Below are 57,671 nucleotides of genomic sequence, written 5' to 3' on the forward strand. Positions count from 1 at the left end.
GCCTCACGCATTAGGATTAGTAAAAGCCACCGCAAATAATATGAAACAAAATATCGTGATTTCAATTGGAGTAGTGTTGGTCTTGTTGACCAGCGTCTTCTTCAGCGAATGGATGAATATGTCTATCGGAATGTTGGTTCATGAAGGTAGTATCTTGGTGGTAATTTTCAATGGCATGAGATTAATGAAGTATAAGTTGAAAGGTCGAAAAGAACAAAAAGAAGTATCAGCACCTGCAGAGAAAGTAAAAATATCTTAAGAATAAATTAGAAGAGGCTGAGACAATAGTCCATCCTTGAAATGACAAAAGCGGAAACTCAGATTTTTAAATCTGGGATTTTCCGCTTTTTTGAGTTCTTGAAAAAAAAAGAAGAGTATTGTATTAACGGCAGTTGATCGTAAGTTAATTATTTTAATGGGAATCCGTGACCAAGTTCGAGCAGGTGTTAAACAAGACCTACAAAAATTAAAATCACTTGGTGTTAAAAATCTCACTGTATTATCAGGGGATAATCAAGGCACAGTTAATTTAGTTAAAAAGGAGCTAGGATTAACCGAGGCTCATGGCGATATGTTACCTGAGGACAAGCAAGCGTTTCTAAAAGAAAGACAGTCTACTGGTGAAATTATTGCTTTTATTGGTGATGGTGTGAACGATAGCCCTTCTCTAGCTACTGCAGAAGTAGGGATTGCTATGGGAAATGGGACAGATGTGGCTATTGAAAGTTCAGATATTGTTCTAATGAATTCCAATTTTAATCGTCTCCCCCATGCTTTAGGTTTAGCTAAAGGGACATATGCGAATATGAGACAAAATATTCTAATTGCTGTTGGTGTGGTGATAATATTATTGGTTAGTTTAATATTTAGTGAATGGATGTCTATGTCGATAGGTATGTTAGTTCATGAGGCAAGTATTTTAGTAGTTATTTTAAATGCAATGAGATTAAGAAGATATCAATTAAGATAATTGATCTATGTCAATTATCTTAAAAGAAATGTCCTGTATAATTTATCTAAAGGAGTGATAGATATGACTAAAGCAACATTAAAATTAGAAACATTAACTTGTCCATCGTGTTTACAAAAAATTGAAAGTGGTTTAAAACAGACAGCTGGTGTAGAAAAAGATTCTGTAAAAGTACTGTTCAATGCAAGTAAGGTAAAAGTAGATTTTGATGAAGAACAAGTCAATTTGAGTACAATTGAAAGAGCTATTGAAAACCTAGGATATTCAGTTATTAGTTCAAAAGTAAAGGAAGGTGTATAAAATGACAACAGCAAATGAAAGACAAGAAAAATTAGCTGCTGAAAAAGCATATAAAGAACACATTCATCATACTAAGATTAATGCTGTAGCTGTCACAGATCATATACTTGCTAATATCCATACCTTACATGTAAAATTACATCAATATCATTGGTATGTGAAAGGCACAAATTTCTATTCATTGCATAGTGTTTTTGAGAATTTATACAATGAGAATGAGACATGGTTTGATAAGATTGCAGAACGTTTACTAACTTCAGGATTTAAGCCAGCTTCAACAACTACTGAATTTCAGGAATTTACAATAATTTCTGAAGATCCGTCTGAAAAATATTATTCTGCTGAAGAAATGGTCATACAGTTAGTAGAAGATTTTAGGACTAATCGTGAATTTACCGTTCGTGCAATGCGTTTAGCACAAGAAGAAGCAGATGATGCATTAGAAGATTTACTAATTAGTTATAAAGATTACTTAGATATAAATATTTGGCAACTTCAAGCCTTTGTTAACAAGGATGCGTTAGAAGATGATGACTATATAGATAACGATTAATTAGGAGGAAAGTTGTATGGCACACCATCACCACCATAGTCATATAGATTGTATACGTTTAGTTCCGATTTTTAATCACCTAAATGAAGAACAAATGAGTTTAATTGCGCAATCAGCGCAAGAAGTACATTATGCAAAGAATGCGTTGTTATTTGGAAATGGTGATAAAGATGACACACTTTATATTATAAATAATGGGCGTGTACGTGTTTATAACTTAAATGAATCTGGTCGTGAACAAACTGTACGCATATTAAATCCTGGTGATTTTATGGGAGAAGTGGCTATTTTTCAAACTGAAAGTTACCATTCTAATTATGCTGAAGCAATATCAGAAGTGAGCATATGTAGAATTCATAAAAAGGATATGGATGACTATTTAGGCGCTTACCCAGAAATTATGAGAAGAATACTATCAGATGTTACGAAACGTTTACAGGTATCAGAAAAGCAAACGATGCAGGTTGGTATGGAGCAAGTAGAGTCTCGTATTATTGATTTTCTATCAGAATACGTTGAAGATGAAGAAAACCATACTTATGTGACTTTACCAATGTCGAAAAAAGATCTAGCCTCGTACTTGGGTACAACCCCAGAAACAATAAGTCGTAAGTTCTCATCATTGGAAGAGAGAGGTTTAATTAAACAGCATACTCAAAAATATGTTGAGATATTTGATTTAGATAAGTTATTATTTGCATCAAGTTAAGTTAAATGGTTCTGTGTCAAATAGTATTGGTCAGCAACACTATTTTTACCAAATGTTGAAAAATGAGGAACAGGATCTTCTAAACTCAAACCTAAAAACCAGCGATAAGCGATATTCACTTCTATTTCTTTTATTGTTTGTCTCATACTTTTAATACCAAATAGATATTGAATCATTGGTAATTTAATTAGAAGAATAGGATCCAAGCTAGGACGTCCTTGGATTTCATCGTATTTCTCTTTAACCAATTCATAAATAAAGGAGAAATCAATACATTGATCTATTTGCCGCAATAAATGGTCCTGTGGGACCAAGTCTTCAAGAGAAAAGAAACCGATTTGTGCGCGTTTACTCATATCTTGTTTTGAGAGCATCTGGATACACCTCCAATTGATACTCTTATTTTAACGGATAAAAAAAGACAAAGCACTAAAAACTAGTACTTTGTCTACAGTCTGAAAGCCCCATTTAAGGGGCTTTTTTATCTATAAAATAAAGTTCAGAAAAGTCTCAATCGTGCCACTTTCATACATGATGTATAGTCCAAGTGGAATGAATACTAAGGGCACAATGATTCGCTCGTATTTTTCAATTGTCTCGGATATTAACGGAATAGAAGATAGCACCCGACTAAGCTCGCAAAAGATAATTATGCCGATTGCAAACACAAGCAACGCCACGAGGGTCTGTGACCAATCTAACGAAGCAAAATAAGGTATATAGATACCTAAATTATCTCCGCCAGACGCAATTGTCAGCAATGTGACTGTCCAAAACAGTTGATTTGCCTTGCTTTGTTCTAATCTTTCAATAATTTCTTCCTCTTCTTCTTCCTCACCTTCTCCAACAATTGCAAAGCGAATCCCTAAATAGATAGGGATTAAACCAAGCAATCCAACCATCCATGCTTCAGGCACGAAATTGACGACATAAGCAGCAACTAAACTCGCCCCTACAAGTAAGCCAGTTCCTAGATATTGCCCCGCATAAATATGCCATTTCTGTTTATTCTGTGATAGCTGTGCAAATAAAATAATTAAAATAATTAAATAATCGATACTGGTGGAAATATAAACACCAATAGCAGATATGATTGTCTGTCCCATAAAAAAACCTCCAGTATTAGTCAGTAATAAATCAGCAGATTTTAGGAGAGCACAGACACATTAATTTAGCTATCGCTAATGGGTAATGTCGAACGTAGGAAAGCATTTTACTCCTCCTCAAAACGTAGTTACAAAGTAATTTCTAACTGGAATTCGGTGACTACTTCCTTGTAAAGTATAACCCACTATACTTTACAAGGTAAAGTGTGGGCTCTCCGAGGGGTCTTGCAGACGGCTCTGTCGGCTCTTTTGAGCCGAGTATCAGCGCACCCTTATGGTGGCATTTAGCTGATACCTGTTTGACGTTTTGCTACTCTACCTTTTCGGTAGGTATGCAAACCTCAAACCAAAATAAAAACCCCCTTCGACTTTCGTCAGGGGGCTTTTATATTTAAGTGCATTTAATTTTGAAGATTACCCTCAAAATATAGACCAAAAACATCGACATTATTATTAATGGTTTGATGAAAACGAGTGATATTTTTGAACGTAAATTCATCACTATGATTTTCAAAGTATCTTCTTAACTGAATAATATTTTTTAAATCATTATCTGCAACAACAGTTAATAATTCATCTTTAAATTTACCAGTCATCTCTCAAAAATCTCCTAGCTATTTTTCTTCTTTAACCACATACCGTCAATCATCTTGTTGATTGCTAAAGTATTATTATTAATTGCCACGTCAAGCAATTCATCTGATTTTTGAATACAAATCATTAAAATGGTAATTATGATATTGATTTTTGGGATTCTTTTCCAGCTGGAATGGACGAGTTAGCGAAAATTTTTAGAATGGTTGTCATGGGTGAAGATACCGTAAAAGGAATTGCATTAACTATGGAAATATTGCGGATGCTGCGACTATAGCTAAAGAAGCCTTAGAGGCGTTCTGTGACTTACTACAAGAAGAAGGAAAAGGTTGCTTTAAAGATCCAGAAAAAATTGCCAAATCATTCAACGTGCAATTACCATGAGTTATCGTTTAGGTAGACTTGCACAAGAATCCATCAATGTCGTTCTAAGTGTTCTTGTACGTGAAATTCGTGCGCTTGAAAAGAACATCAAAGACTTGGAAAAGCAATCAAGCAATTATTTGTCGGCATTCGAGAATATCAATATTTGCCCGGTGTTCCAGGTATTGGAAAGGTGTACTCCACTTAATTAATCGTTGAAATCGGTCAAATTGAACGATTGGAAAATCAAACAAAATTGGCAAAATATGCAGGCTTATATTCGAAAGTCAAACAATCTGGTAACTGTCAGTCATAAAATACACCTCTGACAAAACAAGGGAATCGCTATTTTGGATACTACTTAGTTAAAGCTACCAACTCTATAAAAAAGTATCTTCCTGAATATAAAGTTTTTTATCAAAGCAAATGTAAAGAGGTCCCAAATATAAACACAAACGAGCAATCGTCTTAAGTTACGCGTCTTGTGGATACGCTACTACGTAACCATCGACTCTACGCGTTGCCAAGGAGAGTAATAGGTAAATAACATTCTGTTATTGACGCAAACCTTTGAAATCCCCTGTAAAAAATTTGATTTTAGACGGAGCTAGTTAAGTGCGCTTCAAAACAGGTTACACAATAAAAATATTTTCAATCTTCAACTTGACTTATTACCATTAGATTTATTGACAAGAGCCTTTAAAATATATCTATTTTCGGTTTTTTATATTCAACAAGAAAAGACAAGATTCTCGAAGTACTGGAAGATTCTCGTCTTTTCTTTCATTTCATTGTTATTTAAGAGTTATCGTTACGATAATTTTGTCCATTTATTTTCTTAAAATCACAACTAAATTTTATCATAAAAAAAATGATTCCTATAAGTTAGACTAAGAATCTAACTTTTGGGGATCGGTTCAAAAAGTCTAGTTTCTTTATAAATTCATGAAATTATCAAATTCTAAAAATTCATTATATCCGAGAATGATTGAGGAAGAGAACAAATCTCTTGTCGAAGAAATAAAAAATGCACGAGAAAAAATTGCTTCTTTCACTGAAGAAAAAGAATATCAAGTCGGAGAGTAGTTAGCAAAAACGTAAGATTCAATCACCACTTTGGAGAATACGATTGAATCATTTAAAGGGAACATTTCAGATAATCAAACCAAAATTTCTGATATCGAAAAGACGATTCAGTTGATTGAATCGAAAATTGACGAACTCAAAAAAGGTGTGTGAGATAACATGTCAAAGAAACGAATTCCGGTATTTTTAGACACGGAACATGAAGATGCTTTGAAAGAATTAAAAACCTATCTGCCCGTTGACGAGGATATTAAAGATAGTCCGATGATTCGATATGCGCTGCTTGAATTACTTAATCGGGTGAGAAAAGAAATAAATTTCGAAAAAAAAAGTATTGGATTCTTTGTCTTTATTAGAGATTATGACCAATGCAAAATTGGAGCAAGATCATACCAAAATACAAGACCTTTTTTCTTCTGATGTTTATCAAGAAGCAGTCACAATGAGTAAGAAAGTTGTTCGAAATAAGAACTATCGCTTTAAAAACAGGAAGGACGAATCAAAGAAAGAAGAAAAGAAAAAGGTCAAATCTGTTCAAGAAGATGTCAAAAAAGAACGTGATTTTAATGATATTGTTTCCCAATATTTACCAAAATAATTGAGGGTTGATGGTGGCACCTAGGTGGCACTTTTTACAAAAAGTACCACCTAGGTGCCATCGGTAGTGGTATCTGGGTGCCACTAAAAAAGCCGCAATGATATCACTTTGAAATCTCTTAAAACCCAATAGGCACAGCCTATTTTCCACCTTCTAACTAGAAGGTGGGGGTATCTACCTTATGCTCTTTCCCTTTTTTTGATCTAAAAGAAGCAATCGATTTACCTGTTCCTTCCCTTTTTTATCAATATTTTTTCCTAAACGGTGAGTATAATTGTCGCTTTTCATTTTTATTTTAATATTCAAATTGAAGACAAGGAGTTCGGTTATTTGATTTATACAATTAGTGACATTCAAAAATTATGTACACCAATATTTTTAGAATGGAAAATAAAAAAAGCTTTTCTGTTTGGGTCATACGCTCGAAACGAAGCAACAGAAACCAGTGATTTAGATATTTTAATCGACGGTGAAGGGTCTTTGCTCCAAAATATATTTGATGTGATTCGGTTAAAAAGTAAATTAAGTAGCGCATTAAAAAAAGAGATCGACCTTATTACACTATTTATTGATTATGATATGTTGGTTGAATTACTGAATACCATGAAAGACAATGGCCATTTTGAAGAATTCAAACAGCTGGCAAAAGAGGAAGATATTTTCAAGAAAGCTACTTATGGTGAGGGAGATCCTAACAAAGAGAAAAAATCATTTTACGAGGGCCGAATGTACGGGCCGGATGGCATATATTATCGATTAGGAAACAGTATCCTCCAAGAACTGAAAAAGGAAAATGATTCTTCCCAACAAGACAACCCTTTCCGTCCGTCTTCGCTATCAGGTAAACAAAACCCTAACAAAGAAATATACAATAGAATGAAACAGGAGTACTTCAAGGGGAAAGAAACGAATGAAAGTCGATCACCGCCAAAGCGAAATCCAAATGAGCGAATCAAACCATTTAAGGAATCATTCAAGTATCGTCGGTCGGTCACAAATCAAGTCAAACACCTGGAACGGGTGACGAGCAATGAATTTGATCAATTCAAAAATAAAGTAGCTTTTGAAAAGCTGCAGCGTGAAATCGAACAAGCAAAAATGAGTCAAGAGTCAGACCTATTCAATTAGGAGAAAGAGGAAAGTCATGGAAAATTATTACTTTATCAATAGCGTGGATCCAGAGAACCAAATGATGCGTATTCAAGAAGTGGGTGCTGGCGAAATGAGTGCGCAACAGGTACGTATCACGAAAGAGGATGCCGATGTTTATTCTTTAATGTTGGATGAAGCAACGCAAGAAGGGGAGCCGTTGATCGTTCAGCTGGATCTAAAATAAAGTCAAAATCAGCCGTAGAAAAATTTTTTTCGACCAGTACAAATAAAAACCGATTTTCTTTTTTTAGAAAGTCGGCTTTTAATAACGAAGCTAATTTAGTTGAAGTAGTTGCTCAATAATCGAAGAGCTGCCTGGTAAAAATAAAAGTAGACTACCTATGACTAACAAGATCCCTAAAACAAAACAGGCTATTACGAATTTGGTTGATCTAGATACTTCTTTATTTGAAACACTTATGATCAACAAAGTTATACCGACAGCTAACGTTAAAAAATACCAAAATCCCATTGTTATCGCCCACTTTCTTTGAATAGTTTTTACTTTCAAACTGTTTAATAAATTTTATCATAGACAAGAAGAACTAATCCTTGTACAAGAAAAATATATGTAAAGTTTAAACTTTCTTATACTAAATAAACTAAGTATTTAGAAAATTGATCGTAAACCACCTTCAAGGAAACTGATAGAACAATTTAAAAATTGTTAGAGTTACTTTCAATTAGTAAATAGCAGAATAAAAAAAATAAGATCGGCGAAAGCCGGTCTTTTTTTGGAGGGAAATTTGATGGAAGAATAGGACAATAATCGACAAGAAATAGACAATAATCGATTAGCAAGAGCAAAAAGAAAGTTGGAACGTCTGAAGAGAGACTACAGTGCGCAAATTTCAAGAGTCTTTGACCATCAAGCACAAACAAACGGTCAGCCGAGCTGGTCTATCAAGTAAACGAGGGCGAACATCAAAGAAAAAAGTCTCTCGAACAGTGACTACTTTAATATGAAAAGAGGAAAAACGTGCGATTATTTGATGTTCACCAATTTGAATTACCTGAAAAAGAGGTGATTGATTGGGATAAAACCAAAAGAGAGATCGGATCGATGTTCTCTAGTTATCTTGTTTCAAGAGAAAGGATGGGATTGACGAGGATGTCGCCGATCCATTCAACGTATTCGCTCTTAGACCAAGATATACCAGAAATCAAACACTCTAGCTTTGTTCAAGAAAATCAGCAGTTCAAACAAGAGTTTCTTTATTTTCACCACTTATTTTCTTTGGGTCTGACGGCCATTAGCCATCCATATAAACCAGAAATCACCGATCGGAGACGAAAGATTTTTTTGATGCGTTTTGTCTACGGATTATCAATCATGTGAGCGATCGGATCCATTATCAGAAAAATGTGATCGTCGATGATTCTCAATCCAGCTTACTGCAGTTTGCGAATGCTTTGTCTATTTTAGCTTTAAAAGAACAAGAGATCTCTGCCTGATGTTGGTACTTTTTTCTATTGATCACTTCGGGTTGTGTCCACAACACGGTTTCTGAAGGAGCGGTGGTGGTAGCTGGAGCGACTGAAGGAACAAGCTTATTGGCTTAAATAATGTTGATAAAAAAACGCTAAAAACCTTGATAAATATAGGTTTTCAGCGTGGGTTATGGTATAATATGAGTACAGTAAAGTTTGTGACGGTGGCTATCTTTTGGAAGGTGGTGATGCTTATGAAAGTAAGTGTTCACTCTTTAGAAAGGAGAAGCTTTTTGTCTGTAGCTGAAGCATTAGGGCTAATGATTAGTTTCGGTTCTTTAATCGCAACGATCATCTTTGGCATCCTAACAGCAGTGAAAAATGACAAAAAAAAATAACCGTCTACTTTAGCAGGTCACGGTTATTTTCGTTTAAATAATAGTACTGCCACCGTCTTAAACGGTGCTGTAGGGGAGTTGTTCGCGCAACTCCTCTTTACATATTTAGTATAGCAAGATTTCAGTGAAATATCAACCTTTTGCTCTACAGACGTGCCTTGCACGTCTATTTTTTGGCCCTCTTAAGTGGTGGAGGCGGCTGGAACATGGAGGGCAAAAAAGATCACTTTTCTTTCTTAAAAAAGGTCTAATTGCCACCATTGTTCCGAAATATAAACAACCATTTTCTCGGTATTCTTAATCCATCAGGTACTTGAAACACCTTTCATACGCATGAAGAAACTGAGTGAACAATGAAAAATGGTACAACAGAAAATAAGGGCACCTTTTTAGATCTTTTCAGGAATCGGAGGATTTCGTTTAGGGATGGACCAAGGTGGCTACCGATGTGTTGGGTATTGTGAGATCGATGGCCATGTCAGAAAAAGTTATAAATCAATTTTTGACAAAAAACAGTAGGTAGAAATGCATGATATCACAAAACTTTCAGATGAATTTATTCAAGGAATAAAAGGTTTTTCAGATACTATTTGAAATGGTATATTTTTAAAAAAGGAGGATTTTAAATGAAAAAAGTTATTTGGTCAATGCTTATTTTAGGTTCTGTTATTGGTAGCACATCAATCGTATCAGCAGATTCTATCTCTAATAGTGAGGACACCGTGGAACTATCTCCTAAGTAGGAACAAGTTCAAATAGCAGTCGAAAACAATGATGTATTATCGGAGGTTTCATGGGCTTTAGATTATACACAACCTGTACAAATTCAAGCATTAGCAAAAGCGGTAAGTGATTACAGTCATTCAGATTATTTTTCTTCGGTAAAATGGATCACTAGAGATGGTAAAGTATCTTTGAGTATAACTCCTAAGGCTATATTAACCAAAAACCTTCCTTCAGGAAATGGAGGAGCTGCACATATTGGTAACGCTTGGAACAAATTATTGCCTAAACATAAAAATGATAAGAATTGGAAAAACACAAATGGTATGCTAGATCAATATTTGTGTCATGCACAATGGGCCAGTGGTATGAAAACTCCATGGAATATTGAGCCGTGGAGACCAGATGTTAGCTATGCTGCTACTGTTGCAAAGGCATGTAATCCTTAATGAGAATAGTAATTAAAGTTATTTCAAGTATTTTTGCTTTGATCTCGATTTTGCTTGTATTATTTTTGTTTAAAAATCAGTTGACCTCTGGATCAGTATTTTCATATAGTTATTATGAAAAAGAAATCTCTGCAAAAACTTCAGTGACTACTAAATCAGATATTAATAACTTTGACTATGTACTATTTACAAGAGAATCTTGTCCGTATTGCAATGCATTTGCTCCTAAACTATTTTTATCTTCTCAATATGAAGATAAAAAATTCTTGATTATAGATACGGACACAAAAGAAACTAATCCTTCTACTTTATGGTATATTAATGAGTTAGAGATAACCGAAGTTCCAACTACAGTAAATATGAAAACTAAAGAGCGCTTATCTTATACCGATCAAATTGGTAGCATAAATAATTTTTTAGAATAGAGGTTGATTTGATGTTAGAAAATATCGTTTTTTTTCTTACTGTTGTCCCATTTTTGCTACAAGTGTTTTTGTTACTTATAGTCTATAAAAAGGATAATAATCGAGAAAAATATAAAAATTACTTACTTTATATAATTACTATATTGAATATCATTTCAGTTCTTGCATTTTCTGTAATGCAAGGATACCTTGTAGATGTATACGTAATTGAATCAACATACGTAATGTTCGTCCCTGCAGTCCTAACAGGAATCGCTGCTTTAATTACATTTATAAAGATCTAATTAGAAAGAGGACAATTATTGTTCTCTTTTTTGTTAGGATAGGGTGCTCTTGATATTGTCGATTTATTGTGCCGCTAAGACAAAAATAGATGAGAATAATATGGTTTTCTATTTTCAAGTTTAATACAAAAGGGTCAGAAACTTAAGGGTTTATGAGCTCTCTTTGATTGCTATAACTATAAAAGAGTTCAAGATAGAATATTCTTTAACAGTTTTTCTATGCTAAATTAACCTACAGTGAGAGTACTAACTATGCTATTAATTCCTATTTACTTAGAAATTATGAGTAAACAACTTGACCTTATATAGATGGTTGTCTATATTACATATATAGACAACTATCTATATAAGGAGGGTCGAAAAATGAATTATGAATCTCTTTCATTAGTATTAAAATCTCTAGCGAATCCAAATCGTATGAAAATAGTAGATGTGCTTTCTTGCGGTAGTTTGTGTGCATGTGATTTACTTGAATATTTTGATTTTACGCAGCCTACACTTTCTCATCATATGAAAGTACTTGAAAAAGCGGGTGTCGTTTGTGTAAGTAAAAAAGGGCAATGGCACCATTATTCATTGAGGGAAGAATTTGTTGTAGAATTTATGGAATCTATTCAACAATTACTTGTAAATAATGAAGACAACTGTGTATGCAAAGTAAAAGAAGAATCTAAGTAGGAGGAAAGTAAAAATGAAATCAAAAGTTAAAGCTGAAGGGTTAGGCTTTTTTGAAAAGTATTTAACTCTATGGGTAATTTTGTGTATGATAATCGGAATATTGATTGGACAGTTTGCTCCAGCTATCCCTGATACATTAAGTCAATTTGAGTATTTTCAGGTCTCAATTCCAACGGCTATTTTGATATGGTTGATGATTTATCCTATGATGTTAAAAATTGATTTTACCAGTATTGTTCGTGCTGCTAAAAAACCTAAGGGATTAGTTATCACGTGCGTTACTAATTGGCTTATTAAACCGTTTACGATGTATGGCATTTCAGCACTCTTTTTTTATGTGATTTTCCAACAATTGATTCCAATAGAACTAGCAAAGGAATACGTCGCTGGTGCGGTTATTCTAGGAGCTGCACCATGTACAGCGATGGTTTTTGTGTGGAGCTACCTAACAAAAGGTGACTCTGCCTATACTTTGGTTCAAGTCGCAATCAACGATTTAATTATCCTAGTATTATTTGCACCTATTGTTGCTTTTTTGCTAGGCGTTGATAATGTAAGTGTCCCTTTAGCCACTTTATTACTGTCAACTGTTCTATTTGTAGTTGTCCCACTGTTTTTAGGCTTCATTACTCGAGTGTTGATCATAAAAAAAAGAGGTTTAACCTATTTTGAAAATGTCTTCTTGAAGAAATTTGATTCAGTGACGATTATTGGTTTATTACTAACTCTGATCATTATTTTCTCCTTCCAAGGTGAAAGAATTATTTCCAATCCATTGCATATTTTATTGATCGCAATTCCTTTAACGATTCAAACGATTTTAATATTTACAATTGCTTATAGTTTGTCAAGATTTTGGAAGTTGCCACACAATATTGCTTCTCCTGCTGGAATGATAGGAGCAAGTAACTTTTTTGAGTTGGCAGTAGCGGTATCAATATCACTTTTTGGATTACAGTCGGGAGCAACTTTAGCAACAGTCGTAGGCGTACTTGTGGAAGTGCCAGTTATGTTAATTTTAGTTAAGGTTTCTAATAAAACAAAAGACTGGTTCATAAATCCGGAATCTTTGAGTGAAATCAAGAACGTATAAAGGATAGGTGTGGAGAAATGAAAATCATCATTATTGGATCTGTCGCTGCTGGAACAAGTGTCGCTGCAAAAGCAAGAAGAAATACTGAAGATGCAGAGATTGTTTTGTATGATAAAGATATGGATGTGTCTTACGCAGTTTGTGGGATTCCATATGCAGTGGGGGGAGAAGTGGAAAACTTTGATGAACTGACGCCTCGTAATGCTGAATGGTTTAAAAAAAGGTACGACGTAGATATTCATACCTCTCATGAAATAACTCTGGTTGACTATGATAAAAAATTGGTGCACGGAATCAGTCTAATTACAAAAAAATCATTTACCAATAATTTTGATGTTTTAGTGTTGGCCACAGGATCGGTTTATAATACCCCAGAAATATTTGTTAATAGACATTTTGAGAATGTTTTTCAGGTGAAAAATATTTCGAGTGGGAAAAGTATCAAGAAGTTTGTAGATGAAAACGAGCCAAAAAAAGCAGTTGTCATTGGTGCTGGATATATTGGTTTAGAAATGGCCGAGCAGTTACAGAGACTAGGTCTTGAGGTCTCGTTACTTCAACGAAGTAAATATCCCATGTCCCATTTAGACTGGGACATGTCTTCAAGAATCATTAATGAAATGAAAAGGAAAAACATTGCCTTTTTCCCTGAAGAAACCGTCAGAAAAGTTAACGGTGATGGTAGTCTGAAGTCTATTGAAACGGCTAAAGGAACTATCTTTTCGGCAGATATTTTTGTATTAGCTACCGGAGTAAAGCCGAACACCGCATTAGCAAAATCCATGGGAATTAAATTAGGAATTACCGGAGCTATAGAAGTAAACGATAAGTTAGAAACCAATTTTCCAAATGTTTATGCTGTAGGTGATGTTGCAGAAAGTTTTGATCGCATAACTAGGCGACCAATTTATCGACCTTTAGCTTCAACAGCCAATAAAATGGGAAGGATCGCAGGAGATGTTATTACAGGTGGCAATCTACGACACAAGGGAATCTTAGGAACTGGTATTTTACGATTCTTTGATTTAACAATTGCTCAAACTGGTCTCACAGAAAAAGATGCTTTAGCAAATAATATAGCTATTACTACTTTATATAATATTAAACCTAATAAGCCGGACTATATGAATGGTAAAGAAATGGTGATCAAAGCAATCGCAAATAAAGAAAATGGGAAGATACTTGGGGCTCAAATCATAGGTTATGATGGGGTAGATAAGCGGATCGATGTGCTTGCTACTGCTATTTCATTTGGCGCAACTGCTGAAGATTTATTTCACTTGGATTTAGCATATGCTCCACCTTTTTCTACAACAAAAGATCCCATTCATTATACTGGGATGGCTTTGAACAACGATATAAATAATGATACCCCGTTAATGACCCCTATAGAGCTATTGAGAAGAATTGATGGCGGCGAAAAATTACAAATTATTGATACCAGATCAAGAAAACAGTTTGAAACTTCGAAAGTTGAGGGAGCAATTCACATACCTTTAGCTGAGTTAAGAGATCGATATGAGGAATTGGATAAAGAATGTGTGACAGTAACTTATTGTAATAAAGGCGTTACTGGAAATGCAGCACAAAATATTTTACTGAACAAAGGATTTAAACAAGTTTATAATTTATCCGGAGGAAATAAAAACTATCAAGAAGTTTGTGAAACGATACAAAAATTATGATAGAATTCTAAATATTGGAATAATTAGGAAGAAACTTATTTTGAGGTTTGATGTAACATTTGTATTTTTTTTCAAGCTTCATTTTTTTATATATTATGGACTATTAGAGGTGAAATTGAAGATGGTAGATTTAACTAAAATTGAATACCGAGTTTTGATTTCATTATATGAATGCGAGGGAGGGATAACAAAACGTAACTTTGTAAAAAAATACCCAGAATTTAAGCTGAATACAGCTTATTTAGTTATTGATCGGCTAGTAGACAAAGGGTACTTAGAAATGAATTACTCAAAAAAAACTGAATTATCAGAAAAATTGTTTAGTCCAATCAAATCAATAACTGACTTCTATTCTGATATGTTTGGTATTTGCGCTGTTGATCGTACGATGAAAAAAGTAATACGTGAACTAACTGATTATAGTCAAACAAGTTTTATTCTAGATAAAATAAGAGAAGAAAAAAGATATGCAAAATAAATTTATATAGTTGGAATGAAAAGGTAAAATCTCATACTTATAGTCTTAGTATACAGTCAAAAAGAAATGGAGAAATGTCTATGGGACTTTTACATTTGCTTTATGTAATATTGTATTCAATTATAGTAATTAGCTTACTTATTTCCTATGATTTATTTGTAAAAAATTTTAAGAAACTCCATTTACGATATTCTTTTAAAATAATTATTGGTTTAATATTATTTGTATCGCAAATGTATTTTACACTCTCAGATTTTCCACCAACACTAAATATTATAGAACCTAAAAAATTAAAGTATTTTACCCGTGGTGCTAGTTAATTTTTTCCTAGAGGAAAATGTCTAAACATGTTGGTAAATCAACAAAAAAACGCATATAGTAGTCTCAAAACTCCCAAGAAATGAGGACTACATATGCGTTCATCAAAATATACTGAACATTATACAGATACTTTTATAACATTCAAGGAAATTATGAGAACTGTTTCTAACATATACCACAATTGTGTACCAGATAAGATTAAAAACCGAAGAAATACTGATCAACTGAAGCAACGCGATACAGTGATTATTGCTTGTGTTATATGGGGCATAATTAATGGCTATACTAGCCAAAGAGCCACGTATAGAGTGGTTTGTTCCGTCTTATTTCCTAATGGTGACTTTCCTAGTAGGAGTCGATTCACTCGCTTAAGTTCAAACTTAGCTTACACTATCAAGATTATTCGATACTTTTTCATCAAGAAGATCACCAAAAGTGAACTAGTCGGAATTATAGATAGTTTTCCTAGTCCATTATGTAAACCAGTTAGAAATAGACAAGCAAAACTATTGAATCAAATAGCCAAAGTTGGCTATAACTCAACAAAAAAATCTTATTTTTATGGTCTTAAAATTCATATGATCGTTACTAAGACTGGCTTTCCGATTACTTACTCAATCACGAATCCAGGTGTCCATGACGTGAAAGTGTTAGAGACTTTATCGGAAGAAGCGAATCTTCCCAATATCCTAGGGGACAAAGGATATATTAGCCATAAAATCCATGAAAAGCTTGCCCTTAAGGGCATTACTATATCCGTTCCGCCACGTAAAAACATGGATAAATCAGAAAAACTAGACCACAGCTTACTTGGAAAACAAAGAAAAACAGTTGAGTCTGTTTTTTCTTCCTTAGAAAAATTAGGTTGTCAAAATTTCAACTCACGTTCTGTTAAAGGGCTAGAGAGTAGATTTGAAAGCATATTACTGGCTTACAGTGTTCTATTAAGTCGAGCACAACGACGTTTTGAAGGAACTTTGAGATATTCTTTAGGATATTAAAATTAACTAGCACCACGGGTGATTTATAGTATACTATGTCAAAAGGAGGAGTTAGATGAACAATCAAATCACACTAGCGTATTTAGATTATGATGATCTAGATGCTTTACAAGTTGTAAGTGTTGTCAGTTTTTATGAATCGTTTATCGATGGCGCAGATCCACTTGATATGCAAGGATATTTACAGACACAATTGACAACTGAAATATTGGCAGTAGAATTGGCACAGTCAACCAGTAAATTTATTGGTATTAAGGATCATCAAATACTCATTGGTTATATGAAAGTCAATGATGAAAAAGATGCTATAGAGATTCAACGGCTCTATCTGCTCAAAGATTATCAAAACAAAGGGTTAGGGCAACGGTTACTCGATGAAGCGAATCGTTATGCTAAAACGAAACAAAAACGTTATTTACGTTTGACTGTTTATGAAAAAAATCATGCAGGTATTCGTTTTTATGAACGTCATGGATTTAAAAAAATCGGGATCAAACATTTTCCTTTAGGAAAACAAGATCGTATTTGTCCGATTTTAGAAAAAGAAATCTAAAAAAACGTCCTCACTTTTGATGCTGAGGACGTTTTTTTAGACTGGTAATGGAACCATAATTCGCTTTCCTTTTTGATAAATCGCTAATTCCGTCACACCTTTTGCTTTTAACAGAGCAAAAAGATCATCGAAATGGAAACGGAAATGTTCAAGGTAATGCCCATCTGATCCAACACTAAACAAGGTACCACCACGTGAAAGATATAAATCGATGACATATTCATATAACGCTAAATTGTCATACAAGTAAGCGCTCTTAGCATTTAATTCGAATGCCAATTTATTTTTGATTACTTGATCTAGAATCGGTAAAAACTGCGCTTCATATTGTTTAAATTCAGCAACGGATAGACCAAATACCCGAAAACCATAGTCAAAATGAGCAAAGACATCTGCTTCTATAACAACTAGTGCTTCTGAAAGTTGTGCAAAATACTGAGGAATCACAATAGCAGGATCCATATCTTTGACTTCGTCATCTAAATAATCAAATTGACCATTATGATGCACACTGAGTAATTTTAAATCGTAATCTTTATCGGCTAAATAGTCGATGATCCGATCCTTTTCAGAAGCGATGTAACCGATTTCGATGCCTTTTAAAACACGATTGCCAAAACGCTTATTTAAGCTATCGATTGTTTGACTGTACATTTCATAATCGGGGATATCATCGACTTTAGTAACAGGATTGGCTAAGTCAAAATGTTCAGTTGTCACGACGTAACCATCGTAGTTTGTTAAATAGTCCTCATTTCTTGGGAGTTTTGAGACTACTGTATGCGTTTTTTTATTGATTTACCAACATGTTTAGACATTTTCCTCTAGGAAAAAATTAACTAGCACCACGGGTAGTATTTTATATTCTTATATTAAAAAGAAAGATGCCGTTTGCATCTTTCTTTTTTTAGTTAAAAGGGAGAATTTATAAAATTAATGAAGTTTTAGTAATGAATCTATTGAAAAATTTTTTTCCATTAGTAATATTGTCTAATAATCAGAATATTCAGAAAAAGGAGGGGCAATATGTCGGAATTTTTTCAGTGGAAATTAGTTTGGGAATATTTTCCAAAGGTTTTAAGTGCTTTGCCGGTTACGTTGATGATAGTAGCAGTGGCGTCGATTACAGGATTGCTTTTAGGGATTTTACTTGCATTTATTCGTGTCGAAAAAGTGCCATTTCTGAGTCAACTGGCGGCAGTCTTCGTTTCATTTATTCGAGGCACTCCGATATTGGTTCAACTGTATGTTGTGTATTATGGTGTACCCGCCTTATTACAAATGATTCAAATCGATGTTTCCTCATGGAATAAAATTATTTTCATCTATATCACCTACGGATTAAATACTGCTGCCTTTCAGTCTGAAACTTTCCGGGCTGCGATTCTAAGTGTACCGGTCACACAGAAGGAAGCGAGTATTGCTTGCGGATTGACGAAAACACAAATGTATCGACAAGTGATTTTACCGCAAGTTGTCCGTGTCGCATTACCTGCATTTGGTACAACTACGATTGCACTGCTGCAAGACACATCGCTGGCTTTTACCATTGGGGTAGTGGATGTTGTCGGCAAAGCGCGAGCGATAGGCGCAGTGACCTTCCATACACTTGAAGGCTATGTCGGTGCGGCGATCTTGTTTATTACCTTAAGCTTCCTCTTAGAACGTGTTTTCACCGGTCTGGAACGTCGGATGAGTTTTTCGAAAACAAAACAACAAACAGCAAAAGTACCACTGATATCATGGACCAAAAAACAGCAAAAAATCAAAACAACATAGGAAAATTTTGGGTAGAGGGAAAGGGAGGAATTCAAATGAAAAAAACGATTTTAGGTGCAATTACATTGGTGACACTTTTTGTTTTAGGGGCTTGCGGAAGCAGTTCTGCCGACACTGCAAGCAGTGGAGCAAGTGATGCAACAGAAATCAAGGTGGGTACTGGGAATGAAGCATTGCCATATGCTTATTTAGACGAAAATGGTGAATATGATGGCTATGATGTCGCCGTCGTTAAAGCAATCGACGAAAAATTACTTGATTATACCTTTACCTTTGAAGGAGCGGATTTCCCAACGACGTTATCAAATTTAGAAAGCAATAAAGTCCAGATGGCTGCCTATGAATATGAAGTCAATGATGAACGGAAAGAAAAATTCGTCTATGGGGATGTTGGGTATGTGGTCTGGGATACGTATATTGTCTCTGATCCAGATGCCGGTACGGTCTACGATAGCTTCGAAGATTTAGCAGGAAAAAAAGTCTATGTGACGACTGCTACTAACCAAGCAGCAATGGCTGAGGCTTATCTGGCAGAAAATCCCGATGCTTTTGAATTGGTTTATGGGGAATACAACAACGAGCAAATCGTACAAGCAGTCACTTCAGGTGCGGTCGATGCAACGTTAGCACCAGAATATCAAGTCGATAATTGGAACAATTCATTTAGTGAAAATCTAGAGATCGGCAGCGAACCAGTCCACAACTCAGATGCCTACTTATTGTTCAACAAAGAAGCTGACCAAGACTTTATTGATGCGGTCAATACAGCATTAGAGGAATTGAAAGCAGATGGAACGATCAAAGAATTATCAGAAAAATATCTAGATGGGGATTACGTCCCAGAATAGGGAGGAATGGCGATGAGTTTTCAATTGTCTATTATGATCGAAGCGCTGAAAACAGCAAGTCATTATATTGGTACGACGCTTTTTATGGCGTTGACCGCACTAGTCATTGGCGCGGTGGTTGGGTTGATCATCGCCTTGATTCGTCTGTATAGGATCAAGATCCTCGCACCAGTGCTGCAAGTGATTGTCACGGTCTTAAAAGGGGTCCCAGTGGTTTTAGTGATTTTAGCGTTATATCTTATTTCTGCTAAACAGTTTGATATTTGGGCGGAGTCGATGCATTGGACTTTGCGATTTAAAGATTTCAACATGGTTTGGATAGCGATCGCCGCCTTGAGTTTAATGTCTGCTATCAATAGCAGCGAGATTTTCAGGGGCGCATTTGCGGCAGTCAAAAAAGGGCAGTTCGATGCAGCCAAATCGATCGGCATGACGAACTTACAAGTCATCCGTCGTGTGCTGCTCCCGCAAGCCTGGCCGATTTCATTGCCCATGTTCAGTAATTTGCTGATCTCGTTGGTTAAAGCGTCTGCCTTAGCTTCCATGGTCAGTGTTGTCGATGTTTTTGCGGCAGCTAAAATCACGGCCCAGCAAAATTATCGGTTTTTAGAAGCGTATGTGGCTGTTGCGATCATTTATTGGCTGATTAGTTTGGTCATCGAAAAAGGGGCACAATTACTGGAAAATCGGCTGTTGCGCAAACTAAGGAGGGCCGCATTATGATGAAAGTAACGGATATCCATAAGCGATTCGGCAAACAAGAAGTGTTAAAAGGGATTGATCTTGATGTCGCTAAAGGCGAAGTAGTCGTCTTATTGGGGCCTTCCGGTTCGGGAAAAACGACCTTCTTGCGTTGTCTCAATTTTTTGGAACGAGCAGATCAAGGTGTGATTCAATTGGGAGAAACCACCACCACATTGCACAAAGCAAGTAAAAAAGAAATATTGACCCATCAACGGCAAACAGCGATGGTTTTCCAAAATTATGCCTTGTTTCAAAATAAAACAGCCAAAGAAAATATCATGATGCCATTGATCGTGACCAAAAAACAAAGCAAAGAAGCTGCCCTGCGAACAGCAGAGGCTTTGTTGGATCAAGTCGGTTTGTCTGAACGACAAGATTTTTATCCTAGCCAACTGTCAGGTGGACAACAACAGCGTATCGGGATCGCCCGTGCGTTGGCGTTGAATCCTAAGGTCATCTTGTTTGATGAACCTACCTCGGCATTGGACCCGGAACTAGTGGGACAGACATTGGCGCTGCTCAGAGAAATTGCGGAAGCCGGTGCGACCATGGTATTGGTGACCCATGAAATGAAATTCGCGTATGAAGTAGCAGACAAAGTCGTTTTCATGGAGAATGGACATATTGTTGAACAAGGCACACCGCAACAAGTATTCGAGGAAACCAAAGAAGAACGAACCAAAGCCTTTTTAGCCCGCTTTACCACACAGCTGGCCGGCTAACAACTATGCAGGGAGGAAATAGAATGGCCTATCAATTCGCACAACGTATCATGACATTAGAAGCATCTCCATTAAGAGAGAATGCAAAAAAAAATATGGAGTCTGCAGCAGCTATTTCCTTTGCTTACGGATTTCCACCGACAGAAGCATTTCCAATGGCTACATTGAAAGAGATCTCGCAAAAATTATATAACGAAGCGGACCCAGAGTCTTTCTTGCAGTATGGGGCATCAGAGGGGTATCCGCGCTTACGGACCTTGATCAAAGAACGTTTGCGTCAATTGTCAAATATCGATAACGAAGAGGAGGTGCTGGTGGTTTCGGGCTCGACCCAAGCCATGGATTTGGCGGTAAAAGTCTTTTGTAATGAAGGCGATGTGGTGTTATGCGAGGAGCAAACATTTTCCGGTGCGGTGAATGCTATCAAAGGATATGGGGCGATACCAGTGCCGGTACCGATGGATCTTGCAGCAGAATCAATGGATCTTGACGCTTTAGAAACAATCCTCAAAACAGACGCAAGAGTGAAAATGTTGTATCTGATCCCCACTTTCCAAAACCCTTTAGGCACATCAATGCCATTGGAAAAACGTAAAGCCATTTATGCATTGGCATGTCAATATGATGTGCTGATTTTTGAAGACGATCCTTACGGTGAGTTGTTGTATGAAGGTACACCGATCCCTAAGATGAAAACATTAGATACCGAAGGACGAATCATTTATGCGGGATCTTTTTCAAAAATTTTGGCACCCAGCAGCCGGATTGGTTTTATGATGGCTGCTGGTCCTGCAATGGAAAAATTGATTTTGGCCAAGCAATCCGCCGATTCCCACACCAATTTTTATTGGCAAGTGGTATTGGCCGAATATATGGATTATCATGATTTCGAAGGTCATGTGGCCCAATTGACCTTGTTGTATCAAGAGAAATATGCCCGCATGCTGCAAGCATTACAGGCACTGCCAACGGATAAGCTTACCTTTATCAAACCAACAGGCGGCTATTTTATCACCTGTTTCCTATCGACTGAGATGGACGCAGAGCGGTTCTATGATTACCTTGATGAGGCGAAAGTTGCGGTCATTCCAGGCAATATCATGAGTGTTGCGGGAAAAGGCTATGAGCATTCATTTCGGCTGAATTTTACGAAGCCGACATTGGCACAGATCGATCAAGGGATCGCTTTATTAGGTGATGCGTTGGAATACGCTATGCCGCCAGCATATGAAGGGGTCATTTAGGAGGTGTTGCCAATGAAATTGATTTATTACGGGGTAAGTGAAGAGGAAATTGCTTATATCGAACGGTGGCAATTTATCCACAAAACACCAGTGACGATCGTAATGGAGGGCTTGTCTTGGGAGAATATCCATTTGGCAGCAGGGCACGACGGCATCTGTTTGTATCCTAGTCTGGCTATGCAGCAAGATGAGTCCCTGTACCAACGCTTGCATATTTTAGGGATGAAGCAGTTATCGATCAAATCAACGGGGGTCGACGGTGTTCGTTTTGACTGGGCGCAAAAGCATCAGTTGACGGTCACCAATGTCCCTTCTTATAGCCCAACATCGGTGGGCCATTACACTGTGATGTCGATCTTGATGGTTTTACGCAATATTCCAGCAATGATCAAAGGAAAACTTGATCGACGGTCTGTGATTGGTCGGGAGCTACAAGACGTAACAGTCGGTTTGTTAGGCACTGGTCGAATCGGTGCTCTAGTCGCAGAAGCGATTTATCATATGGGGGGACATGTGATTGCCACTAGTAGGAGTGAAAATCCTCGGTTGAAGGGGATTGTCGAATATGTGTCCTTTGAGACCTTGATTGCTGCATCGGACGTCTTGTCGATCCATATCCCGCTGACAAAAGCATCAGAAGGGCTATTTTCGGCCTCTGTTTTTGCACAGATGAAGCCTGGCAGTTGTCTGGTCAATACGGCACGTGGGGGAATCGTTGATACGGATGCGTTGATTGCCGCACTCGCGCAAGGGCGTTTGTCTGGTGCTGTATTAGACGCTATCGCCAATGAAGAACGGTATTTTTCAGTTGGGTGGGATCAAAATCCTTATTATCAACAGCTGAATCAACTGCCAAATGTGCTTTTGACCCCGCATATTGCGTATTATACCCAATTGGCTGTACAAGAAATTGCAGAAACAGCTTTGAACAATGCAAGAGATATTTTGCTAGAAGGACAATCTGCCAATACGATCGCGCTTTGAGCGATAGAAAAGAAAGGGTGGGAGTATGCTGCAAGCAGAAATCAAAGGATTGAAGAAGTCTTTCGATAAACAAGTCATCTTAAAAAATGTTGGCTTACAAATTGAACGTGGGGAAGTTGTATGCATCATTGGTCCTAGCGGCTCTGGAAAAACGACCTTTTTGCGTTGCTTGAATTTGTTGGAGCAGCCTGATGCGGGGAGTTATTCTATCGGTGACTTCCAGTATGATCTCGCACATATTGGCAAAACCCAACGATTGGAGATCGCCCGCAAAACAGCGATGGTCTTTCAATCCTATGAGCTGTTCAGCCACATGAATGTGTTGCAAAATGTGGCGGAAGGACTACGCACACCACGGCGTTTCCCAAAAAAACTGGCAGAAAAAGCAGCGTTATCTGCCTTAGAAAAAGTGGGTTTGGCAGATAAAGCTATGATGTATCCTAGTCAACTGTCTGGCGGACAGCAACAACGTGTAGGTATCGCCAGAGCGATGGCTTTGACGCCAGAATTATTACTGTTTGATGAACCCACTTCAGCGCTCGATCCAGAACTTGTCGGTGATGTCCTAAATGTCATGAAGCAACTGGCTGATAGTGGGCAAACGATGATCATCGTGACGCATGAAATGCAATTTGCACAAGAAGTCGCGGATAAAGTGATATTCATGGCGGATGGTGTGGTGGTAGAAGCGGGAACACCAGAAGAAATTTTTGAGGATCCGCAAGAAGAATGTACACAGCAATTTTTGACACAAGTACGTTTTCAATTAGCTGTATAGAAGCGAGGCACAATATGGAAAAGGTGAACAGCTCTAGTCGGCTTTGGTCGAAAGATTTTTACTTAGTGATGGTGGTCACGGTACTAGCAATGACAGCCATCACGACCCAAATGGGGACTATGCCGTTATATGTTGCTTCTTTAGGTGGTTCTAAAGCAGTATCCGGCGCCATTGTAGGTGTCTTGGGGCTATCTGCTTTGTTTTGCCGTTTGCCAATCGGTGTGGCATTGGATCGATATGGACGCAAAGTCTTGCTTTGTATGGGATTAGCCATTCTGTTGATTGATTTTAGTTTATTGAATCTGCTGCAGGGGCTATTGATGCTTTTTTGTCTGCGCATCTTGCAAGGGGTGGGCAATAGTTTGCAAGCGACAGCAGCAGCGACGATGGCAGTTGATACGATTCCTGAAGGCAAATTAGCAGTCGGATTGGGGTATTTCAGTATCGCCCAGGCTGTGCCGAGTGCCATCGGCCCGTTGATAGGACTTGCTGTTGTAGAAAATTATGGATTTCCTGTACTTTTTCGGATGGCTGCCTTGTTGAGCGGAACAGCTTTTTTGTTGAGTTTCTTTTTGAAAGAACAGCCCTTTTCACGGAGGAATACGCACTCTGGCGAAGCGAAATCATCGTTACGAGAACTGCTTCGCATCAAAGCGGTTGTGTTTCCTAGCGGTATCCTTTTTTTGATATGCTTTGCCAATTCTGGCGTGGTGGCGTTTATTGCACAATATGCCCTTGAACGTGAGATTATCGGCGCAGGCTATTATTTTACGGTCATGTCGATCATGACGGTCACAACACGGGTCGTATTTCCACGTTTGCTCGCCAAAATCCAAACGGCTACATTGATTTATGGCAGTTTATTATTGATTTTGGTTTCTTTTTGTCTGTTGCCATTTACGACACAGCTCAGTAGCTTGCTTCTGGCCGCGAGTTGTTATGGTGTCGGTTATGCCGGCTTATTGCCTGTGATGAATACGATTGTATTAGAATCGGTGTCTGAGGCGCAGCGAGGGCAAGGGACAGCGGTATTTTCAGCAGCCTTAGATGTAGCTTATGGAGGTGGGGCTTTTTTGTGGGGAATCATCGCCAGTCTTTTTGGCTTTGACATGATGTTTTTTGGGTGTGGTCTGTTTGCTTGTGGGGCGATGATTGTTTATCGCTATTTCCAATTATCTCAGCGTTGATGTTAGGAAATTTAACATAGGATGTAATCTGCAACTTGCGCTTCTGTTGTTTTCTCGATAAACTGAGAAAATAATGAGAACGGGGGATGATTATGGATAACTTAGACCGCAAGATACTGAACATCATGCAGCAAAATGCCCGAGTCACTGTCAAACAGATCGCAGAGCAATGCTTTATTTCATCGCCATCTGTTTCTGTGCGGGTACAAAACCTTGAAACCCTTGGGTATATCCGTTCTTATCAGGCACTGATCGACTACCAAAAACTTGGTTATCTGATCAAAGCGTATGTCCATTGCGCAGTGAATGCCAAAGATAAAGAAGCCTTCTATGCCTATATCGCAGACATCCCAAATGTGATCGAGTGTGACTGTATCACTGGAGATTATTCTATGCTCTTGAAGGTTTATTTTAGTGATACGGTCGTCTTGGATCGGTTTATCACAGATTTGCAATTTTATGGGGATACCAAAACCCACATTGTATTTTCAACGAATGTCGGACCACGAGGGTTGCAAGTGCCAGTCGATGACCAGTGACCCCTGTATATAAAAAAAGCGTGCCTGTCTATGTGAGATAAGCGCGCTTTTTGGGTTTTCAGAATTGATATCCTCGAGAGGGAACTGGCGTCGAGAAAACGATTTGGGTGTTGGTTCGACCGAATTTTTGCAAGTCATTGATAAAGCTGTCCAATGATTTGGTAGAAGGGAAAACGACTTTGATTAACATTGAATAAGGGCCGGTGACACAATCACATTCCAACACATTGGGGATCGCCTGTATGAAAGGATAGAAACTTGCTTTTTGCTGTGGTTCGATCGACAGGTGGATAAATGCTTTGATCGGCAAGCCGGCTTGTTCATAGTCAATCGTCGCTTGATAATACAACAATTGCTCGGTTTCTTCTAAATGTTTTATTCGTTGGGAAACAGCAGGTGCAGTGATGAATAACGCTTCACTTAACTTTTTGATCGATAACCGACCATTTTGCTGCAACAGATTCAACAACTTTTTATCTAGTTCATCCAAATACTTTCCTCTTTTCTGTTTTTGTACTGTTTCTCTTTGTTTTTCAAAGTGAAAGGAATCAATTTCAAGGATTAACAAAGAGATGGCTGAAAAGGCTCGTGTCTTTTTCTCTTATGTGATATTTTATCACATATAATACAAAAAGGGGCGTTTAAATCATGATGAGGATCGAATCAGATACAATTGGCAGTCTACCTATATACGAGGGGGCTTATTATGGTATTCATAGTTATCGCGCAAAAGAAAATTTTGCTTTCACTGATCAAAAAGTTGATCTGACGATGATCAAACAAGTAGCACGTATCAAAGCCGCAGCTGCGCTAGCCAATCAACAATCTGGCACGCTATCCAAAGAAAAAGCACAAATCATTGTGACTGCTGCGGAAGAAATCATCATGGGCAAGTGGGATGAAGAATTTATTGTTGATACATTTCAGGGGGGAGCAGGAACATCCACCAACATGAATGTGAATGAAGTGATCGCCAATCGCGGGTTAGAATTGATGGGGCATAAGAAAGGGGAATATCAATATCTTCATCCTTTAGACGATGTCAATCAAAGCCAATCCACCAATGATGTCTATCCTAGTGCTGGGAAACTGGCTTTGCTTGTATATATTGAACAATTGGATGAAGCGCTGGTACAGTTGATTGACAGATGGCATATGAAAGCGAAAGAAGTTCAGCACGTGGCAAAAATGGGGCGAACCCAACTGCAAGAGGCGGTGCCAATGACAGTAGGGGAAAGTTTCGCTGCATATGCCCACAGTTTGACGCGTTGCCGTGAACGGCTGCACCACTTATCGGCAGAACTATTGACCTTAAATATGGGTGGGACAGCCATTGGGACAGGTCTTAATGCGTCCTATCGCTATCAAGAATACCTCTATCAAGAATTGAACCGACGTTTTCCAAGACCCTTACGGCCAGCGAATGACCTGATTGATAGTACACAGCATACCGACAGTTTCGCCTCGATTTCAGGTGGATTAAAAACGATTGCCATCACATTGAACAAAAGCGCCAATGATCTGCGTCTCTTAGCCAGCGGTCCGCGAACTGGTTTTCATGAACTCAACTTGCCAGCAAGACAAGCAGGCTCATCGATCATGCCGGGCAAAGTCAATCCAGTCATTCCAGAAGTTATCAGTCAAATTGCATTTCAAGTGATTGGAAATGACGGTGCCATCACCTTTGCGGCAGCTTCCGGAGAATTGGAATTGAATGCTTTTGAGCCGGTGATGTTCCATAATTTATTTGAATCATGTCAACTGTTGACCAAAGCGTGTCAAATTTTTGCCGATAAATGTGTGGCAGGTATTACCGTCAATGAAACAGCTTGTTTGAAAGCTGTAAATAACAGTACAGGGACTATTACAGCCCTTTCACCGCAAATTGGTTATGAAAAAGCCACTGCTTTTGTCAAAGAAGCATTGGAAAAAAATTGTTCCATCGAGGAGCTATTAAAGCAAGAAGAATTCTTGCGGACAGAAACTTATCAGTAAGGAAAAACTGAAATATCCATATACCTAAAAGCCTAAAAGCATAAAAAAATAAAAAACTTATCTGTAGTAGGGATTTGTGTCTGGTAAAAGACACTCAATCTCGCTGAGGATAAGTTTTTTAGATTTTTGTCAATGAGTCAAACAAAAGTATGGTAATCCATCTTAAAATTTATATAGACAGAATGATATTCAGTTTAACTCAGGAGAGTGTAAAATATTTTGTGTAAATAGAAAAAAGGAAGTCCCTTCTGTAGAATAGAGTTACCACAACACATTCACAGAAGAGAGGACTTCCCTATGAACGATTTTACTACAGAAATTCTAAAGACTCTAGCGAACAAAGGCGATTTGAATGAATTATTCCGTGTCCATTTGGAGAAAGCAGTCAATACGCTTCTCAAAACGGAGTTAACGGCTTTCATAGATTACGAAAAGTATGATCGCATTGGTTTTAACACGGGTAATTCTCGTAACGGCTCCTATGACCGTACGGTCAAGACCGAGTATGGGGAACTTCATCTCCAGATTCCGCGCGACCGCAATGGTGAGTTCAAGCAACAGACTGTTCCTGCTTATAGACGGACGAATGACACGTTAGAGGAGACCGTCATTCACCTCTTCCGAAAAGGTATTACCATGTCGGAAATCGCAGACTTGATTGAGAAAATGTATGGGCATCACTACACGCCCCAAACCATGTCCAATATAACAAAATCATTTACAGAAGAGGTAACGGCGTTTAAAGGGCGGGAGCTTCATGACCGTTATGCTGCTATTTATATGGACGCAACGTATATTCCGTTAAAGCGGAAAACCGTCGCCAAGGAAGCTATTCATATCGCAGTTGGCATTCGCCCGGACGGATCAAAGGAAGTATTGAGCTATGCGATTGCACCGACTGAATCCATCACGATTTGGGAGGAAATTTTATTGGACCTTCAAGAGCGCGGTTTGAAAAATGTCCTCCTGTTCATCACGGATGGCTTAAAGGGGATGGTAGGAGCGATTAGTCGGTTCTATCCCAAAGCTCGTTTTCAACATTGTTGTGTACACGTTTCCCGTAATATCAGTCACAAAGTGCGTGTCGATGATCTTAAGGAAGTCTGTGATGATTTTAAAATGGTGTATCAAGCCTCATCTAAAGAGGTGGCGTTGGAAGCACGTGGTGCTTTTGCGGAAAAATGGAAAACCAGCTATCCAAAAGTGGTTGAATCGATTCTTTCGAACGATCACTTGCTCACTTTCTATGATTTCCCCTTGGCCATACGCAAGAGTATTTATTCTACGAACTTGATTGAATCCTTTAATAAGCAAATCAAGAAATACAGCCACCGCAAGGAACAGTTCCAAAACGAAGAGTCGATGGAACGTTTCTTAGTCTCGTCTTTTGATACTTACAACCAAAAATTCCTAGGTCGCAGTCATAAAGGCTTTCAACAGGCCGAAGGCGAACTTGAACAAATGCTAAGCCAACTGATTGAGAATTAGAAACAATCTGCAGTAGGGAAGAATCATTTACACAAAATTATTGACGCTCCCCTAATGATGGCTGGATTGAATTCTATGCTCTTTTTTGAATATAAACTTACTTTTTGGGAATATCTATCTTTGTTTATAGGGTCTATAATTATTTGTATTTCTTGGCAATACTATCTAAGTACTCAAAAATAATTCTTAAAAGATATAAATAGAAAACTTATTGAGAGAAACTACGATGAATTGACGAAAGTTAAAAATCTTAGAAGCTTAAATGAAGACGTAGATAGTATGACAGATGTTGAAAAGGAAAAGCTTATTTTTGTTATGATGGATTTAGATCATTTTAAAAGAATTAATGATCACTATGGACACATTACAGGAAATCGTGCTTTAATATTCTTTTCAAAAAAAATAACAACTTTTCTTAGTGAAGCACACCAAGATCAAGTAGAGGTTTATAGATATGGAGGCGAAGAATTTTTAGTTATTTTCAAAGACAGTACATTAAAGTCTGTTCAAAAGACTATATTAAGATTTCAGGCATTCTTATTAAAAAATAAGTTGAATATTGGAGGGGAAAGAAAGATTACGCTTTATTTTTCTGCTGGCATTTCTAAGTATGATTCTTCTTTAGATGTATATGAACTCATCAATCAGGCTGATCAAGCGCTGTATGCTGCAAAAAAAAGGAGGTAGAAACACAGTTGTTGTTTATTCTTGATTTATTATGCAATTAAACATGATTTTGGCTTGATCAAGATCTCTTGGACGGTTAATTTAAAATAGTATTGTTTAACAAGGGTATTTTACTTGCTATATATAAATAATTGTTCTAAAATTTTCTAGTGTGTCTCATTAAAAGAGTAGCGGAGAAAGCAGATTGGGGAAGTCTTCTTTTTATATGTTGCTTTTATATTTATAGGTGAGTAAATCTACTGTAATGATAATATATTTATCGTTTTTCAGAAGGTTTCATCAAAGGACGCAAAGAGAAAGTTCTATTTTTCTCTTTGCGTCCTTTTCTAAACTATTTATTGGAAAGTAAAGATCTACTAAACTGAAACCAATCATTGATATAACAAATCAGCACATAACTTAATATTTCTCATGCTATTGGAGGGCTTATGGAAGAAAATAAATACATCGAGATTGTTAAAGTGTTCTCAAAACTTGGGTTCTTTGCTTTTGGTGGACCAGCTGCTCATATCGCTATGATGGAAGAAGAAGTCGTGGATAAAAGGCAATGGATGTCTAAGGAAGAGTTTCTAGATTTATTAGGATTTACTAACTTGATTCCTGGTCCAAACTCTACAGAGATGGCAATTATATTAGGTCATCGGCGTGCTGGAAAATGGGGATTATTTTTAGCAGGTATTTCATTTATTTTACCAGCAATGGTCATTGTAATGATTATAGGGCACTTTTATAAATTATATGGAGACCTTCCTAGAGTTCAAACAATTATGGAGTATATAAAGCCTGTCATTGTAGCAATTATTGTAGCAGCTCTAATAAAGCTTTTTAAAACAGCTATAAAAGATATGTCTACATTTATTGTTTTTTGCCTGTCTCTGCTTTTGGTTGTTTTTGGTGCTTCGGAACTCACTGTGTTAATAGTTGCCGCAATACTCTTACTATTAATAAAAAAAGATTGGAATTTTAAAAATTATGTCATAGAGCCATTTAGTCTCTCAATTTTATTTTTAACTTTCCTGAAAATAGGTTTACTTTTATATGGTAGTGGCTATGTATTACTTGCGTTTATCCAATCAGAATTTGTTGATAAGTTACAAGTATTGACCCAAGTTCAAATGATAGATGCCATATCTGTAGGCGAATTTACTCCTGGGCCTGTATTTACTACAGCAACTTTTATTGGATATTTACTTTTCGATATCCCAGGTGCTTTGGTAGCTACAGTAGGGATTTTTTTACCATCGTTTCTACTGGTTCTTATATTAGCACCACTATTTTCCAAGCTTAAACAATCCAATACATTTTCCAAAATGTTAATTGGTATAAATGCGGCAGCATTAGCATTGATGGCTAATGTTACCATCCAATTAGGACAAAATATATTTGTTGAATGGTATTTCATTTTAATTTTTTTTATTAGTCTATTAGGTATTCTTAAATACAAAATTAACTCTGCATTCTTCATCTTAGGGGGAATTCTATTAGGTCTATTTTTATGATTTAGATTAGATGATCTATTGATAAGAGTTTTGCATAAGAATGTTAGGGTATTTATGTATAAAAACAATAAATTTTTTTTAGGTAAGGGGTAACATACTATTGTAAAGATATCTGATGTTGAATTGAAATTTATTTGATTATGTAATATGTATTTTTAAATAGCAGAAGTGGTTAGTTAATCTCTCTTTTCGCTGAGTTTTTTATTAAGGGAAGGACGTGATTTTCCTGAAAGTTGAGAAAGAAGAATTTAAACGAGTTATTAATGACGCGTCTCACTTAGAATATAATTATATTCATCGGGATTTAGAAAAGATTACTGATCCTAACTTGAAGGACGAAGAAGTAGAGTATTTGATTTTAAATCAAATACATCACAGACTTTTAAAAAATTCACACAGATCGTTATTTGGAAATAAAATAATAATAAAAAGTATTGATGAAAAAGATTACAAGTTATTAAGATATTATGTGGAAGCATTATCGGAAAACCACTATAGAACAAAATAGTATTCCTTAAAGACTTAGGTTTCGAAAAGTTAATTATTACTTATGTGAATGGTTTTTAAATAAATGATTGCTTGGTAAAAAATGATTATGAATTCTACAATATTGATTTTAACGGATCAGAAATTATAGGGCTTTATTAACATAAAAAAAGCAATTTTTAATCTGTGATGATTGGCTTGCTAGTTTGTGATATTTTTTTAGTTAAAAGTTACTTGCATTTGCTATGTCTAACTGTAGGTAATACCATTTTGGAGGGATGATATGGAAGAAAGTGAGAGTTTTGAACAGCACTGGCTATTGTCATCTAGTATCCAACGTGTAAAATATCTGAAACTTCTTTCCGCCTATCCAAAAACTACTTGGACGGAGGAGGAAAAGAAGGTATTTCTCTGGTTGTGTCAGATGGATATCGATACACTTGAAACAATGGAGATCATTTTTAGCAAATTAGCGCACAAAAAATGAATAAGACAGCTACTCATTCTTACAAGTAGCTGCCTTTAATATGAAAAGAGCTTGGCCATTAGAGAGTTTCACTCCTTATGCTAGTTTTTCTAATTCATGTACTGCATTTTCGATTGTAGTACCGGTTGCCACTTTGGTTTCATCGTTTTTAGAAAAAACAATAAACAAGTTTAAGTTAGTGTCCAAAGTAACACGATAATCAATTGTTTTGTTAGTGAATGTCATAATACATTCTCCTCTCTCAAATAGTGACGAAAGGTAACGATAACGTTCATAGCGAAATTCTATATAGATAGTATAGCACATAAAAAATAAAACAGTGTATAGTGAGTGATAAGTTTATAAAAAAATAATATTTTTATGTAAAGTTGCAACTAAAGAGTTTGTGTGGTATACTACTTGTAGTGATAAACTTTGAAACGTATTAAGAGTGCTATACAGAAATTTATACTCTCCTTTTGCTTATCAAACAATTATTGCAACAAAACGCATTCGTAATGATGCACAAGGAGGAAATAGTATGAATAAAGGTACAGTAAAGTGGTTTAATGCAGACAAAGGTTTTGGTTTTATAACCGGAGAGAATGGTCAAGATGTCTTTGCTCATTTTTCTGCGATTCAAGCAGATGGATTCAAGTCTCTCGATGAAGGGCAAGCAGTCACTTTTGATACTGAAGAAGGTCAACGTGGTATGCAAGCCGTTAATATCTACAAAGCTTAAACGATTTTTTCAACCGTCTCAAATGCTTGAGACGGTTTTTTAAATACTCAAAAAGGGGAGATTATTATGGGTTTTGGACAATGGAAACCAATGCAACCATCCATCGAAGGAGTGGCTTTTAAAAAAAATCAACAAGTCACATTTAGATTTAGGAAAAAACAAGTCATTGGAACAATTGTAAAGTTGTTAAATAATTCAGCAGTCGTCACCTTATCAATCGCCAAGGTGACAGATACTTCTGAAAAAACAGTGATCAATTATAAAAAATTAATGGCGATTTGAATCAAGTCTCATTTATTAGCGAAGCTACCTATGTAACGATCTTAAACTTTGGATAGCTGAACGTGGAAGCTCTTATTTTTAAGGGCTTTTTTAGCTGTGCTGCAAGAACAGATGCAATAGAAGATGTTTATCCTATTTTTATGACAAAATTACTGAGTCTTTTTTCTGTTCTATATAAAAGGGGCAGTATAATATATTCTGTCGGTATTTTGGTTTGTTGGGGGACAAAATGTATTATGTAAAATCAAATCTAGAATACTATGACGTGAATTATACAGAGTATTCAGAAAATTTCTGACTTCTAAGCACTCTTTTTAAATACCACAATTGGCGTGTATCAATTTAAATCTGTATCAATAAACGTGTAAATAAGTTCTTGTTCATTTATAAATTAGGGTTATAAGTATTAGAACAAATATTGGCTGGTGTCAGAAACTTAAAAGTTTTTGACCCCTTTATTTTTTCTTGATATACTTGACTTTGACAGGTGTCAAAAACTTATGTCCAGAAAGTGTGAGAGAAAAAATGGCAATTTATGGGTATTCAAGAGTCAGTACCAGCAATCAAGATTACAAAACTCAAATTTTGAAATTAGAAGATGCTGGTGCTAAAAAAATCTTTAGTGAAAAATATACGGGTACAAAAAAAGAAGGTAGAAAAGAATTAGAAGAACTACTTTCCATAGTAGAAAAAGGTGATCTCGTGTTAGTAACAAAGATTGATCGCTTAGCAAGAAGTATCGTTGATTTAAATTCTATTATCTCTACTTTAAACGAATCAGGCGTGACAGTTACTTTTTTAGATAATGCCTTGACGTTTGAACCTAATAAAAAAGATTCTATGCAAACTTTAATGATGAACATGCTTGGTAGCTTTGCGCAATTTGAGCGAGATTTAATTGTTACACGAACTCAAGAAGGCAAGCAGTGGCAGCGTGCAAATAAAAAAGACTATAAGGAAGGACGTCCAAAAAGAATTTTGAATGATCGATACAAACATGCTATAGAATTAATGAAGAATCATAGCATGAAAGAAGTTGTAAGAAAAACTAATATTTCACTATCTACATTAAAAAGAATAAAAAGACAAGCCAAGGAAGAAGGACTCCTTTAATGGTAAAGAAATTGATTAAGATTGGGAAAATCATGAAATTAAAAAAAGGTTTATATGGTTTTTTATATACTTTATTCTCTATTTTTTTTGTACTTGCTATTATACATGTGTACAAACTGTTCACAATAAATGATTCAAGTACGAGTAGTAGTGCCGATGGTCTTCTCGGCTTTTGGGGAGGTTTTCTTGGTGCAATTCTTAGTGGTATCATAGCTCTGGCCATTGTAAGAATACAGATACGAGAAGAAAGACAAAACCGAAAAGAAGAAAATAATGATAGTACTTTTTATTATCTATATTCGATGTTAGAAAATAGAAAATTGGATCTTATGAAAACGGCAGCCTTTCAGGGGTTGAAAGAAGAAATATATAATCAATTAATTTATCAACTTCAGAATACAGCTGTAGAAATAGCTCGAAAACCAGAAAACATAAAATTAGTTAATGAATTTAGTACAGATTTGATTGAAATATTAGAAGAGAAAATGGAAAGAATCATTAACGACTTAGATTCCAAGGAAATTCAAGATCAATTTAGATACTACAAGGATGCTCTTGTGTTTGATAATACCGAATGGGATTTTAAGTATATGGATAGCTTTGAAAAATTCCAGAGAGAAAAAAACTATATTGATAAAATTAAAAAAGCTAAAGAATATGCCGAAAATAAAACTACAATTGATTTTTACTCAGTAAAAGATGTTATCGAATGCTATGGTTATCTGGAAAGCGCCAGTAACGCTTTCAATGAAAACAATCCCGAATATAGTAAATTTTACGGATCTCTTTTAGATATTAAATTAAATAAAATCAGCATTCTTGATGAACAAAAAAGAAAATCAGCAGTGGAAGCAGCATTTAAGAAGAAGTTCAATTCTGTAGGCCAATACTATAAAATAGTAACAACTATCATTCAATTTCTAGAGACTAGCAATTTGAAAAAAGAAAAATTCCACTTCTTTGTTAATACTTTAAGGGCGGATATGTTTTTGATAGAAGAAATTTTACTTTATTACTATATTGAATATACTTCTAACGGATCATGTTGCAAGAAAATTTTGCAAGGGTCGGGCATTTTTGATGACTTGAAGATGATTAATTACGAAGAAAATCCAAGTAGTATCAAGTTTTACTTTTCAAAAGATATGGAGAAAATTGTAGCATATAATGAACCGAGTAAGGGATAAAGGTGAAAAAAATGATTTATGATGTTGAATTAAGGACTTTCGATACAGTTGCGGACTATTACAACAATACTTTTGTTCAAAGTAATTTAAAAGTCACCAGGGATGATCTCATTAGATACGCGATCACAGTAGGAGAGTTCTCAAATTTTACCCTAAGTTCTGAAGGGAATGCTTTTTACAAGAGTTTAGTAGATATGGCTTTTGTCAGTTCAGGTAATAAATTTAATATCGGCAACTCATATAAAAATGCTGAAAGTACTGTAAAAACAAGTATCGGATTTATAATAGGTATGATATCAGCAAAATGTGTAGCAGAAAAAGTATTTGATGTTAAATATTTATTCCACCTAAAAGATCCACAGATTGATTATTTAACAGACGGTTATCTACCTGATTTTTTTGGACTTGATCAAAATGGAGTTCCTTATATCGTGGAGGCAAAAGCTACTTATAAGGATAAAGTGACTAATCAAAGAGTAGAAAAAGCTAAAAAACAAACAGAGAGCGTCATAGAAATTGAATTAGAAGACGATAGTGGCATAAGAATATTTAACAATTTCGAAAGACATATTGTAACATCCTCATTTAAAAACAACGAATATGTTGTAAGTGATATAGATCCAAATGAAAACAATGGTAAAAAGAAAGTATATATAAATGAAAATTTAGCTTTCTTTAATTATTACAAAAACATTTATAACTATTTATTGAGTAAATCTAATACTTATGAAAATAATAGAGTTAAGTTTAATCACCTTGAATTTAAAGTAGTGAATACTGAGATAGGAAAGTTTGGTCTCGAAACAAGTATATATTCAGTTCTTAAAGAATACGATAATGTCTTTTCAAAATGTAGGTCTTATGAAAATAGATGGTTATTTGATAAAGAGGAACTATTATTTTTAAAAGAAAATAGAATTCAAAATCAATATGATGTTAATGGAAAAAAAATTAAGGTTTATAAAAGAAGTAATGTTGATAGTGCGTTGATTGAAAAAAAGCTTAAATCGATTTCTGGATTATCATCTAAAATTAAAAAACTTGAAAATGTTAAAAAATTTAAAGAAGTAATAAAATACCACGAGGAAATTTCACTTGGATATGACGGAATTCTCTATTTCGGAGATTAGTAAATTTCAATTTAAATTTGTGGATCTATATTTGAAATTGGAGGTTCTTAGATGGACGAATGGGGAATCTTTGTTAAGCGCTGGCAGCTGGCTTCAACTGACCAATAGACTAGATACAATAACCTATTGGGTTCGTACCCTACTATCGAATGGACTTACAAGGAAAAGATATACTTTCTATGGTTATGTCAGCTTGATATCGATACATTTGAAAGCTTTGAAATAATAATAAATAAAATCAAGCAACGCAATAGAAAAAGAGCGAATCTATAAAGGATAAGCTCTTTTTTTAATTTTTTACTCCGTTATGATGAACTAACTACTAGTTATTAGTGATATAATATAATTGTATTTAAATATCTATCTGTTAAAAGGAGATCCTTATGAAGGATAAATTTAAGGTATTTTATGAAAATGAGATTTTGGATTTTGATAATCTAGATAGGAGTGTAGTAATAGTTCTGGATGCCAACGTTTTATTGCACTTTTTCAGATATTCCAAAAAAAGCCAAGATAAGCTTTTTTTAGCTCTTGAAAAAGTGAGATCTAATCTTTTTATTCCTTATCAGGCAGCATTGGAATATCACTACGAAAGACAAAATGTATCTAGATCAAATAAGAAAAAAATTGAAAAAATGATTTCCGAATCCGAAATAGTTAAAAATAACTTTCAAGATGAAGTTATTAAACAGATTGAAGAATACGGAGGGACTATTCGTAGTACAGATGAAAAAACCATAAGAGAAGAAGTTGTATCTGAATTTGAGAATGCAACAAATCAATTTTGGAAGAGTTTTAAAGAAATAAGCTTAAAAAAATTAATGGAACTAATTCCAGACAATTCTAGAACTGCGTATCAAATTGCAGATTTACTTGACAATAAGGTGGGAGAACCATTTTCTTCAGAAGAAATCCAAAGTATATCTGAAGAAGGCGAAAAAAGATATGCATTAGAACTCCCTCCTGGTTATAAAGACTCCAAGAAAAAAAATAAAATGAGAATTTTTGGAGAATACACTTATGACATGCAATATGGAGATTTAATTCTTTGGAAAGAAATTATTAAATATTGTGAAAAAAACACATTCATACGCACTGTGATTTTTATTAGTGATGATGAAAAAAATGATTGGATTTTTAAAGCAAAAGGTGAAAAGGTAGGCGTACGGGTTGAACTCAAACAAGAATTAAATGAATTAGTAGATGCTAGACTAGAAGTATTTTCTCCTAAAAAGTTCCTTGACTTAATCACAAAAGAGGAAGGTATAATAAAAGAATCTTCACGAGTATCCTCCAACTCTAAATCTAGAACCATATTTTTTAGAAAAACCAAAAGAAGAATTAGGCGTTTACATGCACTCCGTAGAGAAATTGATGAATTAAGGGATGAAAGAAATTTGACAGAAAAATCTAAGGAATATGATAGTAAGATTGCGTCAGAAATTATGTCACTTAACGAAATATTCAAGGATGATTATTTTGAATTCGCAAAATTTGCAAGTAATTTAATATCAACATATGATAACTCAAACGATGAATTAGTTAATTTGCTTTCTCATCAATATAACATGATTGAGCAGGATTTTTTAGATTATGACAGTCTTCTTTATTTAGATGATTTACATTATAACATTAGAAAAGTAACTTCTATTATCAATTCATGTAAAAAATTTGCTGACTTCTTCCAATAGTAAAAATATTTTAAATAACTAAAAGAAGTCACAAATAAAAAAGCCAAAATTATATATAGGTTTGGCTTTTTTATTTGCTTCAAGAAATTGTATTTAAATTGGCTCTTGTAGTGGGTTAAATAATATTCCCATTAAAAACAGGTGCTCACATAGGTATTCTAAGCCATTTTTAAAGATAAACGATGGACAATGATGTTCAATCTTCATCTGCAAAGTCCTGATAATACTCATTTTTGATTAACTTGATCTCTTCTTCTATAGTACTCTCTTTTTTCTTTTGCTTGTTGTGAGAAGATTTTCCGTCCTGAAAATAGTCAACTTTGAACCATTTTTCCTCTTTTTTTATAGATACGTGTCGAACGTCTGTCCAATATATCGCTTGTTCATTCAATACAAAATAGTCTTCATATGCTTCACCTAGAAATTGTCCTTCGACAGGATCCAAAAATCGCCCAAATTCGTCTTTAGTGTTTAACTGCAGCGTTATAGGTTTATGATAAAGGAAAGACTCTGAAAGTATTGTGTCGATCTCCTCACGATTCATTAACTCTAAACCAACAACTTCTTTCGTAGCCCAGGCTTCATTTTCTAAAACGCCTTTCATCAAATATACCGATAGGTAAGCCTTTGAAGTTATCTCTAGCTTTTCCCCCGGTCCACACCGTACGTGCAACTTTCATTGCATACGGCGTTCCAACTTATTCTTAACTCAGTGAATAGCAGTCAAATTACAGTGTTGTCGGTACTGATTTAGCTTCTCCAACTGTTTTCCATCTAATTGAAGAATAGTTAAATACTCTTTAATCGTCTTTTCTTTTGTTGCATGAATTAGAAGATGTACCCATTCGTGAATGATAATCAAGTTATCAAAAGAATCAGATCCACCTAGTTCTTTTGGGATGATATGGTGGCAGTGTGCAAATTCCGATTTTAAAAATTCTTTGGTAATCGCACATTTCCCATGTTGCATTGAATACTTAGAAATGCGATTGTCAGAAAATTCTAGGTTTCCTTTTATGTTTTCTGACAAACACATTTTCCTTATTTCTGAAGAAATATCAGGTTTTAATCGCTTGAATTTATACGAACGACCTTCTTCAGTATAGTCATTGATTTTAGGATTATAGAATTCTAACTTTTTCCACTTCACATCTTGCAATGGATAGAGGTAAATTCCTTTAACTTTAAAAGTACGTTGTGTTGTACTATAGAAATGCTTATATCCTATAGGTGGGCTTCTGGGTACTTCATACCTGGCAATATTCTTTAGACGATTATAAAAGGTTGGTAAACATGAGGAATATAGGTCTCCGAAATCAAGACTGACTCTGGTAGCCTTTTGGTAGTAATTATGGATTCCCCGGATATAAAGATTATAATGAGTGATATTCTTTATTGTTGGGGATTCCCTAATCTTTTTGATTTTCTTCCTAATTTCTTGTTTTATTTTGACTTTAGCCTTATTAGATACTCTAGAAATCGTTATAAACTCGTTTTTCTTTTGTTTTTCGACCTTAAGTTCGAATCCAAGAAACTCTGAGTAATTTCTTCTAAGATTTGTGATTTTGGATTTTTCAGTAGATATTTCGAGTCCTAATTGATTTTCGATAAATCCTTTAGTAGCGTGGAGTAGTTTATTTGCTTCCTGATATGATTTTGTAAATAGCTTGAAATCATCTGCGTAGCGTATAATGTGTACTTCTTTTAAGTTTGTTTTCTTAAGAGCTCGGTACTTATCATAATCATTTTGATAGTTATGCCTGCTTGGAAAGGTCTCCCATTGGTTGGCAATCCACCAATCTAGATCATTTAGAACGATATTCGAAAGGATAGGGGATAAGATTCCTCCTTGAGGAACCCCAGATTTAGGAACTCCTTCTCCACGAATTGGTGCCTTTATCATTTTAGAAAGAATAGCTAGAACCCTTTTGTCTTTAATACCAATATTATATGCTTGTTTAATCAGTTTTCCATGATGAACATTATCGAAAAACCCCTTTATATCTACGTCCACAACATAGTGACATTTAGAAGTGTAGGCCATTCTTTTACATCTTGATAGAGCATGTTCTGCAGAACGGTTTGGCCGAAATCCATAGGAATGCTTGAAGAATCGCGCCTCACATATAGGTTCTAAGACTTGTTTAAACATTTGTTGAATTAGTCTATCTCGCATAGTAGGGATGCCTAGAGGACGTTTTTCTCCGTTTGGTTTTGGGATTAATATCCGTCTAACTGGTTGTGGAACGTAGTTTTCTAAAGTTTTTTGTATTTCTTCAATGAAAGTATCTTGAGATTTTATCTTGAAATCTTTGATTGTTAGGTTATCTGTTCCAGCTGTTTTTGATCCAGTGTTAGATTTTATTATCCTATATGCCAAAAGAATATTTTGCTTGGAAGTAATTATTTCATACAGGTTAATTCCTTTAGTACACTGATTTAAACTTCTTTCATATAACCAGTCAAAGCTTTCTTGCATATTGTAATACTCGTTGTATCGCAATTCTGTACTCATTGATGGATTGTTTCTCCTAATTGATTATTAGTCCCATCATCTTACTCGACCTGATGAGTTTCATTTGACTGTATTCACTTTTCAAAGAACAAGTCTTGGGACTATCCCTCCACGTTGATTAGACGCTTCATTGGTACTGTGTCCCTACTCTCACGAGAATTAAGGAATTTCGATTTTAATATCTTATATCCAACACTCCGATTGCAGTCGTTATTAAGTGTTTCTCGCTTTCCACGTTCCGATTATTTTAGCTTTACATCTATCCTTAGGTGCTTACTATAAGCCTGAACATTTATAAGGTCTTTGTTCCTTATCCCGAATTTCATATGGACGACTTTTACTTTTCGGTAATGTTCGTTGCATATTGCAACCCGATTATCTTTCAATAACGTCGCTATCTAGACCCGTACATTCGCAAGTTCGTCAGTTTCTATTGAAACATTCTCACCATAGATAGTTTATAGCGTCCCGGCATATCCGCAACCATATCAATATGAATTGACTTAGGTATTGTTCTGCCGACTTCACCTGGCTATCAAACGATTAAACTCTGCATTGTTTAATCGCATGCAGGAGTATCAGACCAGCTGTTTCAGCCAACATGACGGCTTTCATTCCAACTGTCAAATAATCAGTTATTGCTATCTTATTTTAGATAGCATTCCTATTTCGTGCTAAAGCACTTGTAAGGAAACGTGTCACACCATCCATGGCGTAGGCTGTTGCCCATTTCAGCCCGAATGGCCGGTCTCTGTATTGATTATAGTCCGTAAAAGTTTTCTTAGTACGTTTTACCATGACCTTCAGCACCTTCAAGTCCAGACATACCGCCTGCATGCCCTCCGACAAGGCTGCTGCGAGCGATCGCACGTCCACCTTCCATTATGCTATTTGCATGAACGATCGACTTAAACCCGAATTTTTTGCGTATAGTATCTACCACATAATCTATTTTTAAGTCTTTCACTTGTTCGTCCGGATCCTCAAAAAGATCAAGTTGTAAAGCATTAGAATAAACGAGCTTTGAACAGTTTACTCCCACATTTCGAATGTCCTGGTATTTGTAATGACGATCAAATATCTGCAATAAGTAGTTTGCTATTTGTTTGCTGCTATTGGTTGCTGCAACCTTCATTTGCTGGTGAAACCCTCGACTTCCTGATCGATCGACATAGCCCATTGAAAAACCGATCCACAAAGATATGACTTCAGCTTTCGCTCCTGTAAGGCGTAGCCTAGTTGCTACTTGATCGGCCATTTCTTTGATTACAATTTCTATTTCTTTTCGACGTGTATAGTCTCGATTTAAGACCTGACTGTTCCCTATCGACTTAGATTTTACTTTGTATTTCTGACCTGAGAATGATCGATCGATGCCCCAGCTGTGTGCATATAGTTGAGTACCTAAGACACCAAAATTTTGCTTCAGTTGATAGTAATTTGCATGTGCCAGATCATGCATAGTAAATATGCCCATTCGGTTCAGTCTGATTGCCGTCCGACGTCCTATCCCCCAAACGTCTGTAATGTTTTCTACAGACCAAAGCTTTTGCTGAACGTCTTCATAGCGCCATTCTGCTTTCATATCTGCATTTTTTTGCTTTCGAGGTCTAGTGCGAACTTGGCCAAGAGCGGATTGTCACCTATCCCGATCGTTGTGAAGATTCCAGTTTGTCGATAAACGTCTGTTTGAATCATTCTCGCCAGCTCTCTTGCGTCCTTTGCACCGAACAGTTTTAATGAGTCTGTGACGTCCACAAAGCTCTCATCGATGCTGTATACTGCATGATTTTGTTCGTCAGCGTATTTCTTGTAAATATTGTTAATCTCCATATTCTTTCTCATATACAGTGCCATTCTCGGTGGTGCGATCACGAGGTCTTCCGGATACGGAAAAGGAAGATCCCGTGATCGACTGACATTAGAAATTCCATAGGCTTTTTTTGCGGCCGGACTCGATGCCAGAATCAACCCACTTCCTCGCTGAGAAGGATCGTCTGAAGGATAGGACATGACAACTAATTTTGTCTTTAAAGGACTTAGCCCTCTTTCTACACATTCTACGGATGCATAAAATGATTTACAGTCGATACAAAGAATATCCCTTGAAGGTTCTTTCGTGTAATCAAACTTTGGATTTACGCCAAAATGCATAACCATGCTAAATCCCCTTTTCAAAAAAAGATACGTTTTATATACACATCAGAACATACGTTCGTTTTATTAGTCAAGGAAATTAAATGATTAAAAACAGGATCATAAATTATTTGCTAATCAATTATAGTATATCTTATACATAAAATAATAAAGTATAAGATATACATTTGTTTTAGTATAACTTATACCATAAACGTTATTCTAGAATTTTATCAGAATGATTTTTTACGTCAGCTAGAACATTAATTCAAGGTATTTATAGTATATATCTGCTAATAAATGAAATATAGCAAATATATTAAATATATTTAGTATATCTTATACATAAAATAATAAAGTATAAGATATACGTTTGTTTTAGTATAACTTATACCATAAACGTTATTCTGGAATTTTATCAGAATGATTTTTTACGTCAGCCAGAACATTAATTCAAGGTATTTGTTGTATGGATCTGCTATTAAATGAAATATAGCAGATATATTAAATATTTTCAGTATAACTTATACTTTTTAGCAATATATAAAGTATAAAATAAATATTGATTAAAATAAATATATAAGTTATACTTTAAATAAAGATAAAAGAAAGTAGGTAAAAATATGACAGCAACTACTTATACAGTCGGGAACTTTAAAGGTGGAGTAGGAAAAACCAAGATAGTTACAATGCTAGCTTTTGATAATGCTGTAGTAAATAAGAAAAAAACACTGGTAATAGATATTGATCCGCAAGCCAACGCTTCACAAATATTAGCAAGAACTGTTGACTTAGATCATATTGATAAAACAATAGTAGATGGGATCAACGAAGAAGACCTTTCAATTTGTATAACGCCGATTATGGAAAATCTAGATTTAATTGCATGTGATACAAGTTTTAGATCGTTTTCTAACTATGTTCTTGCTAACTTTGAAGATGAGAAAGAACAAATCATGGTTTTAGAAAAATTATTGGAACCTATCAAAGAAAATTATGAGACTATTTTTATTGATGTGCCTCCAACTATTAGTGCATATTCAGATAATGCTATGGCGGCCTCTGATTACAGTATAATAGCTTTTCAAACACAAGAGGAATCGTTGGATGGAATTGGAAAATATGTTGGGTACCAAAAATTTATGATTAACAACTACGATATTGACCTTGAAGTGATTTCTATAATTGCATGCATGCTTGAACCAGACGATGATTTAGATAAAAGTGTATTGAGCGAGGCTATAGATTTATATGGATCCGCTGTGTCTAAGAATATTGTTAATTTCCAAAAACGACTAAAACGTTATTCAAGAGAAGGAATATCTTTGAAAAAGTATCGAAACGGAAATTATGATCAATGGGACTATAGGGCACATGAACCGTTTATAAAAATACTAGCCGAACTTGAATCACGCAGAAAGATATTTGAAGAATAGCTAGGAGGGAAAGAATATGAGTGAAAGGAAAGAATTTAATGTTGATACCAAAGTTGATACAGAATATGCTGGTCTCTTACAACCAGGAATAAAAAAGAAAAAATCTGTATCAATTAGAGGAGAAAACGAATTTGGACACTCTTCTTTGATGAATAAGAAACCAAAGGCGACTACTTCAGCAGCAAGTAAAAAACGAGGACGTCCTATAGAAATTACAGATGAAAGATTTAAAGTTACAAAGCCAAAAAAAATATCTCCTGCTTTGGAGTCAAAATTAAACGTACTACAAGACTATGTTGAGGAACTTCAATCAGTTCAGGGTAGGATTACCTTTGAAAAACTTATTGACACTTTATCGGAAGCGTATATTACGCAAAAATTAGGTGTGGCGAAAGAGGAACATTTGAGAGAAGAAATAAAAGATGCATTTGATAAGCTTTAATTTTTTCAAGTCATTCAACAATAAAAGTATAAGTTATTATTGAATACCAAAACATAAAGTATAACTTATACTTTATGTTTTGGTATTACAGAATAATTGTTATCAGGAAAAGCTTATTTTAAAGGTATCGTTTGATTATCTGTTGTAATAATTTAAAGTATAAGATATACAATAAAGTCTAATTAGGTATAACTTATATGAGGTTTATTTAAGTATAACTTATACTTTATAAAAATTTCTTCTTGTACAAATTTAACTGTTTTGTTATATTCAAATAAATAATACATATAAAAAAGAGACGGATAAAAAAGTGAATTTGGCCTCACTTCTTCATCTGAATCACATACAACACTATGTGTTCTCGCTCGTCTCATGGAAATTATGTAAGTGGCTGGAAACCACTTATGTGATTTGAATAAATCTATTCGGACTACCAATCCGAACCTATAGGTTTATTTTACCATTTTTTGACGAGCAACTCAATATATATACGCTTATTTTGTCATTCCTTTGAGACTTCTAAGCCATTGAGAGAACACAAATCTTTAAGATTATTTGTGTTCTCTTTTTGTTTAGGAAGGAATAACAGTCATGGCAGCTTCTTTGGATGTCGTATATTCGACGGTATTACAAAATGGTATCCGTAAATTTAAATATAAAAACAGCCACTTAAAACCGGTCTCTTTTAGTGATCAGTCGGGAAAGGGGGCTATTTTTGCGTACCGTTCAAAGGAACACATGATCGAGGGGATTGGACTAGTGATCACTTCAGAAGAAGGGGTGATCGAAAACAATAATCGATTCACTCATTGGACACCAAATGTATTTCGCTATGGAACGTATGCTGATGAAGCCAGAATGTTTACAAAAGGTCATTCTGAGGACAATTTGCGTCAAATCAATACTTTCTTTGTTGATTTTGACACATTGGATCCAAACTTTGACTACGGAGAAATTATCTTGGCCAGTCACGAGATCGGCTTTATGCCGACAATGATTCTACGTACACCGCATGGATTTCAAGCTTTCTATGTACTAGACAAGCCTGCATACGTGACAAAGAAATCAAATTTTAAAGTGATCAATGTGGCCAAAATGATCTCAAAAAATCTAAGAAACAAATTTTCAAATGATTATCGGTTTCCAGTTGATGTAAATGCCAATCATTTTGGGATCACACGTATGCCTTCTGAAGAGAATGTTTTATTCTTTGAACCACAGTATCGTTATAGTTTCGAAGAATGGATCGCCTGGTCAATGAGAGAAGATGCGGACAAAAAAGCGGAGATCAAGAACGTTTTTGTATTACCATCTACTCAAGAATTTCGTCAAGTCGATGAACCCTGGTTCCAGCTGTTGCTAAAAAGTCAAAAAATACAAGGTGAAAAGGGCGTATATGGTCGAAATAATGTCATATTCACCTTGTCTTTGGCATACTTTTCGTCAGGATACGAAGTAGAAGCATGTGAATTGACGATGTTAGAATTCAATGACCGCTTGGCTAACCCTTTATCTGATCGAGAATTAACCAGAATCATTCGTTCCGCTTACTCCGGAAAATATCAAGCAGCGCACAGAGAAAAAATTGTCCTATTATGCCAAGAGTGGGTCGATGCCAATCTTTCTGAAGAGCAGCTATTCAACAAAAAACGGGGTTGGTGGAAATTCAAGAAAGAAAGAGCTGTTCGCAAGTATTCACATAGTCATGAATGGGCAGAAGATCTACTGTCCTATTTGAATGAGCAATCCTATGAAGAACAACCATACATTATTTCTACAAAAAAAGAGTTAACTGAACGTTTAAAGATCCCAAAACGTTCCCTGGACAAAGTACTGAAGCATTTAAGAGAAGAGAACAAAATTCATTTTCGTGTTCGTGCTGGTCGTAATGGGGGTATTATGCTAGCTTCGATACATGGATTGATGCGCTCCGTTATCCGGCTAAAAAAAGAAAGCCGGGGGACTTATTTCGCTGCGATCTCAGAAGCTTTTGGAAAAGAATACACGTTTGTCCAGACAGCACTGAAACGCTTGATAGATCCCAATAAGATCGGCGTGCAAACAGATCTGTTCATGATCGATACAGGCTGAAATTAAAAGGTGCAAATTGCCTATTACATTATATCTATGATACGTTCCTTCTTTTCTCCGCTTTGCTTGCTGGTCTTAAGAAAGAGTAGTACTATTATCGCAAACGTAATAATATGGTGGGAGGTCTTTCTGACTATGAGTATCAATACCTTTGTATATCCCTACCCGATCAATGTATTTATTATTTCGCGGTTAGGTATGACAGTAGAGCAATTTTGTGAGTTGCATGGATATAAGCAGAGTACAGTAGCAAGCTGGGTAACAAGAAACCGTACCGTAAAGACGTTGCCTTGTGATTTTTTGTATTGTCTTAGTCTTTCTTCAGGCTGGTCGATGGATGATGTTTATCGTCATTTATTGGTATTGGAGGAGAGGTTTTTAAAGAGTATTGATCCAAAAAAGAAGAAAGAACAGGTGGATTGATTGATGACGGAGGAGGAGTTATCTGTTCTTAATAGAATCAAAGAATGGTCTGTTCTTTTGAAGATTTATTATGGTATTCTGTTCTTTTCATTTGTTACAGTAGGCTTAGTTTCTCTTTTGTTGACTCTTTTATCGTTATGGACGAATATGATGCTATTTTTGTATTTACTTTTACTGTTTTTCTTAGGATTAGGGGGAGTAGGTACTGCCATTCTTGATGATTATAAGTGGTCATTGTTTAGTGGAATTTGTAGGAGAATGAAAAAAAGTGCAACTGTTGAGTCTTATGAATGCTGGAAGAAGGAAATGAATGTGTAGAGGTATACAAAAGAGCCTAGCAATAGATACTAGGCTTTTTCCTATGGCTTTAAAATGTATACAGGTGGAATATGAATGTTGTTTGGACGATCACCGTTTCTGTCAGATAAACGTTGGAAAGCGCCGTGTAGACCTTCTACCAAATGACTGGATGGCAATAAATTGTGCCAATTTGTTACGATTTGATTTAATTTATTTAATCGATTCTGTTTTTCATTAAGTTGATCATCCATGTAAATATTTAGTACGTTTGTTAGGTATTGTGCCCACATTTTTAATTCGATAGAGTCCACATGGTCTGCTACGAAAGCTAGTTTTTCCAATATGAGTTTTGATTCTTCAAAGTACCCTAAGTCCATTAAGCAGTCAGATAAGTTTCCCAAGCAGATAGGGTAATATTTCTTGTAAAAATGGTTGAATGAGTCCATGACATTGAAGTCAACAGCAAGTAGTTTTTGACTAACTATTTGCAGCTGGTCAATAGATAATGGGGTCATAAAGTCTGCGAAAAATTGGAAATCATAAGAAGTCGGGTACGTGGCTTCTTATGATTTGATTTATAAGAGCCAGGGCTTTAGTGATATCGATTTTAGGAATTTGAGTAGTGTCATTTGATAAAAATTTCTCAAGCAGCATTCTTAAATGGATTAGTGTCAAATTATTGTTTTCGTTTCTAAAACATCCTTGTATAGCAAGATAGCTTGTTGAACATCATGATGTTCAACAAGGTTGTAACGTTTTTTTGAGTGTTGTTGTCTTCGGATATCGAATTCAAACAATCACTACTTATCACTAACAAGTCAATTATCAGATTGAACAGAAAAGTGGATTGACAGCTGAAGCAGTTGAAGAGCTCAAAGATTACTCAAATAAACAATTTCAAGGCTAGAGAACAAAAGCAAGAACAAACAATAGCTTTACAAAGAGAAGAAGAAAAATAAAGGAGAGTGAGCTATGAATTTTCTACAAAATAATTTCCAAACTTTATATTTAGGTGCAGCTGCAGGAGATATTCAAGGAAGAATTTCCGGAGCATTAACAACAGTTCAATCCGTATTGACAGGTATACAAGATCGTCAAAAAGCATTTAGATGAAGCGGAAACAATCGTGATTGCGACCGACAGCGACCGAGAAGGTGAAGCAATCGCCCGCTTGATTATCAACCTTTCGGGAAATAGCCGGAAAACCATTAAACGTTTATGGATCAACTCGCTTGAAACTAGCGAAATCAAAAAAGGATTTCAAAATCTGAAGGACGGACAGGCGTTTTATTCCACTTACAAAGAATCAGAAACCCGACAAATCGCTGATTGGCTGGTAGGAATCAATCTCACCCGTCTTTACACGCTTTATATGCAGAAAAACGGCATGAGAGGCGTGTTTAGCGTTGGACGCGTCCAAACCCCGACTTTGTTCTTGATTTACCAACGCAACGAAGAAATCAAACATGCATTGGCACTTAAACTCTTATTACTGGAGTTAAATTCATATGATTTTTAATCTGCAAAAAAGTTTATAGCACCGTCGCTTATACCAGAAAATATAACAAACGCCGCATTGTTTTTTTGTGCACTTTAATAATCTATTCAACTAAGGAATTAAGCTGGCTGTCAAGAGAGTAATATCGTATTGAATCTCAGGTGGAAATTTTCTGCGGTATCTTTTTTGACTGAAATGACATTAGTGTTTTTTGGGGATTGTGTATGTAAGTATTTTTTAAAATCATTTTAACAAGTTTTGGACAAAAATTCTCATGAAAAAACAGAATTTAAATAGCATGATAAATTAGAGAAGATAGTTTAATGTGCTTATAGGAACACCCCACTTTTACAGTCACAATCAATAACCTTGCTACTTTCTTTCGAAATTGATAAGATTCTAAAGGATTGACAACGCTTGATAGTGAGCATAAACTTAATATACGCTAGTTAGTTTACAAGTGCAAACTGAAAAAGTATGATGTGTCGTCTCTGAAATTCTCCCTGATTCAAGTCATAACCAGAGTACATATCGGTTATTTTTTGATTCCATATTTTTTCCTTTATGTGCTGAGGATTAAGGGGTACCAATTGTAATTGCGCGTTATATGGTCTTTGTTTAGAATCGCTCTCCAAAAAGCCAATTTTTTGCATAGAATTTTAGATGTGGTACCATTAATTAGAATTATTATAAATAAGAAGTAGGTATCATTGTTTTAGTAAAAAGACTAGGAGGAATGGAAGATGGAAATAGACTACAAGGATCATGGGAAGAAGCCGTATATCATTAATATTGAAGACGCCACCACAGGAAATGATAATTACCGGACGACCATTTGGACAGGCAGTAAACTGCAAGTCACCGTAATGTCCATTCAACCGGGCGATGACATCGGTTTGGAAGTGCACGAAGGCATTGACCAATTTATCCGTATTGAAGAAGGAGAAGGCGTGTGTAAAATGGGGCCTTCTAAAGATAACTTACATGTTCAACAAAAAGTGATGGATGATGACGCCGTATTTGTTCCAGCGGACATGTGGCACAACATCGAAAACACCGGTGATAAGCCGCTCAGACTGTATACCATTTATGCTGGTCCAGATCACCTTGAAGGAACGGTTCACCCTACTCATGAAGACGCCAAAAACGATCCAAACGAACACTGAGGTACACTAGGATGAAACAAAAGCCCTGCACCCGTATGGATGGTCCACTGGTGCAGGGCTTTTTTATAAAGGAGAGATGTGTTATGAGTGATTCATTGTTTCAATTAGAGAAGGTTGGTTTTCAGGCAAACGGAAACCAAATCCTTCAAGATATCTCTTTTACAGTAAACAAAGGGGAAGTGATTGTTTTTTCTGGTCCTTCTGGAAGTGGAAAAAGTACCCTTTTGAAATTAATTGGTACGCTGCTTTCCCCAACTTCCGGAAAAATTTATTATCGAGGTACGGATCTGCAAAAAATCGATCCTGTGGAGTATAGAAAAGAAGTCTCTTATTTCTTTCAAAACGCTTCTCTATTCGATGAGACAGTTCAAGAGAACTTGTCTTTTCCTGCCCGCATAAGAGAAGAAGGATTTGATCGGGAACGTGCAAAAAAATTGTTAGAACGAGTTCAAATACCTGAAACTTACTTATCGAAAGAGGTCAAGGAACTATCAGGAGGGGAAAAACAACGGGTTGCATTGGTCCGAAATTTGATGTATCAACCGAAAGTGTTGCTCCTGGATGAAGTTACCAGTTCATTGGACCAAGAAAACAGAGCGATTGTCCTTGATTTAGTCCGAGACATGATGAAAGACCAACAAACTACGGTGTTGGCCGTCACTCACAACCAGGAAGAAATCGACCAAGCTTCTCGTCTGATTACTATCAAAGGTGGAAAAATGGAGGAATCGAAATGACAAACAATTTGGAAATCAGTAATCTTTCTTTGCTTTTATCCTCTGTCCTCTTGATAGTTGCCTTGTTGATTGATTACAAAGAGAAATTGGGATTAGGAAACGACATTTTTATTGCGGGAATTCGCGCTGTCGTTCAATTATTCCTTATTGGATATGTATTGAGCTACGTATTACGAGTGGATAACAACTTTCTCACTTTAGCGATGGTTTTGTTCATTGTGTTCAACGCTTCTTATAACGCCCATACACGCAGTGAGGGGATCAACCGCTCTTTTAAAATTTCAACGACGGCTATTGGAGTAGGAACAGCCTTGTCCTTACTCATTCTTGTTTTTTCAGGAGTCATTGACTGGTCCCCTTCCCAAATCGTTCCAATTACAGGCATGATTGCCAGCAACGCCATGACTGCGATTGGAGTGACCTATCGGTCTTTGAATTCAAAATTTACGGACCAACGCCAACAGGTATTGGAAAAATTGGCATTGGGAGCCAATAAAAAACAAGCGTCCATGAGTATTGTAAGAGAAAGCGTCAAAACGGGCATGGCTCCTTCTATTGACCGAACAAAAACGGTTGGACTTGTCAGCCTACCAGGTATGATGTCAGGGTTGATTTTTGCGGGAATTGATCCTGTTCAAGCGATTCGTTACCAAATTGTTGTGATGTTTATGTTGATTTCAGTTACTGCGATTTCTTCGTTTATTGCTAGTTATATGGCTTACCGTGAGTTTTATAACAATCGCAGTCAATTAATTATATGATTTGGGATGATACACTACTCTTAAAACCAGTGGTTACAATTTTATGTAGTTAAAAGAAGACCTCACGAGAATAATTGCAAAAAGAACTTCATTTTTTAAGGAAGAAGGATATTTTTGTCATCGAATCTTTGGAACGACTAGGGCGAAACTATGATGAAATTTTTTATATAGTGCAGCAACTGGATTGATTGAATCCTTTAATAAGCAAATCAAGAAATACAGCCACCGCAAGGAACAGTTCCAAAATGAAGAGTCGATGGAACGTTTCTTAGTCTCGTCTTTTGATACTCACAACCAAAAATTCCTAGGTCGCAGTCATAAAGGTTTCCAACAGGCCGAAGGCGAGCTCGAACAAATGCTGAGTCAACCGATGGAGAATTAGAAACAATCTACAGTAGGAAAGAACCATTTACACAAAATTATTGACGCTCCCAAGCTAAAACTCCTATTAATCGATCTACTAAAAATAAATAAAAAATTCTTTTCAATTTTTATTTATGGTATGACATAAATAAAGTAAAGTTATTCTTCTAGGTTAATCTTATTAATGCTCTTTCTCACTAGTGTTGCATGCAACACTAGTGAGAAAGAGCATTAAATATACTGCAAGGCAAGACATTTGGTAATTGAAGAATAACAAGCAAAAAAATAGCAGTCAGGTCTCTTGACAAAGTATAGTTGCTATTCTTTTTTTAGGCCCTACTTTAATGAAATTTTTGTTTGGAGGGAACGACTTCATTCCTTTGATTATTTCAGTTGAATTTAATAGAGAAGCCTGGCGTCTATTAAGAAATACTTTTCTTGATGAGCGTCAATTTTTTTAACGGAAATCTATCCTATACTAAATTCAGTAAAGAAAAAGGAGGAATCAAAGAAAGCTATTTTAAACAAACCAAAATTATAGGAGGAATAAATCATGACTGAAAATAAAGCTACTCAAGAAAGAACACCCCAAGAAAGATTGCAAGAAGAACAAGAACACAAGGAACATGTTCATCATACGAAAATTAATGCAGCGGCCATTGCGGATCATCTTTTAGGCAACATGCATACATTACATGTGAAACTGCACCAATATCACTGGTATGTAAAAGGAGCCAATTTCTTTACGTTGCATGAAAAATTTGAAGAGTTGTATAACGAAAATGAAAAATGGTTCGACAAACTTGCGGAGCGTCTAATTACTTCTGGGCATAAACCTGCTTCGACAACGGTTGAATTTGAAAAATATTCGATGCTTTCGGAAGATGCAGTTAATAAATACGCTAAAGCAGAAGACATGGTTGAAAATATTATCGAGGACTTCAGAAGCACTCGTGACCTAACTATTCGCGCGATTCGTTTAGCTCAAGACGAGGGTGACGATGCTTTAGAAGATACATTGATTGCTTTTAAAAATGACTTAGACAAGAACATTTGGATGCTGCAAGCGTTCATTGGTAAAGAAGCATTAGAAGATGATGACGCTCTTGATGAGGATGAAGATTAAGGTAAAAGTAGAAGCTGATTTAGGGATTGGAATTCTTTCCAGTCCTTTTTCCATTTTCTTGATGTGCATCAATTTTTTTGTAGTAAGAGACTTATATAATAAAAGCAGCGAATATAAACAAAATAAATAAAGGGGGAGAATGAATTGACTAAACATACCCATCATGAAATTGGCGACCACGCAGCCTGTATCCGCTTGGTTCCAATATTCAATCACTTAGAGGATAGCGCGATGAATTACATTGCTGAAAAAGCCCACACGAAACAGTATCAAAAAGGAGAGTTTCTGTTTCGTTCACAAGAAAAAGAGGATACTTTATATATTATCAATCGTGGGAAAATCCGTATTTATCGATTGGCAGACTCTGGCAAAGAGCAGCTAGTGCGGATCTTGAACCCTGGTGATTTCACCGGAGAATGGACCTTGTTCAACCCGGATGCAGTACACGAGGAATATGCCGAAGCAACCCGAGATACCGTTGTCTGTATGATTCAGCAAAAAGATGTCCAAGATTTTCTGGAACAATACCCAGCTATTTCTTTAAAACTATTGGCGGAAATGTCTAAACGGTTAGAAAGTTCAGAACGTCAAACGACACAAGTAGCCTTGGAGAGTGTCATTACCCGTTTAGTTTTGTTTTTGGCAGAAAATGTGGAACCTGAAATGGGCAACTCTCCCACCATCACCCTGCCGATGGAAAAAAAGGACATTGCTTCCTATTTAGGAACGACACCTGAGACCATCAGTCGCAAATTTGGAGAATTGGAGGACGAGGGATTGATTCAACAGCTGTCTGGGAAAAGGATCAAGATTCAGGATTTAGATGATTTATTGCTTTACAGCGAATAATCGGACACACTTTTTTCTACACGTTGGTGTTCTGTCGCTCTTCATTAACAACGGGACAGAACTCAGTGCTTTTGCTTCCATCTGTCCGTTTTTGGCTTTTTTAAGACAGAACGACCTTCATTCATTGGAAAAATAAAAGCACAAACATGATAACCCTCAAGTTTTTTTGTTTTATTTTTCTTTAAGATAGGGTTGTCGAACAAAACGTAAAAATAAGTAGGGGTGAATGTGCATTATTTTTGGGTGATAGTTGCCATCACGTTGTCAGCAGCGGGTGCATTCTTTGTCGTCCCTTTCACCAAGAACACGATTGTCGGCGAAGCAAAAACGTCTAACGTTGTTGAGGCAGATAGGTTAGCTATGGAAAAAGAAGAGGAAGTTGTAAAAGGAGCCGGCGTAATCGGACACGGAAAAGTGGCGTATTACGAAGCGAGTGACCAGGGAGATAAAAGTGTATTCACTGTTTGGTTTCCATGGAGCTTAGCCGGAATCTTGTTCAGCATCACCATGACTAGAATGACGCGAAAAATTGAAGTAATGGAGCAAATAGAATGGAATTCGTATTAGGCGTTTTGAATCCCCATGAGGTGGAGATTGGTTCTGTTGTGATTCATTGGTATGGAGTCATTATTGCAGCGGGCATATTAGCGGCTCTCCAGTTGAGTACCAAGGAAGCAAAGAAAAAAGGACTGGAAGAGGATACCATTATCGATATGGCCTTATGGGCAATTCCGATTGGACTCCTCGGCGCTCAGCTTTATTATGTGTTATTTGAACTTGGTTATTATCTGCAAAATCCAGGACAAATCCTTGCGATTTGGAATGGCGGCATTGCGATTTATGGGGATTGATTGCAGGAGGGGGTACGCTATATTGGTATGCAAAGAAAAAAGGTACTTCTTCGGTACTCGTTCTTGATATTTTAGCGCCCAATGTATTGTTAGCCCAGTCCATTGGTCGTTGGGGCAATTTTATGAATCAGGAAGCTCATGGTGGACCGGTTACTCGCCAATTCTTGGAAAATCTTTATTTACCTGAATTTATCATTGAACAAATGAATATCAATGGTACCTACTACCATCCGACTTTTTTATACGAGTCATTGTGGAGTTTGTTGGGCTTTGTCCTCATCGTCACTATACGGAACCGAAAACAGCTTTTACGTCAAGGAGAAGTCGCTTTGAGTTACGTTTTGTGGTACTCAGTGGGTCGGTTCTTCATTGAAGGTATGCGAACGGACAGTTTATGGATTGGCGAGTGGATCCGCGTTTCGCAAGCCTTGTCTCTGGCCCTGTTTATTGGCGCGATTGCAATATGGTTTATACGCAGACAAGACTATCCACCAATTTCTTATTATTCTGATGGCAATAAGGGGCAGAAAAAGACTATTAAGATGGTGAATTGAGCAAAAAGATAAAAAGAAGTGCAGAACTTGATATGCGTCAATTTTTGTTTGCTAAAAGTGAGCTATATTACAGTTGTAAAGAGGAAAAGGCAGTATTCATTAATCTGCTGCCGATAAAATAAAAACATATAAAGGAGATAGGAATTATGGAAAAAGCTATATTGCAATTAGAAACGTTGTCTTGTCCAAGTTGTATGCAAAAAATTGAAGGTGCCGTAAAATCAGTTAACGGTGTTGATAAAGACAGCATTAAAGTATTATTCAACTCCAGCAAAGTCAAAGCCAATTTTGATTCAGCTGTCACTTCGATTGAAGAGATTCAAAAAGCTATCGAAAACGTAGGCTATCCGGTCCTTAAAACAAAAGTCAAGGCCGCTTAACAGATTAAATGAACTAGGCAATTCTGGAAGAAAAGCTATTTTTTCAGATTGCTTTTTTTGTTGCAATCCGATTCGAGGTGCTTAGAAACGATAAAAGAGAACTTTCTAAACTTGATGTCAGTCAATTAATTACTTAGGCAATTATCTTATACTGTGTTTATCAATAAAAGAGAAATTAAATTTGGAGGGAAAAAGCATGCAACAATATATATTAAGCAAGAAAAATGTTATCACCGTCATCAGTGGATTGTTAATCGTACTCGGTTTCTTCAGTCACTTTGTTTTAGAAAACGTAGGACTTTCAGAGTGGTCTTTGATCATCGCCTCTGTCTTTGGGATTATGCCAATTGCCATTCAAGCGTTTCAAGCAATGAAAGTCAAAGTCATCAGTATTGATGTCTTAGTCAGTATTGCAGCGATTGGTGCGCTTTTTATTCAAAATTATGAAGAATCGGCTATTGTCACGTTCTTATTCTTATTCGGACACTACTTGGAACAACGAACATTGAACCAAACGCGATCTGCTATCAAAGAATTGACTGAAATGGCACCCGAAAGCGCCTTGAAACAAATGGATAATGGTGAATTTGAAGAAGTAGAAGTGGATGATATAGATGAAGGGGATATCTTACTCGTTAAAACGGGTGCGAAAGTTCCAGTAGATGGCATAGTCCTTACGGGTGAAGGGCATATCAATGAAGCTAGCATTACAGGTGAAGCTGTTCCGGTCAACAAGCTAGCTGATGCAGAAGTTTTTGCAGGAACCATTTTAGAAAACGGAACGATTCAAATCAGAGCTGACCGAGTTGGTGAGGACACCACATTTGGAAAAATTATTGAACTCGTGGAAGAAGCACAAGATTCTAAATCCGAAGCGGAACGGTTCATTGATCGCTTTTCTAAATACTACACACCAGCTGTCTTGGTTCTGGCAATTGTTGTATGGGCGTTCAGTCAAAATATTGAGTTAGCAATCACCATCTTGGTTCTAGGTTGCCCAGGCGCATTAGTTATCGGAGTGCCTGTCTCAAACGTTGCCGGTATCGGGAATGGTGCTCGTAACGGTGTTCTTTTAAAAGGGAGTGAAGTCATTCAAGACTTCAGCAATGTGGATACAATTGTATTTGATAAGACAGGTACTTTAACTGTCGGAAACCCAACCGTTGCAGCGACTGAACTGTATGAAAAAGATTCTGCTGAAACGCTTGGCTATCTGGCCAGTGTGGAACGGGAATCAGATCATCCATTAGCAAAAGCGGTCTTAAATCAAATTGGAGAAACAAATTTTTATCCTGTTGAAGGAACTGAAGTCGTGAAAGGCGGCGGAATCGTTTCAAGTGTAGCTGGACATAGAGTGGCTGTTGGGAATGTGGCCTTGATGGAAAAAGAAAATGTCACTCTCAGCAAAAAAGTGCAAAAAGATGTCAAACGGTTTGAACAACAAGGGAACTCTCTCGTTTTGACAGCGGTCGACGGTGAATTAAAAGTACTGATGGGCATTC

The 57,671-nt window shown here is 36.1% G+C and carries 60 protein-coding genes and 9 pseudogenes (1 of these 69 running past the window's edge); 59 read left to right on the forward strand and 10 right to left on the reverse strand.

The window, feature by feature from the left end; genetic code table 11:
* The 5 genes and pseudogenes from IGI73_RS16505 to IGI73_RS16525 form a co-directional block, all read left to right on the forward strand.
* Positions 1–259: pseudogene (locus IGI73_RS16505) on the forward strand (heavy metal translocating P-type ATPase); the annotation flags it as partial.
* A gap of 102 nt (positions 260–361) precedes the next feature.
* A pseudogene (locus tag IGI73_RS16510) lies at positions 362–970 on the forward strand (HAD-IC family P-type ATPase); the annotation flags it as partial.
* Between the two features lie 63 nt (positions 971–1,033).
* Positions 1,034–1,270 (forward strand): heavy-metal-associated domain-containing protein, encoded by a 237-nt coding sequence (locus tag IGI73_RS16515; RefSeq protein WP_005225223.1) that lies wholly within the window; start codon positions 1,034–1,036, stop codon positions 1,268–1,270.
* Between the two features lies 1 nt (position 1,271).
* Positions 1,272–1,823, forward strand: coding sequence for a Dps family protein (locus IGI73_RS16520; protein WP_375806099.1), 552 nt, complete (start codon positions 1,272–1,274; stop codon positions 1,821–1,823).
* Between the two features lie 16 nt (positions 1,824–1,839).
* Positions 1,840–2,532, forward strand: a complete 693-nt coding sequence (locus tag IGI73_RS16525) for a Crp/Fnr family transcriptional regulator (RefSeq protein WP_005225225.1) — start codon at positions 1,840–1,842, stop codon at positions 2,530–2,532.
* Between the two features lie 41 nt (positions 2,533–2,573).
* On the opposite strand, the pseudogene IGI73_RS16530 reads toward IGI73_RS16525, so the two are convergent.
* From IGI73_RS16530 to IGI73_RS16540, 3 genes and pseudogenes are all read right to left on the reverse strand, one after another.
* Positions 2,574–2,906: pseudogene (locus tag IGI73_RS16530) on the reverse strand (transposase); the annotation flags it as partial.
* Between the two features lie 111 nt (positions 2,907–3,017).
* Positions 3,018–3,638, reverse strand: a complete 621-nt coding sequence (locus IGI73_RS16535; protein ID WP_005237707.1) for a CadD family cadmium resistance transporter — start codon at positions 3,636–3,638, stop codon at positions 3,018–3,020.
* Positions 3,639–4,039: 401 nt separating this feature from the next.
* The gene (locus IGI73_RS16540) at positions 4,040–4,234 is read right to left on the reverse strand and encodes a hypothetical protein (RefSeq protein WP_005225228.1); all 195 of its coding nucleotides are present in this window, start codon (positions 4,232–4,234) and stop codon (positions 4,040–4,042) included.
* A 271-nt stretch (positions 4,235–4,505) separates the two neighbouring features.
* Here IGI73_RS16540 and IGI73_RS16545 point away from each other — a divergent pair.
* The 16 genes and pseudogenes from IGI73_RS16545 to IGI73_RS16620 form a co-directional block, all read left to right on the forward strand.
* Positions 4,506–5,142, forward strand: a pseudogene (locus tag IGI73_RS16545) (transposase); the annotation flags it as partial.
* A 698-nt stretch (positions 5,143–5,840) separates the two neighbouring features.
* A complete protein-coding gene (locus IGI73_RS16550) occupies positions 5,841–6,101 on the forward strand; it encodes a hypothetical protein (protein WP_413157947.1) in 261 nt (86 codons plus the stop codon).
* Between the two features lie 22 nt (positions 6,102–6,123).
* The gene (locus IGI73_RS16555; RefSeq protein ID WP_249641318.1) at positions 6,124–6,279 is read left to right on the forward strand and encodes a hypothetical protein; all 156 of its coding nucleotides are present in this window, start codon (positions 6,124–6,126) and stop codon (positions 6,277–6,279) included.
* Positions 6,280–6,609: 330 nt separating this feature from the next.
* On the forward strand, positions 6,610–7,407 hold the full coding sequence (locus tag IGI73_RS16560; protein WP_375806103.1) for a nucleotidyltransferase family protein: 798 nt from the start codon (positions 6,610–6,612) through the stop codon (positions 7,405–7,407).
* 16 nt (positions 7,408–7,423) lie between these two features.
* Entirely contained in the window at positions 7,424–7,615 is a 192-nt protein-coding gene (locus IGI73_RS16565; RefSeq protein ID WP_002314345.1) for a hypothetical protein, read from the forward strand.
* A 795-nt stretch (positions 7,616–8,410) separates the two neighbouring features.
* Positions 8,411–8,770, forward strand: coding sequence for a transcriptional regulator (locus tag IGI73_RS16570; RefSeq protein WP_225582132.1), 360 nt, complete (start codon positions 8,411–8,413; stop codon positions 8,768–8,770).
* Positions 8,771–9,116: 346 nt separating this feature from the next.
* Positions 9,117–9,260, forward strand: a complete 144-nt coding sequence (locus IGI73_RS16575; RefSeq protein ID WP_221928441.1) for a putative holin-like toxin — start codon at positions 9,117–9,119, stop codon at positions 9,258–9,260.
* Between the two features lie 426 nt (positions 9,261–9,686).
* Complete coding sequence (locus IGI73_RS16580; protein ID WP_375806106.1) at positions 9,687–9,779, forward strand: hypothetical protein; 93 nt, start codon at positions 9,687–9,689, stop codon at positions 9,777–9,779.
* 371 nt (positions 9,780–10,150) lie between these two features.
* Positions 10,151–10,432: a DUF2599 domain-containing protein gene (locus IGI73_RS16585; RefSeq protein WP_118214682.1), complete on the forward strand. Its 282-nt coding sequence runs from the start codon at positions 10,151–10,153 to the stop codon at positions 10,430–10,432.
* Complete coding sequence (locus tag IGI73_RS16590) at positions 10,432–10,857, forward strand: thioredoxin family protein (protein WP_118214683.1); 426 nt, start codon at positions 10,432–10,434, stop codon at positions 10,855–10,857. The genes IGI73_RS16585 and IGI73_RS16590 overlap by 1 nt, the downstream gene beginning before the upstream one ends.
* 647 nt (positions 10,858–11,504) lie before the next feature.
* Positions 11,505–11,819 (forward strand): ArsR/SmtB family transcription factor, encoded by a 315-nt coding sequence (locus IGI73_RS16595; RefSeq protein ID WP_005225242.1) that lies wholly within the window; start codon positions 11,505–11,507, stop codon positions 11,817–11,819.
* 13 nt (positions 11,820–11,832) lie between these two features.
* A complete protein-coding gene (gene arsB / locus IGI73_RS16600) occupies positions 11,833–12,912 on the forward strand; it encodes an ACR3 family arsenite efflux transporter (RefSeq protein WP_118214687.1) in 1,080 nt (359 codons plus the stop codon).
* A 17-nt stretch (positions 12,913–12,929) separates the two neighbouring features.
* Positions 12,930–14,597: an FAD-dependent oxidoreductase gene (locus tag IGI73_RS16605; RefSeq protein ID WP_301969551.1), complete on the forward strand. Its 1,668-nt coding sequence runs from the start codon at positions 12,930–12,932 to the stop codon at positions 14,595–14,597.
* A 121-nt stretch (positions 14,598–14,718) separates the two neighbouring features.
* Complete coding sequence (locus IGI73_RS16610) at positions 14,719–15,075, forward strand: hypothetical protein (RefSeq protein WP_225582134.1); 357 nt, start codon at positions 14,719–14,721, stop codon at positions 15,073–15,075.
* A gap of 413 nt (positions 15,076–15,488) precedes the next feature.
* Positions 15,489–16,397, forward strand: a complete 909-nt coding sequence (locus IGI73_RS16615) for an IS982-like element ISEfm1 family transposase (protein WP_438759318.1) — start codon at positions 15,489–15,491, stop codon at positions 16,395–16,397.
* 55 nt (positions 16,398–16,452) lie between these two features.
* Positions 16,453–16,950, forward strand: coding sequence for a GNAT family N-acetyltransferase (locus IGI73_RS16620; protein WP_002295755.1), 498 nt, complete (start codon positions 16,453–16,455; stop codon positions 16,948–16,950).
* A gap of 36 nt (positions 16,951–16,986) precedes the next feature.
* On the opposite strand, the gene IGI73_RS16625 is transcribed toward IGI73_RS16620, so the two are convergent.
* A complete protein-coding gene (locus tag IGI73_RS16625) occupies positions 16,987–17,670 on the reverse strand; it encodes a PHP domain-containing protein (protein ID WP_002335147.1) in 684 nt (227 codons plus the stop codon).
* A gap of 306 nt (positions 17,671–17,976) precedes the next feature.
* Here IGI73_RS16625 and IGI73_RS16630 point away from each other — a divergent pair, with 306 nt between their 5' ends.
* The 9 genes from IGI73_RS16630 (at position 17,977) to IGI73_RS16670 (ending at position 25,775) form a co-directional block, all read left to right on the forward strand.
* Positions 17,977–18,729, forward strand: a complete 753-nt coding sequence (locus IGI73_RS16630) for an amino acid ABC transporter permease (protein ID WP_003125416.1) — start codon at positions 17,977–17,979, stop codon at positions 18,727–18,729.
* 35 nt (positions 18,730–18,764) lie between these two features.
* Positions 18,765–19,577: a transporter substrate-binding domain-containing protein gene (locus tag IGI73_RS16635; protein WP_081117244.1), complete on the forward strand. Its 813-nt coding sequence runs from the start codon at positions 18,765–18,767 to the stop codon at positions 19,575–19,577.
* Between the two features lie 12 nt (positions 19,578–19,589).
* Positions 19,590–20,300: an amino acid ABC transporter permease gene (locus tag IGI73_RS16640; protein ID WP_021150492.1), complete on the forward strand. Its 711-nt coding sequence runs from the start codon at positions 19,590–19,592 to the stop codon at positions 20,298–20,300.
* Positions 20,297–21,043, forward strand: a complete 747-nt coding sequence (locus IGI73_RS16645) for an amino acid ABC transporter ATP-binding protein (protein ID WP_054114517.1) — start codon at positions 20,297–20,299, stop codon at positions 21,041–21,043. The genes IGI73_RS16640 and IGI73_RS16645 overlap by 4 nt, the downstream gene beginning before the upstream one ends.
* Positions 21,044–21,066: 23 nt before the next feature.
* Positions 21,067–22,287, forward strand: coding sequence for a PLP-dependent aminotransferase family protein (locus IGI73_RS16650; RefSeq protein WP_347483511.1), 1,221 nt, complete (start codon positions 21,067–21,069; stop codon positions 22,285–22,287).
* A 12-nt stretch (positions 22,288–22,299) separates the two neighbouring features.
* Positions 22,300–23,271: an NAD(P)-dependent oxidoreductase gene (locus IGI73_RS16655; protein WP_118214693.1), complete on the forward strand. Its 972-nt coding sequence runs from the start codon at positions 22,300–22,302 to the stop codon at positions 23,269–23,271.
* A 25-nt stretch (positions 23,272–23,296) separates the two neighbouring features.
* A complete protein-coding gene (locus IGI73_RS16660) occupies positions 23,297–24,049 on the forward strand; it encodes an amino acid ABC transporter ATP-binding protein (RefSeq protein WP_060792673.1) in 753 nt (250 codons plus the stop codon).
* 14 nt (positions 24,050–24,063) lie between these two features.
* On the forward strand, positions 24,064–25,236 hold the full coding sequence (locus IGI73_RS16665) for an MFS transporter (RefSeq protein ID WP_081117242.1): 1,173 nt from the start codon (positions 24,064–24,066) through the stop codon (positions 25,234–25,236).
* Positions 25,237–25,328: 92 nt separating this feature from the next.
* Complete coding sequence (locus tag IGI73_RS16670; protein WP_005470356.1) at positions 25,329–25,775, forward strand: Lrp/AsnC family transcriptional regulator; 447 nt, start codon at positions 25,329–25,331, stop codon at positions 25,773–25,775.
* Between the two features lie 58 nt (positions 25,776–25,833).
* Here IGI73_RS16670 and IGI73_RS16675 read toward each other — a convergent pair whose 3' ends face one another.
* The gene (locus IGI73_RS16675; RefSeq protein ID WP_003125427.1) at positions 25,834–26,265 is read right to left on the reverse strand and encodes an Lrp/AsnC family transcriptional regulator; all 432 of its coding nucleotides are present in this window, start codon (positions 26,263–26,265) and stop codon (positions 25,834–25,836) included.
* A gap of 158 nt (positions 26,266–26,423) precedes the next feature.
* Between IGI73_RS16675 and IGI73_RS16680 the strand changes: the two genes are divergently transcribed.
* From IGI73_RS16680 to IGI73_RS16700, 5 genes are all read left to right on the forward strand, one after another.
* Positions 26,424–27,770, forward strand: a complete 1,347-nt coding sequence (locus IGI73_RS16680) for an aspartate ammonia-lyase (RefSeq protein ID WP_081117241.1) — start codon at positions 26,424–26,426, stop codon at positions 27,768–27,770.
* Between the two features lie 297 nt (positions 27,771–28,067).
* Entirely contained in the window at positions 28,068–29,258 is a 1,191-nt protein-coding gene (locus tag IGI73_RS16685; RefSeq protein WP_438759319.1) for an IS256-like element ISLgar5 family transposase, read from the forward strand.
* A 231-nt stretch (positions 29,259–29,489) separates the two neighbouring features.
* Positions 29,490–29,945, forward strand: coding sequence for a GGDEF domain-containing protein (locus IGI73_RS16690; protein ID WP_225001478.1), 456 nt, complete (start codon positions 29,490–29,492; stop codon positions 29,943–29,945).
* A gap of 428 nt (positions 29,946–30,373) precedes the next feature.
* Positions 30,374–31,444, forward strand: coding sequence for a chromate transporter (locus IGI73_RS16695; protein WP_005225247.1), 1,071 nt, complete (start codon positions 30,374–30,376; stop codon positions 31,442–31,444).
* A 769-nt stretch (positions 31,445–32,213) separates the two neighbouring features.
* Positions 32,214–32,417 carry a hypothetical protein gene (locus IGI73_RS16700; protein ID WP_005225249.1) on the forward strand — a complete coding sequence of 68 codons (204 nt, stop codon included), beginning with the start codon at positions 32,214–32,216 and terminating at the stop codon, positions 32,415–32,417.
* 75 nt (positions 32,418–32,492) lie between these two features.
* Here IGI73_RS16700 and IGI73_RS16705 read toward each other — a convergent pair whose 3' ends face one another.
* Positions 32,493–32,642: a hypothetical protein gene (locus tag IGI73_RS16705; protein WP_005237684.1), complete on the reverse strand. Its 150-nt coding sequence runs from the start codon at positions 32,640–32,642 to the stop codon at positions 32,493–32,495.
* A 295-nt stretch (positions 32,643–32,937) separates the two neighbouring features.
* On the opposite strand from IGI73_RS16705, the gene IGI73_RS16710 reads away from it, so the two are divergent.
* The 7 genes and pseudogenes from IGI73_RS16710 to IGI73_RS16740 all read left to right on the forward strand — a co-directional run bounded on the left by IGI73_RS16710 (position 32,938) and on the right by IGI73_RS16740 (position 38,541).
* The gene (locus IGI73_RS16710) at positions 32,938–33,138 is read left to right on the forward strand and encodes a cold-shock protein (protein WP_005225251.1); all 201 of its coding nucleotides are present in this window, start codon (positions 32,938–32,940) and stop codon (positions 33,136–33,138) included.
* A 66-nt stretch (positions 33,139–33,204) separates the two neighbouring features.
* Positions 33,205–33,420 (forward strand): hypothetical protein, encoded by a 216-nt coding sequence (locus IGI73_RS16715; protein ID WP_005225252.1) that lies wholly within the window; start codon positions 33,205–33,207, stop codon positions 33,418–33,420.
* Between the two features lie 525 nt (positions 33,421–33,945).
* Positions 33,946–34,533 (forward strand): recombinase family protein, encoded by a 588-nt coding sequence (locus tag IGI73_RS16720; protein ID WP_438759320.1) that lies wholly within the window; start codon positions 33,946–33,948, stop codon positions 34,531–34,533.
* Positions 34,533–35,720 carry a putative phage abortive infection protein gene (locus tag IGI73_RS16725; protein ID WP_438759321.1) on the forward strand — a complete coding sequence of 396 codons (1,188 nt, stop codon included), beginning with the start codon at positions 34,533–34,535 and terminating at the stop codon, positions 35,718–35,720. The genes IGI73_RS16720 and IGI73_RS16725 overlap by 1 nt, the downstream gene beginning before the upstream one ends.
* A gap of 2 nt (positions 35,721–35,722) precedes the next feature.
* Positions 35,723–36,850 carry a hypothetical protein gene (locus tag IGI73_RS16730; RefSeq protein ID WP_438759322.1) on the forward strand — a complete coding sequence of 376 codons (1,128 nt, stop codon included), beginning with the start codon at positions 35,723–35,725 and terminating at the stop codon, positions 36,848–36,850.
* Between the two features lie 51 nt (positions 36,851–36,901).
* A pseudogene (locus IGI73_RS16735) lies at positions 36,902–37,123 on the forward strand (hypothetical protein).
* A 110-nt stretch (positions 37,124–37,233) separates the two neighbouring features.
* Positions 37,234–38,541 carry a PIN-like domain-containing protein gene (locus IGI73_RS16740; RefSeq protein ID WP_438759323.1) on the forward strand — a complete coding sequence of 436 codons (1,308 nt, stop codon included), beginning with the start codon at positions 37,234–37,236 and terminating at the stop codon, positions 38,539–38,541.
* Between the two features lie 196 nt (positions 38,542–38,737).
* Here IGI73_RS16740 and IGI73_RS16745 read toward each other — a convergent pair whose 3' ends face one another.
* The 3 genes and pseudogenes from IGI73_RS16745 to IGI73_RS16755 all read right to left on the reverse strand — a co-directional run bounded on the left by IGI73_RS16745 (position 38,738) and on the right by IGI73_RS16755 (position 43,216).
* Positions 38,738–39,145: a hypothetical protein gene (locus tag IGI73_RS16745; protein ID WP_438759324.1), complete on the reverse strand. Its 408-nt coding sequence runs from the start codon at positions 39,143–39,145 to the stop codon at positions 38,738–38,740.
* Between the two features lie 105 nt (positions 39,146–39,250).
* Positions 39,251–41,056, reverse strand: a complete 1,806-nt coding sequence (ltrA, locus tag IGI73_RS16750) for a group II intron reverse transcriptase/maturase (protein ID WP_271814958.1) — start codon at positions 41,054–41,056, stop codon at positions 39,251–39,253.
* A 781-nt stretch (positions 41,057–41,837) separates the two neighbouring features.
* Positions 41,838–43,216, reverse strand: a pseudogene (locus IGI73_RS16755) (Y-family DNA polymerase).
* A 599-nt stretch (positions 43,217–43,815) separates the two neighbouring features.
* Here IGI73_RS16755 and IGI73_RS16760 point away from each other — a divergent pair.
* From IGI73_RS16760 to IGI73_RS16780, 5 genes are all read left to right on the forward strand, one after another.
* On the forward strand, positions 43,816–44,628 hold the full coding sequence (locus IGI73_RS16760) for a ParA family protein (RefSeq protein WP_002337541.1): 813 nt from the start codon (positions 43,816–43,818) through the stop codon (positions 44,626–44,628).
* A 16-nt stretch (positions 44,629–44,644) separates the two neighbouring features.
* Entirely contained in the window at positions 44,645–45,070 is a 426-nt protein-coding gene (locus IGI73_RS16765) for a hypothetical protein (protein WP_002337540.1), read from the forward strand.
* Positions 45,071–45,661: 591 nt separating this feature from the next.
* Entirely contained in the window at positions 45,662–47,161 is a 1,500-nt protein-coding gene (locus tag IGI73_RS16770) for a primase C-terminal domain-containing protein (RefSeq protein ID WP_271815091.1), read from the forward strand.
* 135 nt (positions 47,162–47,296) lie between these two features.
* Positions 47,297–47,584 (forward strand): PrgN protein, encoded by a 288-nt coding sequence (locus IGI73_RS16775; protein WP_012481689.1) that lies wholly within the window; start codon positions 47,297–47,299, stop codon positions 47,582–47,584.
* A 3-nt stretch (positions 47,585–47,587) separates the two neighbouring features.
* Positions 47,588–47,902, forward strand: a complete 315-nt coding sequence (locus IGI73_RS16780) for a hypothetical protein (RefSeq protein WP_007209258.1) — start codon at positions 47,588–47,590, stop codon at positions 47,900–47,902.
* Between the two features lie 41 nt (positions 47,903–47,943).
* Here IGI73_RS16780 and IGI73_RS16785 read toward each other — a convergent pair whose 3' ends face one another.
* Entirely contained in the window at positions 47,944–48,399 is a 456-nt protein-coding gene (locus IGI73_RS16785) for a hypothetical protein (protein WP_231601513.1), read from the reverse strand.
* A 457-nt stretch (positions 48,400–48,856) separates the two neighbouring features.
* On the opposite strand from IGI73_RS16785, the gene IGI73_RS16790 reads away from it, so the two are divergent.
* From IGI73_RS16790 to IGI73_RS16845, 12 genes and pseudogenes are all read left to right on the forward strand, one after another.
* The gene (locus tag IGI73_RS16790) at positions 48,857–48,997 is read left to right on the forward strand and encodes a hypothetical protein (RefSeq protein WP_002316998.1); all 141 of its coding nucleotides are present in this window, start codon (positions 48,857–48,859) and stop codon (positions 48,995–48,997) included.
* Between the two features lie 13 nt (positions 48,998–49,010).
* A pseudogene (locus IGI73_RS16795) lies at positions 49,011–49,352 on the forward strand (DNA topoisomerase); the annotation flags it as partial.
* Positions 49,353–50,125: 773 nt separating this feature from the next.
* Positions 50,126–50,548, forward strand: a complete 423-nt coding sequence (locus tag IGI73_RS16800) for a cupin domain-containing protein (protein ID WP_002307506.1) — start codon at positions 50,126–50,128, stop codon at positions 50,546–50,548.
* Between the two features lie 83 nt (positions 50,549–50,631).
* On the forward strand, positions 50,632–51,285 hold the full coding sequence (locus tag IGI73_RS16805; protein ID WP_002307505.1) for an ABC transporter ATP-binding protein: 654 nt from the start codon (positions 50,632–50,634) through the stop codon (positions 51,283–51,285).
* Positions 51,282–52,046: an ABC transporter permease gene (locus IGI73_RS16810; protein WP_002318452.1), complete on the forward strand. Its 765-nt coding sequence runs from the start codon at positions 51,282–51,284 to the stop codon at positions 52,044–52,046. The genes IGI73_RS16805 and IGI73_RS16810 overlap by 4 nt, the downstream gene beginning before the upstream one ends.
* Before the next feature lie 175 nt (positions 52,047–52,221).
* Positions 52,222–52,428, forward strand: a pseudogene (locus tag IGI73_RS16815) (IS256 family transposase); the annotation flags it as partial.
* 534 nt (positions 52,429–52,962) lie between these two features.
* A complete protein-coding gene (locus tag IGI73_RS16820; protein WP_002292150.1) occupies positions 52,963–53,535 on the forward strand; it encodes a Dps family protein in 573 nt (190 codons plus the stop codon).
* Between the two features lie 144 nt (positions 53,536–53,679).
* Positions 53,680–54,384, forward strand: coding sequence for a Crp/Fnr family transcriptional regulator (locus IGI73_RS16825; protein ID WP_003125436.1), 705 nt, complete (start codon positions 53,680–53,682; stop codon positions 54,382–54,384).
* Positions 54,385–54,612: 228 nt separating this feature from the next.
* Positions 54,613–54,951 carry a hypothetical protein gene (locus IGI73_RS16830; RefSeq protein ID WP_438759325.1) on the forward strand — a complete coding sequence of 113 codons (339 nt, stop codon included), beginning with the start codon at positions 54,613–54,615 and terminating at the stop codon, positions 54,949–54,951.
* Positions 54,936–55,789, forward strand: a pseudogene (gene lgt / locus IGI73_RS16835) (prolipoprotein diacylglyceryl transferase). The gene IGI73_RS16830 and the pseudogene lgt overlap by 16 nt, the downstream one beginning before the upstream one ends.
* Before the next feature lie 146 nt (positions 55,790–55,935).
* Complete coding sequence (locus IGI73_RS16840) at positions 55,936–56,169, forward strand: heavy-metal-associated domain-containing protein (protein ID WP_152133459.1); 234 nt, start codon at positions 55,936–55,938, stop codon at positions 56,167–56,169.
* Between the two features lie 196 nt (positions 56,170–56,365).
* The coding region annotated (locus tag IGI73_RS16845; RefSeq protein ID WP_438759326.1) for a heavy metal translocating P-type ATPase crosses the window boundary (this coding region is incomplete at its 3' end): on the forward strand, positions 56,366–57,671 show 1,306 of its 1,646 nt. Its footprint extends 340 nt past the window's final position.

Origin of the sequence: Enterococcus sp. DIV0755f, from assembly GCF_051713725.1 — a bacterium.
GTDB classification, from domain to species: domain Bacteria; phylum Bacillota; class Bacilli; order Lactobacillales; family Enterococcaceae; genus Enterococcus_D; species Enterococcus_D casseliflavus.

Bases quoted from the DNA above. Each gene is read 5' to 3' on its own strand.
- IGI73_RS16535 (WP_005237707.1), bottom strand. From the start codon at position 3,638: ATGGGACAGACAATCATATCTGCTATTGGTGTTTATATTTCCACCAGT.
- IGI73_RS16805 (WP_002307505.1), top strand. From the start codon at position 50,632: ATGAGTGATTCATTGTTTCAATTAGAGAAGGTTGGTTTTCAGGCAAAC.
- IGI73_RS16635 (WP_081117244.1), top strand. From the start codon at position 18,765: ATGAAAAAAACGATTTTAGGTGCAATTACATTGGTGACACTTTTTGTT.
- IGI73_RS16800 (WP_002307506.1), top strand. From the start codon at position 50,126: ATGGAAATAGACTACAAGGATCATGGGAAGAAGCCGTATATCATTAAT.
- IGI73_RS16705 (WP_005237684.1), bottom strand. From the start codon at position 32,642: ATGACATTCACTAACAAAACAATTGATTATCGTGTTACTTTGGACACT.
- ltrA (WP_271814958.1), bottom strand. From the start codon at position 41,056: ATGAGTACAGAATTGCGATACAACGAGTATTACAATATGCAAGAAAGC.
- IGI73_RS16785 (WP_231601513.1), bottom strand. From the start codon at position 48,399: ATGACCCCATTATCTATTGACCAGCTGCAAATAGTTAGTCAAAAACTA.
- IGI73_RS16840 (WP_152133459.1), top strand. From the start codon at position 55,936: ATGGAAAAAGCTATATTGCAATTAGAAACGTTGTCTTGTCCAAGTTGT.
- IGI73_RS16720 (WP_438759320.1), top strand. From the start codon at position 33,946: ATGGCAATTTATGGGTATTCAAGAGTCAGTACCAGCAATCAAGATTAC.
- IGI73_RS16520 (WP_375806099.1), top strand. From the start codon at position 1,272: ATGACAACAGCAAATGAAAGACAAGAAAAATTAGCTGCTGAAAAAGCA.
- IGI73_RS16665 (WP_081117242.1), top strand. From the start codon at position 24,064: ATGGAAAAGGTGAACAGCTCTAGTCGGCTTTGGTCGAAAGATTTTTAC.
- IGI73_RS16660 (WP_060792673.1), top strand. From the start codon at position 23,297: ATGCTGCAAGCAGAAATCAAAGGATTGAAGAAGTCTTTCGATAAACAA.
- IGI73_RS16810 (WP_002318452.1), top strand. From the start codon at position 51,282: ATGACAAACAATTTGGAAATCAGTAATCTTTCTTTGCTTTTATCCTCT.
- IGI73_RS16695 (WP_005225247.1), top strand. From the start codon at position 30,374: ATGGAAGAAAATAAATACATCGAGATTGTTAAAGTGTTCTCAAAACTT.
- IGI73_RS16765 (WP_002337540.1), top strand. From the start codon at position 44,645: ATGAGTGAAAGGAAAGAATTTAATGTTGATACCAAAGTTGATACAGAA.
- IGI73_RS16715 (WP_005225252.1), top strand. From the start codon at position 33,205: ATGGGTTTTGGACAATGGAAACCAATGCAACCATCCATCGAAGGAGTG.
- IGI73_RS16790 (WP_002316998.1), top strand. From the start codon at position 48,857: ATGAATTTTCTACAAAATAATTTCCAAACTTTATATTTAGGTGCAGCT.
- IGI73_RS16740 (WP_438759323.1), top strand. From the start codon at position 37,234: ATGAAGGATAAATTTAAGGTATTTTATGAAAATGAGATTTTGGATTTT.
- IGI73_RS16620 (WP_002295755.1), top strand. From the start codon at position 16,453: ATGAACAATCAAATCACACTAGCGTATTTAGATTATGATGATCTAGAT.
- IGI73_RS16575 (WP_221928441.1), top strand. From the start codon at position 9,117: ATGAAAGTAAGTGTTCACTCTTTAGAAAGGAGAAGCTTTTTGTCTGTA.
- IGI73_RS16645 (WP_054114517.1), top strand. From the start codon at position 20,297: ATGATGAAAGTAACGGATATCCATAAGCGATTCGGCAAACAAGAAGTG.
- IGI73_RS16745 (WP_438759324.1), bottom strand. From the start codon at position 39,145: ATGAAAGGCGTTTTAGAAAATGAAGCCTGGGCTACGAAAGAAGTTGTT.
- IGI73_RS16775 (WP_012481689.1), top strand. From the start codon at position 47,297: ATGAGTATCAATACCTTTGTATATCCCTACCCGATCAATGTATTTATT.
- IGI73_RS16710 (WP_005225251.1), top strand. From the start codon at position 32,938: ATGAATAAAGGTACAGTAAAGTGGTTTAATGCAGACAAAGGTTTTGGT.
- IGI73_RS16555 (WP_249641318.1), top strand. From the start codon at position 6,124: ATGAGTAAGAAAGTTGTTCGAAATAAGAACTATCGCTTTAAAAACAGG.
- IGI73_RS16610 (WP_225582134.1), top strand. From the start codon at position 14,719: ATGGTAGATTTAACTAAAATTGAATACCGAGTTTTGATTTCATTATAT.
- IGI73_RS16640 (WP_021150492.1), top strand. From the start codon at position 19,590: ATGAGTTTTCAATTGTCTATTATGATCGAAGCGCTGAAAACAGCAAGT.
- IGI73_RS16650 (WP_347483511.1), top strand. From the start codon at position 21,067: ATGGCCTATCAATTCGCACAACGTATCATGACATTAGAAGCATCTCCA.
- IGI73_RS16630 (WP_003125416.1), top strand. From the start codon at position 17,977: ATGTCGGAATTTTTTCAGTGGAAATTAGTTTGGGAATATTTTCCAAAG.
- IGI73_RS16670 (WP_005470356.1), top strand. From the start codon at position 25,329: ATGGATAACTTAGACCGCAAGATACTGAACATCATGCAGCAAAATGCC.
- IGI73_RS16770 (WP_271815091.1), top strand. From the start codon at position 45,662: ATGGCAGCTTCTTTGGATGTCGTATATTCGACGGTATTACAAAATGGT.
- IGI73_RS16595 (WP_005225242.1), top strand. From the start codon at position 11,505: ATGAATTATGAATCTCTTTCATTAGTATTAAAATCTCTAGCGAATCCA.
- IGI73_RS16565 (WP_002314345.1), top strand. From the start codon at position 7,424: ATGGAAAATTATTACTTTATCAATAGCGTGGATCCAGAGAACCAAATG.
- IGI73_RS16780 (WP_007209258.1), top strand. From the start codon at position 47,588: ATGACGGAGGAGGAGTTATCTGTTCTTAATAGAATCAAAGAATGGTCT.
- IGI73_RS16540 (WP_005225228.1), bottom strand. From the start codon at position 4,234: ATGACTGGTAAATTTAAAGATGAATTATTAACTGTTGTTGCAGATAAT.
- IGI73_RS16725 (WP_438759321.1), top strand. From the start codon at position 34,533: ATGGTAAAGAAATTGATTAAGATTGGGAAAATCATGAAATTAAAAAAA.
- IGI73_RS16605 (WP_301969551.1), top strand. From the start codon at position 12,930: ATGAAAATCATCATTATTGGATCTGTCGCTGCTGGAACAAGTGTCGCT.
- IGI73_RS16700 (WP_005225249.1), top strand. From the start codon at position 32,214: ATGGAAGAAAGTGAGAGTTTTGAACAGCACTGGCTATTGTCATCTAGT.
- IGI73_RS16820 (WP_002292150.1), top strand. From the start codon at position 52,963: ATGACTGAAAATAAAGCTACTCAAGAAAGAACACCCCAAGAAAGATTG.
- IGI73_RS16580 (WP_375806106.1), top strand. From the start codon at position 9,687: ATGGACCAAGGTGGCTACCGATGTGTTGGGTATTGTGAGATCGATGGC.
- arsB (WP_118214687.1), top strand. From the start codon at position 11,833: ATGAAATCAAAAGTTAAAGCTGAAGGGTTAGGCTTTTTTGAAAAGTAT.
- IGI73_RS16525 (WP_005225225.1), top strand. From the start codon at position 1,840: ATGGCACACCATCACCACCATAGTCATATAGATTGTATACGTTTAGTT.
- IGI73_RS16515 (WP_005225223.1), top strand. From the start codon at position 1,034: ATGACTAAAGCAACATTAAAATTAGAAACATTAACTTGTCCATCGTGT.
- IGI73_RS16655 (WP_118214693.1), top strand. From the start codon at position 22,300: ATGAAATTGATTTATTACGGGGTAAGTGAAGAGGAAATTGCTTATATC.
- IGI73_RS16685 (WP_438759319.1), top strand. From the start codon at position 28,068: ATGAACGATTTTACTACAGAAATTCTAAAGACTCTAGCGAACAAAGGC.
- IGI73_RS16680 (WP_081117241.1), top strand. From the start codon at position 26,424: ATGATGAGGATCGAATCAGATACAATTGGCAGTCTACCTATATACGAG.
- IGI73_RS16590 (WP_118214683.1), top strand. From the start codon at position 10,432: ATGAGAATAGTAATTAAAGTTATTTCAAGTATTTTTGCTTTGATCTCG.
- IGI73_RS16550 (WP_413157947.1), top strand. From the start codon at position 5,841: ATGTCAAAGAAACGAATTCCGGTATTTTTAGACACGGAACATGAAGAT.
- IGI73_RS16760 (WP_002337541.1), top strand. From the start codon at position 43,816: ATGACAGCAACTACTTATACAGTCGGGAACTTTAAAGGTGGAGTAGGA.
- IGI73_RS16615 (WP_438759318.1), top strand. From the start codon at position 15,489: ATGCGTTCATCAAAATATACTGAACATTATACAGATACTTTTATAACA.